The sequence below is a fragment of the Stenotrophomonas sp. S49 genome (genome assembly GCF_016624905.1).
Lineage (GTDB): Bacteria > Pseudomonadota > Gammaproteobacteria > Xanthomonadales > Xanthomonadaceae > Stenotrophomonas.
In genome coordinates, this window is record NZ_JACVUD010000026.1 from 1 (window position 1) to 48,236 (window position 48,236).

The 48,236-nt window shown below is 68.2% G+C and carries 37 protein-coding genes; 19 read left to right on the forward strand and 18 right to left on the reverse strand.

Annotated features, from left to right (window positions below; genetic code table 11):
• Positions 1-67: 67 nt before the first annotated feature.
• From IAE58_RS07880 to IAE58_RS07890, 3 genes are read right to left on the reverse strand one after another with little or no spacing between them, the layout of a single operon-like run.
• Positions 68-640: a YceI family protein gene (locus IAE58_RS07880; RefSeq protein WP_108750774.1), complete on the reverse strand. Its 573-nt coding sequence runs from the start codon at positions 638-640 to the stop codon at positions 68-70.
• Positions 641-643: 3 nt separating this feature from the next.
• Positions 644-1,216: a cytochrome b gene (locus tag IAE58_RS07885; RefSeq protein WP_108756915.1), complete on the reverse strand. Its 573-nt coding sequence runs from the start codon at positions 1,214-1,216 to the stop codon at positions 644-646.
• The gene (locus tag IAE58_RS07890; protein ID WP_199933257.1) at positions 1,213-1,857 is read right to left on the reverse strand and encodes a YceI family protein; all 645 of its coding nucleotides are present in this window, start codon (positions 1,855-1,857) and stop codon (positions 1,213-1,215) included. The genes IAE58_RS07885 and IAE58_RS07890 overlap by 4 nt, the downstream gene beginning before the upstream one ends.
• A gap of 165 nt (positions 1,858-2,022) precedes the next feature.
• Between IAE58_RS07890 and IAE58_RS07895 the strand changes: the two genes are divergently transcribed.
• Positions 2,023-5,571 carry an ATP-binding protein gene (locus tag IAE58_RS07895; protein WP_199933258.1) on the forward strand — a complete coding sequence of 1,183 codons (3,549 nt, stop codon included), beginning with the start codon at positions 2,023-2,025 and terminating at the stop codon, positions 5,569-5,571.
• A gap of 96 nt (positions 5,572-5,667) precedes the next feature.
• Positions 5,668-9,189 (forward strand): hybrid sensor histidine kinase/response regulator, encoded by a 3,522-nt coding sequence (locus IAE58_RS07900; protein WP_199933259.1) that lies wholly within the window; start codon positions 5,668-5,670, stop codon positions 9,187-9,189.
• A 36-nt stretch (positions 9,190-9,225) separates the two neighbouring features.
• On the opposite strand, the gene mdtD is transcribed toward IAE58_RS07900, so the two are convergent.
• The 6 genes from mdtD to IAE58_RS07930 form a co-directional block, all read right to left on the reverse strand.
• Positions 9,226-10,650: a multidrug transporter subunit MdtD gene (gene mdtD, locus IAE58_RS07905; protein WP_199933260.1), complete on the reverse strand. Its 1,425-nt coding sequence runs from the start codon at positions 10,648-10,650 to the stop codon at positions 9,226-9,228.
• A gap of 90 nt (positions 10,651-10,740) precedes the next feature.
• Positions 10,741-11,823: a uroporphyrinogen decarboxylase gene (hemE, locus tag IAE58_RS07910; RefSeq protein ID WP_108750768.1), complete on the reverse strand. Its 1,083-nt coding sequence runs from the start codon at positions 11,821-11,823 to the stop codon at positions 10,741-10,743.
• 25 nt (positions 11,824-11,848) lie between these two features.
• Positions 11,849-12,088: a WGR domain-containing protein gene (locus tag IAE58_RS07915; protein ID WP_108753853.1), complete on the reverse strand. Its 240-nt coding sequence runs from the start codon at positions 12,086-12,088 to the stop codon at positions 11,849-11,851.
• An 85-nt stretch (positions 12,089-12,173) separates the two neighbouring features.
• The gene (gene aroB / locus IAE58_RS07920) at positions 12,174-13,286 is read right to left on the reverse strand and encodes a 3-dehydroquinate synthase (RefSeq protein WP_199933261.1); all 1,113 of its coding nucleotides are present in this window, start codon (positions 13,284-13,286) and stop codon (positions 12,174-12,176) included.
• A complete protein-coding gene (locus IAE58_RS07925) occupies positions 13,283-13,825 on the reverse strand; it encodes a shikimate kinase (protein WP_108762653.1) in 543 nt (180 codons plus the stop codon). The genes aroB and IAE58_RS07925 overlap by 4 nt, the downstream gene beginning before the upstream one ends.
• A gap of 74 nt (positions 13,826-13,899) precedes the next feature.
• Positions 13,900-14,727, reverse strand: a complete 828-nt coding sequence (locus tag IAE58_RS07930; protein WP_199933262.1) for a kinase — start codon at positions 14,725-14,727, stop codon at positions 13,900-13,902.
• Positions 14,728-14,767: 40 nt separating this feature from the next.
• Between IAE58_RS07930 and pdxH the strand changes: the two genes are divergently transcribed.
• The gene (gene pdxH, locus IAE58_RS07935; protein WP_199933263.1) at positions 14,768-15,367 is read left to right on the forward strand and encodes a pyridoxamine 5'-phosphate oxidase; all 600 of its coding nucleotides are present in this window, start codon (positions 14,768-14,770) and stop codon (positions 15,365-15,367) included.
• Between the two features lie 75 nt (positions 15,368-15,442).
• On the opposite strand, the gene IAE58_RS07940 is transcribed toward pdxH, so the two are convergent.
• Positions 15,443-18,232, reverse strand: a complete 2,790-nt coding sequence (locus IAE58_RS07940; RefSeq protein ID WP_199933264.1) for an HD domain-containing phosphohydrolase — start codon at positions 18,230-18,232, stop codon at positions 15,443-15,445.
• Between the two features lie 150 nt (positions 18,233-18,382).
• Positions 18,383-19,960, reverse strand: coding sequence for a propionate catabolism operon regulatory protein PrpR (prpR, locus tag IAE58_RS07945; protein WP_199933265.1), 1,578 nt, complete (start codon positions 19,958-19,960; stop codon positions 18,383-18,385).
• 153 nt (positions 19,961-20,113) lie between these two features.
• Here prpR and prpB point away from each other — a divergent pair, with 153 nt between their 5' ends.
• From prpB to pbpC, 6 genes are all read left to right on the forward strand, one after another.
• The gene (gene prpB / locus IAE58_RS07950; RefSeq protein ID WP_199933266.1) at positions 20,114-21,007 is read left to right on the forward strand and encodes a methylisocitrate lyase; all 894 of its coding nucleotides are present in this window, start codon (positions 20,114-20,116) and stop codon (positions 21,005-21,007) included.
• Positions 21,008-21,043: 36 nt separating this feature from the next.
• Entirely contained in the window at positions 21,044-22,201 is a 1,158-nt protein-coding gene (gene prpC / locus IAE58_RS07955) for a 2-methylcitrate synthase (RefSeq protein WP_199933267.1), read from the forward strand.
• Between the two features lie 97 nt (positions 22,202-22,298).
• Positions 22,299-24,917 (forward strand): Fe/S-dependent 2-methylisocitrate dehydratase AcnD, encoded by a 2,619-nt coding sequence (gene acnD / locus IAE58_RS07960; protein WP_199933268.1) that lies wholly within the window; start codon positions 22,299-22,301, stop codon positions 24,915-24,917.
• Positions 24,918-24,967: 50 nt separating this feature from the next.
• The gene (gene prpF, locus IAE58_RS07965; RefSeq protein ID WP_199933269.1) at positions 24,968-26,146 is read left to right on the forward strand and encodes a 2-methylaconitate cis-trans isomerase PrpF; all 1,179 of its coding nucleotides are present in this window, start codon (positions 24,968-24,970) and stop codon (positions 26,144-26,146) included.
• 170 nt (positions 26,147-26,316) lie between these two features.
• Positions 26,317-31,224 (forward strand): alpha-2-macroglobulin, encoded by a 4,908-nt coding sequence (locus tag IAE58_RS07970; RefSeq protein ID WP_199933270.1) that lies wholly within the window; start codon positions 26,317-26,319, stop codon positions 31,222-31,224.
• A 49-nt stretch (positions 31,225-31,273) separates the two neighbouring features.
• The gene (gene pbpC / locus IAE58_RS07975) at positions 31,274-33,655 is read left to right on the forward strand and encodes a penicillin-binding protein 1C (RefSeq protein ID WP_199933271.1); all 2,382 of its coding nucleotides are present in this window, start codon (positions 31,274-31,276) and stop codon (positions 33,653-33,655) included.
• Between the two features lie 74 nt (positions 33,656-33,729).
• On the opposite strand, the gene IAE58_RS07980 is transcribed toward pbpC, so the two are convergent.
• Together IAE58_RS07980 and IAE58_RS07985 are read right to left on the reverse strand one after the other, a co-directional pair.
• Complete coding sequence (locus tag IAE58_RS07980; protein ID WP_108753837.1) at positions 33,730-34,305, reverse strand: ferritin-like domain-containing protein; 576 nt, start codon at positions 34,303-34,305, stop codon at positions 33,730-33,732.
• Between the two features lie 26 nt (positions 34,306-34,331).
• Entirely contained in the window at positions 34,332-34,814 is a 483-nt protein-coding gene (locus IAE58_RS07985; protein WP_199933272.1) for a peroxiredoxin, read from the reverse strand.
• A 260-nt stretch (positions 34,815-35,074) separates the two neighbouring features.
• Between IAE58_RS07985 and IAE58_RS07990 the strand changes: the two genes are divergently transcribed.
• Positions 35,075-35,968 (forward strand): DnaJ C-terminal domain-containing protein, encoded by an 894-nt coding sequence (locus IAE58_RS07990; protein ID WP_108756896.1) that lies wholly within the window; start codon positions 35,075-35,077, stop codon positions 35,966-35,968.
• 93 nt (positions 35,969-36,061) lie between these two features.
• On the opposite strand, the gene pilH is transcribed toward IAE58_RS07990, so the two are convergent.
• The gene (pilH, locus tag IAE58_RS07995) at positions 36,062-36,433 is read right to left on the reverse strand and encodes a twitching motility response regulator PilH (protein ID WP_005410644.1); all 372 of its coding nucleotides are present in this window, start codon (positions 36,431-36,433) and stop codon (positions 36,062-36,064) included.
• An 89-nt stretch (positions 36,434-36,522) separates the two neighbouring features.
• Positions 36,523-37,518, reverse strand: coding sequence for a YhdH/YhfP family quinone oxidoreductase (locus IAE58_RS08000; protein WP_199933273.1), 996 nt, complete (start codon positions 37,516-37,518; stop codon positions 36,523-36,525).
• A 152-nt stretch (positions 37,519-37,670) separates the two neighbouring features.
• On the opposite strand from IAE58_RS08000, the gene hflK reads away from it, so the two are divergent.
• From hflK to IAE58_RS08035, 7 genes are all read left to right on the forward strand, one after another.
• On the forward strand, positions 37,671-38,807 hold the full coding sequence (hflK, locus tag IAE58_RS08005; RefSeq protein WP_108753833.1) for an FtsH protease activity modulator HflK: 1,137 nt from the start codon (positions 37,671-37,673) through the stop codon (positions 38,805-38,807).
• Positions 38,804-39,667 (forward strand): protease modulator HflC, encoded by an 864-nt coding sequence (locus tag IAE58_RS08010; protein WP_108750747.1) that lies wholly within the window; start codon positions 38,804-38,806, stop codon positions 39,665-39,667. The genes hflK and IAE58_RS08010 overlap by 4 nt, the downstream gene beginning before the upstream one ends.
• A 65-nt stretch (positions 39,668-39,732) precedes the next feature.
• Positions 39,733-39,918, forward strand: a complete 186-nt coding sequence (locus IAE58_RS08015; protein ID WP_108750746.1) for a DUF2065 family protein — start codon at positions 39,733-39,735, stop codon at positions 39,916-39,918.
• Between the two features lie 298 nt (positions 39,919-40,216).
• Complete coding sequence (locus tag IAE58_RS08020; RefSeq protein WP_199933274.1) at positions 40,217-41,509, forward strand: adenylosuccinate synthase; 1,293 nt, start codon at positions 40,217-40,219, stop codon at positions 41,507-41,509.
• A gap of 125 nt (positions 41,510-41,634) precedes the next feature.
• On the forward strand, positions 41,635-42,279 hold the full coding sequence (locus tag IAE58_RS08025; protein WP_199933281.1) for a hypothetical protein: 645 nt from the start codon (positions 41,635-41,637) through the stop codon (positions 42,277-42,279).
• 63 nt (positions 42,280-42,342) lie between these two features.
• The gene (locus tag IAE58_RS08030; protein WP_233614834.1) at positions 42,343-42,987 is read left to right on the forward strand and encodes a transcriptional regulator; all 645 of its coding nucleotides are present in this window, start codon (positions 42,343-42,345) and stop codon (positions 42,985-42,987) included.
• Complete coding sequence (locus tag IAE58_RS08035; RefSeq protein ID WP_108753829.1) at positions 42,950-43,357, forward strand: hypothetical protein; 408 nt, start codon at positions 42,950-42,952, stop codon at positions 43,355-43,357. Before IAE58_RS08030 ends, IAE58_RS08035 begins: the two co-directional genes overlap by 38 nt.
• Positions 43,358-43,368: 11 nt before the next feature.
• Here IAE58_RS08035 and IAE58_RS08040 read toward each other — a convergent pair whose 3' ends face one another.
• The 3 genes from IAE58_RS08040 to IAE58_RS08050 all read right to left on the reverse strand — a co-directional run bounded on the left by IAE58_RS08040 (position 43,369) and on the right by IAE58_RS08050 (position 45,479).
• Positions 43,369-44,007 (reverse strand): M23 family metallopeptidase, encoded by a 639-nt coding sequence (locus IAE58_RS08040; RefSeq protein ID WP_199933276.1) that lies wholly within the window; start codon positions 44,005-44,007, stop codon positions 43,369-43,371.
• 4 nt (positions 44,008-44,011) lie between these two features.
• Positions 44,012-44,968 (reverse strand): L,D-transpeptidase, encoded by a 957-nt coding sequence (locus IAE58_RS08045; protein WP_199933277.1) that lies wholly within the window; start codon positions 44,966-44,968, stop codon positions 44,012-44,014.
• Positions 44,969-45,059: 91 nt separating this feature from the next.
• Complete coding sequence (locus tag IAE58_RS08050; RefSeq protein ID WP_199933278.1) at positions 45,060-45,479, reverse strand: hypothetical protein; 420 nt, start codon at positions 45,477-45,479, stop codon at positions 45,060-45,062.
• Between the two features lie 77 nt (positions 45,480-45,556).
• Between IAE58_RS08050 and IAE58_RS08055 the strand changes: the two genes are divergently transcribed.
• Together IAE58_RS08055 and IAE58_RS08060 are read left to right on the forward strand one after the other, a co-directional pair.
• Positions 45,557-45,916: a MerR family transcriptional regulator gene (locus tag IAE58_RS08055; protein WP_199933279.1), complete on the forward strand. Its 360-nt coding sequence runs from the start codon at positions 45,557-45,559 to the stop codon at positions 45,914-45,916.
• A 112-nt stretch (positions 45,917-46,028) separates the two neighbouring features.
• On the forward strand, positions 46,029-48,155 hold the full coding sequence (locus tag IAE58_RS08060; protein ID WP_199933280.1) for a methyl-accepting chemotaxis protein: 2,127 nt from the start codon (positions 46,029-46,031) through the stop codon (positions 48,153-48,155).
• Positions 48,156-48,236: the final 81 nt, after the last annotated feature.

Here is a 48,236-nt window from a genome sequence, read left to right on the forward strand (position 1 = left end):
CGCCCGGCCCCCCCACGTCGCCCCCCCCCCCCGCCCGGGGGGGCCCCCCCCCGGCGGCGGTCCCACATTATTTCGCGTCGAACTTGACGATGGTGCTGATCGCGGTTTCGTCCGGGATGGTCTTGGTATCGGCCCAGTCGCCGCCACCCACGCCGAAGTCCAGGCGCTTCACGGTGGCCTTGCCGGTCAGCACCGGTTGGGTGCCCGGCTTCCAGCTGAAAGTGAAGGTGACCGGCTTGCTCACCCCGCGCAGCTCCAGCGTGCCATCGGCGGCGAACTGGTCGTTGCCCACGGCACGGAAACCCTTGGCGGTGAAGTGGGCGGTGGCGAACTTGCCGACGTCGAAGAAGTCGGCGCCCTGCAGGGTGGAATCACGGTCGCTGTTGCCGCTCTTGGCGCCGGCCAGCGGAATGGTCACGTCCAGCGAACCTGCGGCCGGATTGGCCGGGTCGAAGCTGAGCTTGGTGCTGAACCCCGGGAAGGTGCCGGTGAACACTTCACCGTCGTACTTGCTGGCAAACACCAGGATGGAGCCGGCGCCGGCGGCCTGGGTGTAATCGGCGGCCAGTACCGGGGCAGTGGCCAGCAGGCCGGCCAGGGCAGCGGCCACGGCGGCCGGGGTGGTCAGTTTCAAGGTCATCGGTCAGTCCTTCTGTGGGGTGGCGAGCCAGCCACGTGGCAGCATCCGCGACAAGGTGGCATCACGCTGGAACAGGTGGTGGTAGAAGGCAGCGCCGGCGTGGGCCAGCACCACCGCGATCAACAGCCAGAAGCCATATTCGTGCAGGGCGTGGGAGACGGCCACCACCTGCGGATCGGGCCCGCTCAGCTTGGGCACATCCACCAGGCCGAACCAGCGGAACGGGCGCAGGCCGCTGGCCGAGTCGTACAGCCAGCCGGAAAGGGGAATGGCGAACATCAGCACATACAGCAGCACGTGGGTGGCGCTGGCGATGCGTTCCTGCCAGCTGGGCGTGCCCGGCACCGGCTTGGGCGCGCCGGCATACAGCCGCCAGACCAGGCGCAGCAGCACCAGGGCCAGCACGGTGATACCGATGGATTTGTGCGCGGTGTAGACCCAGAAATACTTCGGTGTCTTCGGCAGTTCGCCCATGGTCAGGCCGACGATGCCCAAGGCGAGGATCAGCAGGGCGATCAACCAGTGCAGGGTCTGGCTGACGCTGCCCCAGGCAGCGGGCGTGTTCTTGGCGGTCATGGCGTGTCCTTCGGGGCCGTCGGGCTGTCGGAGTGGCTGTCGGGGGCGGGAGTTCCCGGGCGCGCGCTGCGGTCCAGCGCCGCTTCGGCTTCGATTCTGATCTGTACGCTGTCGCCGATCACGCCCGGCCAGGCGGTGATGCCGAAGGCGCGGCGGCTGAGCGTTGTGGTGGCCGAGAAGCCGGCGGTGCGGCGGAACGGCGGCAGCGGGTAGCGCTTGACCGCGTTGAGGGTCACATCCAGCACCACTTCCTGGCTGACCCCGCGCAGGGTCAGGGTGCCGACCACGCGCGCATGGGTGGGATCGATCGGTTCCACCCGGGTCGATACGAAGCGCGCACTGGGGAAGCGTTCGCCATCCAGCAGGCTGCTGGCCAGGGTGGCCTGGTTCCACTTGGCATCACCCAGATCCAGCCGCGCCACCGGAATCTCGACCTCCAGCGCGGCATCGCGCCAGCTGTCGCCATCGAACTGCACGCTGCCCTGGCTGCCGGAGATGGTGCCCAATGCCTGCGAGTAGCCGGCGTGGTCGATGGCGAACAGCACGCGGGTGTGCACCGGGTCGATGCGCCAGACGTCGGGTGCGGCCCAGGCCGGTGCAACCGCAAGCAGCAGGGGCAGCAGGGCCAGGCGTAAACGCATCGGGCACGTACTCGGTTGGAGGAAGCCCCGATCATACGCACAGCACCGCGCTCTGGACGTGTGCACGGCTGCAACAGTTCGTGGTGGCAATGCGGCTGGAAACAGGCTGTTGCAGCAGTGCCGCCGGTGCTGTGTGACAATCGGGGCCAGGACAGGGGGTTCAGGATGAAGACCGGTTGGCACAGGTGGTGCCGTGGCTTGGCCGCACTGGCACTGGTGGTGTCGCTCGCGGCGGCGGCCACACCACAGGAGATGGCAGGGGAGACGCCGCGACTGCGCCGCTTCGGTGCGGCCGAAGGCTTGCCCTCGCGCATGGTGGTGGCACTGGCCGAAGACCGCCAGGGACACATCTGGGCGGCCACCGATGGCGGCCTGGCCCGTTACGACGGCAGCGCCCTGCGGGTCTGGCAGCATGACCCCGAACAGGCCGGGTCGTTGCCGGGCAACGAAATCGAAACCCTGCTGATCGATCCGCGCGACCGCGTCTGGCTTGGCATCAACGGCAAGGGCCTGGCCCGCCTGGATGCCGACCGTGATCGCTTCCGTACCTTCGATGGCATTGATGCGCAGTGCCAGGGGCAGTTCTGGACTCTGGCCTATGCCGGCGACGCATTGTGGATCGGCACCAGCACCCACGGTGTGTGCCGGCTGGCCGAAGATGGCCAGCTGCAGGTGTTCCGGCACGATGCGTCCGATCCTTCCGGCCTGCCCAGCGACACCATCTACAGCAGCCTGGTGGATGCGCAGGGGCGGCTGTGGATCGGCACCGAAGCGGGCGTGGCGCGCTGGGATGGCACCCGCTTCAAGGCCATCGCGGCGGGAGTGCTGGGCCACGTGAGCGTGCTGCGGCTCAGCCGCGACACCGATGGCGCGGTCTGGATCGGCACCCAGAACGATGGGCTCTACCGTGTGGACGCCCACGATGCGGTCAGCCGCCCGGCGTGGCCAGACAGCCCGGCCCTGCGCGCGGCCCTGGTCATCCCGGATCGCCAGGGCGGCTACTGGGCCGGTACCGCAGATGGTCTGCTGCGCGGCGATGCCGATGCGCTGTGGCGCCTGCAGGGTGATCGCGGCAGTGGTTTCCTGACCGGTCACAGCGGCGTGCTGGACATGCTGCAGGACCACGAAGGCGGGCTCTGGATGGGCCTGCTGACCCAGGGCCTGGCTTATCTGCCCCCCGACTGGCGGCGCTTTTCCACCTGGTACCAGCTGGACGGCAAGCCGTTGGACAGCCAGTACCTGCTGAGCGCGGCCAGTGACGGCCAGAACTACTACGTGGGTTCGGCGCATGGCGTCTATCGCATCGACGCGCAGGGCACCCTGAGCCTGCTGGCCAGCGACAAGGAGCTGGGCAGCGGCGCGGTCTGGTCGGTGCTGCCGCGTCCGCAGGGACGCCTGTGGTTGGGGCGCGCCGGGCGCCTGAGCGTGTACGACCCGGCCAGCGGCGCACTGCACAACCTGCCGATCGGCGGCGGCGCGGATCTGCGCCAGCGCATCGATCTGATGCGGCAGGCGCCGGACGGGTCGGTGTGGATTTCGGTGATGAATCTGGGGATGCAGCAGCGCGCTGCTGACGGCCGCCTGCTGCGCACCGTTCCGCTGTCGGCCCTGCACGGCGCCTCGGATGTGCCGATCGAACAGATCCGCTTCGATGCGCGCGGCCGGGTCTGGGCCATGGGCGAAATGGGGCTGTGGCGCGAGCAGGCCGACCGTTTCGAAGCCGTGCCGGGGGTATCCAGTGGCGCCATCTACGATCTGGTGTGGGTCGATCCGCAGCAGCTGTGGCTGGCCCGGCAGGGCGCGTTCGAGCGCTACCAGTGGGACGGGCTGACCCTGCGCCTGATCCAGCGCATCGACGCCAGCCACGGCATGCCGCCGGTCAGCATGGGCGGCCTGGCCCTGGCCGAGGATGGGCGTGTATGGGCGACCTCGCCACGCGGCCTGTTGCGCTGGGACCCCAAGCAGCGGCGCCTGCAGCAGATCAACGAACGCGACGGCCTGCCCGACGCCGAATTCACCGGGCGGCCGCCGGCGGTGGGGGCCGACGGTCGTGTGCTGGCCGTCACCCAGACCGGCATGGTGGGGTTCGACCCGAACGCAGCTGACGTAGCGCTGCCCGCATCGCAGTTGGTGATCGCGCAGGTGCGCGTGCGCCGCGACGACGCGCGCGGGTGGCAACCGCTGCCGACGGGCGGCGAGCTGCTGCTGGGCCCGGATGACCGTGACCTGCAGATCGATGCGCGGCTGTTGTCCTATGCAAACCCGCAGGGCAACCGCTACCGCTTCCGCGTGGGTGGTTACGACCAGAACTGGGTGGAGCAGGGCAGCGACGGCCAGCGCACGCTGTCGCGGCTGCCGCCCGGGCCGTACCTGATCGAAGTGCAGGCGGCCAGCAGCAGCGGCGCCTGGAGCCCCTCGCAACAGCTGCAGGTGAAGGTGCTGCCGCCGTGGTGGCGAAGCGGCATGGCCATCTTCGGCTACGTGATGTTGGGCTCGCTGTTGCTGTTGGCCCTGGTGTGGTCGATCCGGCGCCGGCTGCGGCGGCGGCAGCAATGGCAGTTGACCGTGCACAAGCAGCAACTGGCCGAGCAGGCGTCGCAGGCCAAGAGCCGCTTCCTGGCGACCCTGGGCCATGAAGTGCGCACGCCGATGACCGGTGTGCTGGGCATGAGCGAACTGCTGCTGGCCACCGAACTGGACCCGGTGCAGCGCAGTTATGCCGGGTCCATCCAGCAGGCCGGCAGCCATCTGCTGCGGCTGGTGAACGACGCGCTGGATCTGGCCCGCATCGAAGCCGGCCGCCTTGAGCTGGATATCCGCCCGTTCGATCTGACCGGGCTGCTGGACCAGGTGCAGGCCCTGATGCAGCCGATGGCCCACCAGCGCCAGCTCGGCTTCCTGCGCGAAGACCGCCTGCCTGGGCCGGTCAGCGTGAGTGGCGATGAAATGCGGGTGCGGCAGATCCTGCTGAACCTGCTGGGCAATGCGATCAAGTTCACCGAGCGTGGCCACGTCGCGCTCGGCGTGCAGCTGCAGCACGAGGGTGGCGTGCTGGTGTTCGAAGTGAGCGACACCGGGCCCGGCATCAGCACCGAGCAGCAGCAGCGTCTGTTCCACCGCTTCGAACAGGCCGATGGGCCGCGCACGGCGTCGCGCTATGGCGGCAGTGGGCTGGGCCTGGCCATCTGCCAGGAGCTGGCGGTGGCGATGGGCGGTCGTATCGACGTGGACAGCCAGTTGGGGCGCGGTGCGCGCTTCCGTGTCCGCCTGCCGTTGCCGTGGGCGCCGCAGGCGTCGCCACCGGCCGGCGAATCGGTTGCCGTCGTTCCGGTGCTGCCGGCGTTGCGCATCCTGCTTGTGGAAGACGACACCACCGTGGCCGAGGTAATTGCCGGCCTGCTGCGCGCACGTGGCCACCAGGTCGTGCATGTGCTGCATGGCCTGGGCGCGCTGGCCGAAATCGCCACCGGCGGCTTCGATGTGGGGCTGCTGGATCTGGACCTGCCGGCCCTGGATGGCACCGCCATTGCGCGCCAGCTGCGGGCGATGGGCTACGAGTTGCCGCTGGTGGCAGTCACCGCGCGGTCGGATGCCTACGCCGAAACACAGGTGCTGGCCGCCGGTTTCGATGGCTTCCTGCGCAAGCCGGTGACCGGCGATCTGCTGGTGTCGGCCATCGCCCATGCGCGCAACAAACGTCAGATCACGGCGTAGTTGCGCAGCTCAATGGCGTGAATTGCGCGCCTTTCGGTTTACCATGCCGACGCCCGCCCTGCGGGCACCATCCATGGACGCGTGAGGAGGCAATCGGTGGCGTATCTGCGGGCGGCGACGCTGCTGCTGATCCTGTTCGCCCTGGTGCCCGCGCTGGCCCAGCCGGTGGCGCCCACGCCCCGCCAGGTGACGGTGTTCGATGGCCTGCCATCGAACACGGTCAATCGCATGGCCGAAGATCGCTACGGTTATCTGTGGATCGCCACCAACGACGGGCTGGCACGCTACGACGGCCGCAACTACCGGATCTGGCGCTCCGAGGATGGCCTGCGCGACAACCGTATCTGGAGCGTGCTGGTCGACGCCCACAATGAACTGTGGATCGGTACCGAGAACGCGGGGCTGGTGCGCATGTCGGCCGATCGCCGGCAACTGCGCTTCTACGACCGCAGCAGCCAGCCGCTGATGGGCAGCAACACCGTGTGGAGCCTGGCGACCACGCCCGATGGCGCGATCTGGTTTGGCACCCATGAGGGCGGACTGTACCGGCTGGATCGCAATGAACGGCTGCAGCGCTTCCTGCCCGAAGCGAACAACCCGCGCAGCGTGCCGGCCGTGTCCGTGCCCTACCTGGCCACGCTGGCCGACGGCAGCCTGTGGGTGGGCACCAAGCACGGCGTGGCGCGCTGGACCGGCACCGATTTCGAGCGGATCAGCAGCGATGTGATTCCCAGCCCGATGATCAACGGGCTCAGTACCGAACCCGATGGCAGTCTGTGGATCAGTACGCTGGCCGGCGCCATCGTGCGGCGGCCCGACGGCCGCTTCGAGGCACCGCCGTGGGCGTTGCCGGCCGGCGACCAGGTATTGGGCATGATGCTGCGCGACGAACAGGGCGGGCACTGGCTGGACACCCGCAGTGGCCTGGGCCGGGGCGTGGATGGCAAGTTCCAGAACGTGCCGCTTTACAGCGCCATTGCCCGCGGCCGGGTACGGCCGAACTGGACCGGTGCCTATGAGGACCGCGAAGGCGGCATCTGGCTGGCCAGTACCAATGCCGGCCTGTGGCACCTGCTGCCGCGCTGGTGGCAGTTCTCGGTGTTTTCGCGGCTGGAAGACGAGCCCGCGTCGCTGCGCAATGCCTTCGTGCTGGGCACCAGCCCGTCCAGCAGCGGCGGGGTGTGGACGGTAGGCAGCCATGGCGCGCTGGACCGTTTCGACCCGTTGACCGGGCAGATCGAGCAGCACCGCACCTTCGTCAACGGCATGCACTGGCTGACCTCGGTACGCGAGGATCGACGCGGCCAGGTCTGGATCGGGTCCAGCGATGCGGTGATGCGTTATGACCCGCGCACCCGCGAACTGCGCCGCTGGGGACGTGAGGCGGCCACCGACGCGCCCATGGAGGGCACGGTCGAGGCGATGATGACCTGCGATGGCGACAGCCTGTGGCTGATGCTGCCGTCGGGATTGCAGCAGCGCGATCTGGATGGCCATGTGCGGCGCGAACTGGAAAGTGGCCGCGATGGCCTGCAGCTGGGGCAATTGAACCTGGACGTGGAATGCGGCCCGCAGGACCACATCTGGCTGGCCAGCAGCCGCGGTCTGCTGCAATGGCTGCCCGAGACCGGCCGGTTCCAGCCGGTACCCGGCGCGCCCGCGTCGGCGGTCTACGCGATGCATGTGGGCCACGATGGCCAGGTCTGGCTGTCCGAAGATGGTCGACTGGCCCGCTACCAATGGCGCCAGGGGCGGCTGGAGCGGCAGGCGGTGATCGGCGCCGAGCAGGGCTACCCGGCCATTTCCGCCACCGGTGTGGTGGTCGACGCGCAGGGCGTGGTCTGGGCCAGCAGCGCCCGCGGTCTGGTGCGCGTGGGCGCCGACGGACAGAGCGTGCGCCTGTATGGCGTGCATGACGGCCTGCCCAGCCAGGAGTTCCGCGAACACACGCTGATCAGCACCGCGTCCGGGCGCATGGTGGCCGGTACGCCTGCAGGCGTGGTGGTGTTCGACCCCGAGCAGGTACGACCCTCCACCCGGCGCGCGCCGCTGGTGATCGAGCGGGTGGAAGTGCGCCGCAACGAACAGGTGCTGGACCTGACCCACGACACGCCACTGCAGATTGCCGACGGTGACCGCGACCTGCGCATCGTCGCGCGCCTGCTGTCCTTTGCCGATTCGGCTTCCAATACCTACCGCTATCGCCTGGCTGGCTACGATCCGGACTGGGTGGAAGTGGGCCCGGCCGGCGAGCGTCTGTTCTCGCGCCTGCCGCCGGGCAGCTATCGCCTGGAAGTGCAGGCCCGCTCGGCCGACCATGTGTGGTCGCGGGTGCAGAGCCTGGAATTCCATGTGCAGCCGCCGTGGTGGCGCAGCCTGTCCGGGCTGCTGGTGCTGGCCTCGATCGCGCTGCTGCTGACCAGCTGGTTCGCCTGGCTGTACCGGCGCCGCCTGCAGCGCCGCCACGCCTACCAGCTGGCGCTGCACAAGCAGGAGCTGGCCGAGCAGGCATCGGCGGCCAAGACCCGCTTCCTGGCCAACCTGGGCCATGAGATCCGCACGCCGATGACCGGTGTGCTGGGCATGAGCGAGCTGCTGCTGTCATCGCCGCTGGACCCGCAGCAGCGCGGCTATACCCAGTCCATCCGGCACGCTGGCGAGCACCTTCTGCACCTGGTGAACGACGCGCTGGACCTGGCGCGGATCGAATCGGGGCGATTGGAACTGCAGTCGCGTCCGTTCGCATTGAACGCCCTGTTGCAGGACCTGGCGGCGCTGATGGGGCCGCTGGCCGCACAGAAGGGCCTGCGCTTCAGCCTGGACAACGCCCTGCCGCCAGGGCTGCAGGCCACCGGCGATGCCATGCGCGTGCGTCAGATTCTGTTGAACCTGTTGTCCAACGCGGTGAAGTTCACCTCGCGCGGCGGCATTACCCTGCACGCGCGCTGCGACGATGATGGCCTGTACTTCGACGTGCGCGATACCGGTCCGGGCATCAGCCAGGAGCAGCAGCAGCGTCTGTTCCGCCGTTTCGAACAGGCCGATGGCGCGCGCACCGCCGCCCAGTACGGCGGCAGCGGGCTGGGCCTGGCGATCTGCCGCGAACTGGCGCTGGCCATGCAGGGGCGCATCCGGGTGGAGAGCCAGCTGGGCACGGGCACCGCGTTCGCGGTCTGGCTGCCGTTGCCGCTGGCCCTGGAAGACGGCAGTGACCCCGCTGCCGCGGTGCAGGGTGATGGCACGGCCAGCCCCCTGCCGGCGCTGCGCGTGCTGCTGGTGGAAGACGATGGCACCGTGGCCGATGTGGTGACGGGCCTGCTGACCGCGCGCGGGCACGAGGTGGTGCATGCCGAGCATGCGCTGGCGGCATTGCGCGAGATCAGCGCGGGCGAATTCGATGTGGGCCTGCTGGACCTGGACCTGCCCGGCCTGAGTGGTTTCGAACTGGCCCAGCACCTGCGCAACCAAGGCTACACCCTGCCGCTGCTGGCGGTGACCGCGCGCACCGATCCGGATCTGCAGCAGCAGGTGGAAGCGGCCGGCATTGAAGGCTTCCTGCGCAAACCCGTGACCGGTGAGCTGCTGGTCGAAGCCATCGCCCGCGTGCTGGGGCGGTAGGGCGTGCTGGCAGGGCTTGCAGCCCTGCCGAAAACACTACTCCGCGACCGATTCGACCTGGCGCGGTTCGGGCTTGGTGTCGGGCAGCTGCCAGAAGATCATCGTCGAGGTCAGGGTGATCGCACCCACGCAGATGAAGGTGGCATGCAGCGCCGCAGTGGCGCCATGGCCTTCCAGGTGCGTGCCGAACGCTGCCAGCAGGCTGCCTGCGGCCGCCGCACCGAAACCGGCCGCCAGCATCATCACCATCGACAACAGGCTGTTGCCGGAACTGGCGAACTCGCGATCCAGATCGCGCAGGGTCACGGTGTTCATCACGGTGAACTGCAGCGAATTGACCGCGCCGAAGAACGCCAGCTGCAACAGGCGCCAGCCCAGGTGCTGGCCCGGCGTCATCAGGATGAAGCTGGCCATCGCCAAGCCCACTAGCACGGTGTTCACCATCAGCACGCGACGGTAGCCGTACTGCTCCACCAGCTTCACCGCCAGCTTCTTCGACACCATGCCAGCGGCGGCCACCGGCACCATCATCAGGCCGGCGTGCATCGGACCCAGGCCCAGGCCCACCTGCAGCAGCAGCGGAATCAGCATCGGCATGGCGCTGCTGCCGATGCGCGAAAACAGATTGCCCAGGATGCCGATGCGGTAGCTGGGTACGCGGAACAGCGCCAGTGAGAACAGCGGCGCAGTGGAATTGGCCGCGTGCAGCCAGTAGCCCACCAGCGCCGCCAGGCCAGCCACGGTCATCAGCATCACCAGTGCGTGCGGCGTGCCCAGTCCGGAAATGCCATCCAGTGCCAGCGACAGCACCACCATGGCGAAGGCCAGCATGACGTAGCCGCGCAGGTCGAAGCGCACGCGGTGGCTGGCGTAGTGGTCGGGCATGATCTTCATGGCGGCGATGAAACCGATCACGCCGATGGGAAGATTGATCAGGAACACCCAGTGCCACGAGGCGATCTCCACCAGCCAACCGCCCAGGGTGGGGCCGATCAGCGGGCCGATCAGCGCGGGAATGGCGATGAAACTCATCGCGCGCAGGAAATCCTCGCGCGGCACCGAGCGCATCACCGCCAGGCGACCGACCGGCAGCAGCATGGCGCCGCCGATGCCCTGCAGTACGCGGGCACCGACCAGTTGATGCAGGTGCTGGGCCAGCGCACAGGCCAGCGAGCCCAGGGTGAACAGGATGATCGCCACCAGGAAGGTGCGGCGCGTGCCGTAACGGTCGGCGATCCAGCCGGAGGCCGGAATGAACGTGGCCACCGCCAGCGCGTAGCTGAACACCACCGACTGCATCTGCAGCGGGCTTTCGCCCAGGCTGGCGGCCATGGCCGGCAACGCGGTGTTGACGATGGTCGAGTCCAGCATCTGCATGAAGATGGCCAGTGAAACCAGCCACAGCAGGGGACGGAAACGGGCGTAGTCGGACGGCGAAGCCGGCACGGACGGATCGGACATGGCGTGGGGAGCCGGTGGAGCGGGGCGGCCATGATCGCCCATGTGAAGTCACGGCGCGATAAACGTCGCGCCGTGACGTATTTGATTCGATCAGCGACGGCTGTGGCTGTGCACCGCGTCCACCAGCACCTGCACGTGCGCCGGATCCATGTCCGGCGACATGCCATGGCCCAGATTGAACACGTGGCCCTCGCGCGAACCGCCGTTGCCGGCGGCGTAGGTGTCCAGCACGCGCGCGGCCGCAGCGGCGATCGCATCGGGCGAGGCATACAGCGTGGTCGGGTCCAGGTTGCCCTGCAGGGCAACCCGGCCACCGGTGCGGCGCAGGGCTTCGTCCAGGTCCAGCGTCCAGTCCAGGCCCAGTGCATCGGCACCGGTCTGCGACAGTGCCTCCAGATGCAGGCCGGTGCCCTTGCCGAACAGGATCAGCGGCGTGCGCTCACTGCCTTCGCCGCGCTCCAGGCCTTCGGCAATGCGCTGCAGATAGCGCAGCGAGAACTCGCGGTACATGGCCGGCGACAGCACGCCGCCCCAGGTGTCGAACACCTGCAGGGCCTGCGCACCGGCGGCACGCTGCGCGCCCAGGTAGGCGATCACCGCCTCGGTGGTCACCTCCAGCAGGCGGTGCAGGGCCTGCGGATGGTTCAGCGCCATCGCCTTGATGCGCGCGAAATCCTTGCTGCCGCCGCCTTCCACCATGTAGCAGGCCAGCGTCCACGGGCTGCCGGAGAAGCCGATCAGCGGCACCTGGCCGTCCAGTTCGCGGCGGATCAGGCGCACCGCGTCCATCACATAGCCCAGGTCCTGTTCCATGTCCGGTACGGCCAGCTTGGCAATGGCCGCCTCGTCACGCACCGGATGGCGGAACTTCGGGCCTTCGCCTTCGACGAAGTACAGCTCCAGGCCCATCGCATCGGGAATGGTCAGGATGTCCGAGAACAGGATGGCGGCGTCCAACGGGAAGCGGCGCAGCGGCTGCAGGGTCACTTCGCAGGCGATTTCCGGGTTCTTGGCCATGCCCAGGAAGCTGCCGGCCTTGGCCCGGGTCGCGCGGTATTCCGGCAGGTAGCGGCCGGCCTGGCGCATCAGCCAGACGGGGGTGCAGTCCACCGGTTCACGGCGCAGGGCGCGCAGCAGGCGATCGTTGCGGAGGGGGCTGGTCACGATGGGCATTCCTTGGGCGAAGAGGGGCAGCGGCTCAATCGCCGTGCGAAAGAATCTGGAAGCCGCGATGCAGTTCGGCATCGCGGGCCTTGTCGAAGGCATGGCGGGCTTCATCGGCCTGCAGGAACAACTCGCGCCGCAGCTGCGAGCGCGCACCGACGCGGCCGCTCTCGCGCAGCAGTTCCCAGCCGCCGAACAGGTCCGGCAGCAGGGTCAGGCGCAGGAAGCGCGGCGCCTGCGCACCGGCATCGGGATGTTGCAGGTAGACATGCATGGGCCGATTGTAGCGGGGCAGGGGTGAGCCCTGCCGCAACGCGCCGTCGGCAGCGCCGGGCCATGCCCGGCGACGCCGGAAACGGTCAGCCCGCGCCCAGGACCTTCAGCACCGCCGCTTCATCCACGTCCGGCACCACTTCGGCGCGGCCCATGCCCCGCCACAGCACCAGGCGCAGGCGGCCGGCCACGTTTTTCTTGTCCAGCCGCATGCGGCCCAGCAGGGCCTGCGGGTCCAGCCCGGCGGGAATGGCCACCGGCAGCCCCAGTCGTTCCAGCAGCGCCTGCAGGCGCAGGCGGTCGGCGTCGTCGGCCAGGCCCAGGTCGGTGGAAAGCCGTGCGGCCAGCACCATGCCCACCGCCACCGCCTCACCGTGGTTCAGGGCATCGCGGCCGGGCGCCGAGTAGCCCTGTTCGGTCTCGATGGCGTGGCCGAAGGTGTGGCCCAGGTTCAACAGCGCACGCTCGCCCTTCTCGAAGGGGTCGCGTTCGACGATGGCGGCCTTGTGCCGGCAGCTGCGTGCGATGGCCTCGGCCAGCACGCCCTGCTCACCGGCCACCAGCGCCTCGGCGTGCTGCTGCAGCCATTCAAAGAACACCGCATCGCCCAGCGCACCGTACTTCACCACTTCGGCCAGGCCCGCGCGCAGTTCGCGCGGCGGCAGCGTGGCCAGCACGCGGGTATCGGCAATCACCGCGCGCGGCGGGTGGAAGGCGCCGACCAGGTTCTTGCCGGCCGGAATATCCACCGCGGTCTTGCCGCCCACCGACGAATCGACCATGGCCAGCAAGGTGGTGGGCAGCTGCACGCAGTCCACGCCCCGCATCCAGCAGGCCGCGGCGAAGCCGGCCAGGTCGCCGACCACGCCGCCGCCCAGAGCGAACACGCAGGCATCGCGGGTGGCGCCCAGCGCGGCCAGTGCTTCGATGGCGCGGCCGAATTCGGACAGGGTCTTGGATGCTTCGCCGGCGGCCAGCACGTGTTCGCCCACGATCAGGTCCGGGCGCGCGGCCAGCAGGGCCTCGCGCAGGGCGGCCAGGTACAGCGGGGCCACCTCGCTGTCGCTGAGCAGCAGCGCGTGGCGGCCGCGCACATGCGAGGCCAGTGCAGCGCCGTCGGCCTGGGCGCCGGCGCCGATGGTGATGGTGTAGGGACGGTCGCCGGCAACGGCGACCTGCAGCAGGGAAGGGGTGGTCATGCGTTCAGGTCCTGGCGCTGCCATTGCGCGGCCAGCTTGACGACAAGCTGGGCTGTCGCATCGGCGGCGGTGTACGGGTCGGTGTCAAGCGTGATGTCGGCCAGCGCGTGGTACAGCGGGTCGCGCACGGCGGCCAGGTCGTGCAGTACCTGCTCACGGTCCGGGCGCTGCAGCAGCGGGCGCCCCTTGTCGCGGGCCAGCCGTTCCAGCTGTGCCGCCACGCTCACATGCAGGTGCACCACGAAGCCGCGCTGTGCGATCAGGGCGCGGTTGTCCGGGTCCAGCACGGCGCCGCCGCCGGTGGAGACCAGCTGGCCCTGGCCAGCCAGCACCTGGGCCAGGGCCTGGCGTTCATGGGCGCGGAAGCCGGCTTCGCCGGAGTGCTCGAAGATGGTCGGAATGCTGGCGCCGGCGGTATCGACGATGGCCTGGTCCACGTCCACGAAGTCCAGCGTGAAGCGTTCGGCCAGGCGGCGGCCGATGCAGGTTTTGCCGGCGCCCATCGGGCCGATCAGGATCAGGTTCGGAGCAGGATTCATGCCCTGTGATGCTAACACCTTCACGCCCGGGGCCCGGCACGATGGTTGCGTTTGGAAGCATCCGCGCGGCGTTGTCAGCGCACTGCCTGCACCTGCCGTTGCCCGTCCAGCTGCACCACGTGGTCGGCCAGCGCGGGCAGGGCGCGCAGCGCCTGGCGGCTGACCCGCTCGTAGTACTGCACGAAGCGCTCCAGCTGCGGGCGGGTCATGCCGTGGCGACCGGGCTGCGCCGCCTGCAGGTTCTGCTCCTGCTGCCAGCGCCAGCGCGGAACCACCGCGAAATCCGGCGGCTGCAGGAACCACAGGCGGTCACAGCGCTGCCACAGCGCGGGGTAGTGGTCGGCCAGGGCCTGGTTGCACCAGCGCCGCCAGCGCCCGTCCGGGTCGGCCTCCTGCTCCAGCGCGTTCAAGGGGCGGTCCAGCTCGGCTTCGGTCTGCGCGGGCGTGCCCAGGAACCAGCCTTCAAACACCAGCAGGTCCAGCGGTGCGTCCAGTGCCGACCACTGCGCTTCGGGCAGGCGCTCATCGGCCAGCTTGTCGAAGCGCGGCAGCGCCAGCGGCTGGCGCGCGGCCACCGCGTCGAGCACGGCGTGGGCCAGCGGCAGGTCGTGGGTGCCGGGCGGGCCGCGGGTGATCAGCAGCGGATGCACCTGGCGGGCCAGACGTTGCCGCTGCGCGCGGGTCAGGTAGACATCGTCGATGGACAGGGCCGCCGCGTTCAGGCCGCGTGACCGGGCACGCGCCACTACCTGCGCGGCCAGCGTCGATTTGCCGCTCCCCTGCACGCCGCTGATGGCCAATACTGGCACCGTGGCAGTACTGGCCAGCGCGTCATCCAGCGCCTGCTCGGCAAGCGTTTCGGGGAATCCTTTCACCACGGGCATGTACGCAGCAGCAACCATGCGGCCACAATAGCCCAATCCGAGTGAGAAGAAGCGAACCATGAGCGACCTTTACGCCGAAGCCCTGTCCACCTTTGCCGCTCTGTTCGAGGAGGCCAAGCAGAGCCGCGAGGTCGAGCCCAATGCGATGACCGTGGCCACCGCCGATGCGCAGGGCCGCCCGTCGGCGCGCACCGTGCTGCTGAAGGCCTTCGATGAGCGCGGCTTCGTGTTCTATACGCATCTGGACAGCCACAAGGGCCGCGAGCTGCAGGCCAACCCGCAGGCGGCCCTGCTGTTCCTGTGGCGCAGCCTGCGCGAGGCCGGCATCCAGGTGCGCATTGAAGGGCGGGTCGAGCAGGTGGCCGATGCTGAGGCCGATGCTTATTTCGCCAGTCGCCCACGTATGAGCCAGATCGGCGCATGGGCGTCATTGCAGTCGAAGACGCTGGCCAGCCGCGAAGAATTCGATGCGCGCGTGGCCGAGGTGGAAGCACGCTTCGAAGGCCAGGACGTGCCGCGCCCGGATGGCTGGAGCGGCCTGCGCGTGGTGCCCGACCGCATCGAGTTCTGGTACGGCGCGCAGTTCCGCCTGCACGAGCGTTGGTGCTACGAAGTGGGTGCCGAAGGGCGCTGGAGCAAGCGGCTGCTGTACCCGTGATCGACGCCGGGGCCACGCTGTTCTGGTAGTGGCCAACCTTGGTTGGCCTTTCGCCGTGTCGACCAAGGTCGACACCTACCGCGGGGCTGTCAGCAGTCCTTCCAGCGCCTCCACGTCCACAGGATCGCGCTGTGCTGCCGTCATGAATCGCTCGGCAAATGCATTCCACAACCGGCTGCGCAGGAAGTAGCGGAACAGATCGGCATCCAGATGCTGCTCGTTGCACATCAGGGCCATGATGCGCAGCGTTTCGCTGAGCGGCTTGGCCGGCTTGTAAGGGCGGTCGGCGGCCGTGAGTGCTTCGAACACGTCGCACAGTGCCATCACCCGGTCCAGCAACCCCAGCTGGTCGCCGGGCAGGCGCCGCGGATAACCCTTGCCGTCCAGCCGCTCATGATGGGTGGCGGCCAGTTCCGGCACCTTTTCCAGGCCCGGCGGCCAGGGCAGGGCCTTCAGCATCACGTAGGTCTGCACGATGTGGTTGTTGATGCGGAAGCGGTCTTCGTCGGTGAGCGTGCCGCGGCGGATGCCCAGGTTGTACAGCTCGCCGATGTTCTGCTGGCACGGGGGCAGTTCCATGTTGAAACCCAGCGTGTTGCGCGGGTCGCCTGCTTCCACGGCCGGGCGCTCACTGCCCCACGGCACGCGGTGCTCGGGCAGGTCCTGCAGCAGGGTGGCTGCAGCCGGCAGGGGCGGAGCCTGCGGGCGCTGTGCTTCCAGATGGCGAAGCTCGGCGGCCGACAGGCCCAGGCGGTCGTCGAAGTGGCGCTGCCAGGGTTGCTGGCCGATGGCCTGCAGCCGCGCGATGGCTTCATTGGCCATGAACTCGCCGCCCAGGTTGCAGCCGGCCACGAACGCGAAATCATCCTGCAGCTGCTGCTTTCGGCTGGCGAGTTGGGCTGCAGTGGTTTCGCCACGTGCGGCGGAAAGTTCCGCATCGCGCCACAGGATCTCGAAGCGCAGGCGCACCTCGTGGATGCGGTTGCGGATGACCTCCAGCTTGGTCGCCTTGTCCACGATGTGCTCGGGGCTGATGACCTTGCCGCAGTCATGCAGCCAGGCGCCAAGTCGGAACGCTTCACGCTCGCCCTCGCTCATGCGGAACGCGGCGTAGCGCCCGTCATCGGCCTGGTGCAGGTGCTCGGCCAGCTCGATGGCCATCTGTGGCACGCGCTCGCAGTGGGCGCCGGTGTAGGGGCTCTTGGCATCGATCGCATCGGCCAGCAGGCGGATGAGTGCCTCGAACAACAGCCGTTGCGCCTCAGACAACTGGCGGGTCTCGATGGCCACCGCCAGCATGCCCGACAGGCGCTGGGTGAACTGCAGGAAAGCGGTATCGTCGTGGGCGGCATCGGTGGGGTGTTCCAGGACCAGCAGTCCCTGCAGGTTGCCCTGCCGGCCGCGCAGGGGCAGCCGCAGTTGTCCGGCCGGCGGCTGGTCGTGCACGTCGTCGGTCGACCACGCGATGTTCGCAGGCAAGGGCGTGTGCAGCGTTCCCACCTGGGCCGCGCGGTGCAGGGCGCCGGTGGGTGCGTCTGGAAGATAGACCGCAGCCGCGCGCGATTGGGTGGCCTTGACCATCTGCTCCAGCACCCGCTGCAGCATGCGCTCCATCTGCGGCTCGGTAGCCAGGCATTCGGTCAGGTCAAGGAAGGCGGCAATCGTGCCGCCCATATGCTGGATGGCCTGCGACAGCTCGCTCACCTCGCGCACGCGGCTGGCAGGCAGGGGCGCGCCGGTGAAATCGAAGCGGGCAATACGCAGGCTGCGTTCGCGCAGGCCGACCAGGCTGCGGCCCAGGGCACGCCCGGCCAGCCAGCCCAGCGGCAACAGCAGCAGGGTCAGCAACAGTGCCAGGCCCAGCGTCTGCGCGGCGCGCCGGCGCGCGTCGGCGGCCAGCTCGTCCATGGGCAGCGCTTCCAGCAGATCGAACGTCTGGCCCGGCCCGGTCTGCAGTCGCGAGCGCAACCCGATCCACGTGCGACCTGCGGTATTGAACTGCACGGGCAGGCCGCTGTGCGTGGCGCGTGCCCGGGCCTGGGCCAGCGGGGTGTGGCCTACTGGCGCGGCCAGCGTGCTGGCAACGATCTCGCCGTTGCCATGCAGCAGGGCCAGCTCGGTACCGGGCGTGGCCCTCAGCGTGGCCAGCACCTGGGCCAGATCGTCCAGCGCCACATCAACACCGACCACGGCATCGGCGGTGGTGGCACGTTCACTGAGCGTGACGCCCATGCGGCCGGTGGTGACAAAGCGATACGGCGCCGAGACATGCACGCTGCCCGGGCGCTGCCAGGCCTGCTGGTACCAGCTGCGCTGGCGCGGATCGAAGTCATGGCTGGGCCATGGGCGTGTCGGCAGTGGCCGGCCTTGCGCATCCAGGAAGTGGAAGCGTGCCACGCGCGTGCCGTCGGCCTGTTGGCTGAGCGTCTGCAGCAGCATGTCGGCGGTGCTGGGCGCCGCCACGCTTTCGCGCACGGCCGGCACCGCCAGTGATCGGGCCAGCAGCAGATCGCCATTGGGGTAGGCCACGTACACCGAAGCCGCCACCGGTGCCGCGCGCAGTGCGGCCAGCAGCGGCGCGGCGTGTTCCAGGCGGCCGCGTTCGTCGGCCAGGGCGGGCAGCTGGCCGGCGCCGATCTGGCCCAGCGCCACCTGTGCCGGGGCAAACTGCAGGCGCAGTTGTTCGGCCAGCAGGGTGGTATCGCGCAGGGCGCGCTGCCGGGCATCCGCGCCGAGGCGCTGGTAGGTGGCGATCACCCCCCAGCCGATCAGCAGTGCGGCGACCAGGGCCATGCAGGTCATGGTCAGCGCGGTGATATGGACGCGGATGCGGAACTGGCGCGGACCCGGTACGGCGTGGCTCATCAGGCTTCCCCCCCTATGCCGATAGCCCTACGCAGGTTGCGTGCGCAACCGGACAGGGGGTGGGGCCCCCTTTGTAGAGTCGAGCTTGCTCGACTGCTTGGGCCAGTCGAGCAAGCTCGACTCTACAGAAGCAGTCGAGCAAGCTCGACTCTACAACCCCTCTGCGCGCAGCCAGCGCCACAGCGTGGTGCGCGATACACCCAGTGCCTGGGCCATGCCTTCGCGGTCGTTGCGGTGTTCCTGCAGCAGGGTTTCCAGCTGGGCGCGGGGCGGGCGCTTGCCGTTGCTTGCCAGTGGCAAGGCCGGTATGCCTTCGCGCAGCAGTTCAGGTGCGAGTTGCAGCAGGCGCGCGGCGTCGATCAGTCCTTCGCCCGGCTGCCAGTGGATGCGCAGGCGATCAACCAGGTTGCGAAGCTCGCGCACGTTGCCCGGCCAGCCGGCGGTGGTCAGCACGGTCATGGCGTCCTCGGCCAACGGCGCATCGATGCCGCGCAGCTGGCGGAAGAAGTGCTGGACCAGCAGCGGCACATCGCTGCGGCGCGCGCGCAGGGGGGGCAGGGCAATGCGCAGTGCAGCCAGTCGGTAGTAAAGATCGCGGCGGAAGCTGCCTGCGGCCGCGCGCTGTTCCAGCGACTGCAGCGTGGCCGCCACCACGCGCAGGTCAACCGAGGTGGGCTCGGTGGCGCCCACCCGCAGCACTTCGCGTTCTTCCAGTACCCGCAGCAGCCGCGTCTGCAGGGGCAGCGGCAGTTCCCCGATTTCATCCAGGAACAAGGTGCCCCCATCGGCCGCTTCCATCAGGCCCACGCGGCCGCCACGGCGCGCGCCGGTGAACGCACCATCGCTGTAACCGAACAGTTCCGACTCCAGCAGTGATTCGCTGATCGCTCCGCAGTTCAGTGCCACGAAACGGCCGCGGCGGCCGCTGGCGGCGTGCAGCTGGCGTGCCACCAGTTCCTTGCCAGTGCCGGTCTCGCCGGCCACCAGTACGGTGCTGTCGTGGGGCGCATACAGCGCTATCTGTGCGCGCACCTGTGCCATTGCATCGCTGTCACCCAGCAGCTCGTGCGCCTCGCTGCGCGCTGCTGCACGCCTGCGCGGCGCGGGGCGGGCGCCACCGGAACGGGCCAGTGCCTGGGTCAGTTCCAGCGCATGTTCGAACGCCTGCCGCACCGAATCGGCCGAGTACAGCAGCACACCTGGCAGTCCCATCTGTTCGGCGTGGTCGATGGCCATGCCGGTGCCAACGATCACCTCGATGCCGTTGGCGCGCAGATCGGCGATGCAGTCGCGCGCGTCCTCCCGGGTGACGAAGCGGCGGTGCTCGATGTCCAGCCCGAAGCTGTGCTGGAAGTTGCTGAACACCGGCACGTCGCTGGCGTGGGTGACCAGCCCGATGCGGCTGGCGATGCGCCGCGCCCGCGCCAGCGCTTCCATCAGGTCGAAGCCGTTGGCCTGGATCGGCACCAGCGGCAGATCCAGGCGGCCGCGCAGCCAGGCCGCGTTCGAGCCACCGGCAATGACCACGTCGCAATGCTCGCGGCGCAGGCGCTGGCCGATCACCTCCACCGCCTCCTCGAAGCCGAGGTTGATCTGTTCGATGCGCGCGCGGCGGTCGAACTCGGGAATGACATCGCCGAGCAGGCCGGTCAGGCGCGAAACGCTGACGGTCCAGATCACCGGGCGGTCGGTATCGACAGGGGGCAGGGGCGAGCGGGGCAGGTACATGGAGCGGCGGTTACTAAGGATGTTTCATGATACGCCTGTTTCAATGTTTCATATGTTTCAGGTTGCGGGCACGGTCACCCGTTTGAAATCAATGGCTTGCACCTTGGCACGGTGTTTGCGCCTGTACCCATGACTTATCTACTGGACTGCCGCATGACTGCTTCCACCCCTGCTTCCGCCGGTGCCCGCTTCCGCCATTCCCTGGCTGCCGAATCGCCGCTGCAGGTGATCGGCGCGATCAACGCCAACCATGCGCTGCTGGCCAAGCGCGCCGGCTTCCGCGCCATCTACCTGTCCGGCGGCGGCGTGGCCGCAGGCTCGCTGGGCCTGCCGGACCTGGGCATCAACACCCTGGAAGACGTGCTGATCGACGTGCGCCGCATCACCGATGTCTGCGACCTGCCGCTGATGGTGGATATCGATACCGGCTTCGGCCCGAGCGCCTTCAACATCGCGCGCACGGTGAAGTCGTTGATCAAGGCCGGCGCGGCGGCCTGCCATATCGAAGACCAGGTCGGCGCCAAGCGCTGCGGCCATCGCCCGGGCAAGGAAATCGTCTCGCAGGGTGAAATGGTCGACCGCGTGAAGGCCGCCGCCGATGCCAAGACCGACCCGGACTTCTTCCTGATCGCGCGTACCGACGCCATCCAGGTGGACGGCGTGGACAAGGCCATCGAACGCGCCATCGCCTGCGTCGAGGCCGGCGCCGACGGCATCTTTGCCGAGGCCGCCTATGACCTGGACACCTACCGCCGCTTCGTCGATGCGGTGAAGGTGCCGGTGCTGGCCAACATCACTGAATTCGGTGCCACCCCGCTGTTCAGCCGCGACGAACTGGCCTCGGCCGGCGTGGCCATCCAGTTGTTCCCGCTGTCGGCCTTCCGTGCCGCCAACAAGGCTGCCGAGAACGTCTACCAGTCGGTGCGCCGCGATGGCCACCAGCGCAACGTGGTCGACGCCATGCAGACCCGTGAAGAGCTGTATGACCGCATCGGTTACCACGCCTTCGAGCAGCAGCTCGACGCCCTGTTCGCCGCCAAGAAATAAGCAGTACCCTGCACCATCAGTTTTCGGAGGGAAAACATGAACGATACGACCGCAAACCCGACCTTCAAGCCGAAGAAGTCCGTCGCCCTGTCCGGCACCGCCGCCGGCAACACCGCGCTGTGCAGCGTGGGCCGCAGCGGCAACGACCTGCACTACCGCGGCTACGACATCCTGGACCTGGCCAACACCAGCGAGTTCGAGGAAATCGCCTACCTGCTGGTGCACGGCAAGCTGCCGACCCGCGCCGAACTGGTTTCGTACAAGGCCAAGCTGAAGTCGCTGCGCGGCATTCCGGCCGCGGTGAAGGCCGCGCTGGAAGAACTGCCGCCGTCGGCACACCCGATGGACGTGATGCGCACCGGCGTGTCCGTGCTCGGCTGCGTGGCCCCGGAAAAGGATGACCACAACCATCCGGGCGCGCGTGACATCGCCGACAAGCTGATGGCCTGCCTCGGTTCGATGCTGCTGTACTGGTACCACTGGAGCCACAACGGCCGCGCCATCGACGTGGAAACCGACGACGACTCCATCGGTGGCCACTTCCTGCACCTGCTGCACGGCGACAAGCCGCAGGATTCGTGGGTAAAGGCGATGCACACCTCGCTGATCCTGTACGCCGAGCACGAGTTCAACGCTTCCACCTTCACCTGCCGTGTCATCGCCGGTACCGGCAGCGACATGTACAGCGCGATCTGCGGTGGCATCGGCGCGCTGCGCGGCCCCAAGCACGGCGGCGCCAACGAAGTCGCGTTCGAAGTGCAGAAGCGCTACGACAACCCCGATGAAGCCGAGGAAGACATCAAGGCCCGCGTCGAGCGCAAGGAAGTGGTGATCGGTTTCGGCCACCCGGTCTACACCGTGTCCGACCCGCGCAACAAGGTCATCAAGGACGTGGCCCGCGAGCTGTCCGAAGAGCAGTCCAGCATGAAGATGTACGACATCGCCGAGCGCCTGGAATCGGTGATGTGGGACATCAAGAAGATGTTCCCGAACCTGGACTGGTTCAGCGCCGTCAGCTACCACATGATGGGCGTGCCGACGGCCATGTTCACCCCCCTGTTCGTGATCGCCCGCACCGCCGGCTGGAGCGCGCACATCGTCGAACAGCGCATCGACGGCAAGATCATCCGCCCGAGCGCCAACTACATCGGCCCGGAAGACCGCGAGTTCGTCGCCATCGACAAGCGCGCCTGATCCACCTGCTGTCTGCACCCGGCCGGCCCGTTGCCGGCCGGGTGATTTCGCCGCCGCATCGCCGGCACCCGGCCCGCCCCAAGCATTCCGCCAGCCCATGAATACCGACTACCGCAAGAACCTTCCCGGCAGCACGCTGGACTATTTCGACGCGCGCGCCGCCGTCGATGCCATCCAGCCCGGCGCCTACGCCACGCTGCCGTACACCTCGCGTGTGCTGGCTGAAAACCTGGTGCGCCGCTGCGAGCCGGCCACCCTGGTCGATTCGCTGAAGCAGCTGATCGAACGCCGCCGCGATCTGGATTTCCCGTGGTTCCCGGCGCGCGTGGTCTGCCATGACATCCTGGGGCAGACCGCCCTGGTCGATCTGGCCGGCCTGCGCGATGCGATCGCCGACAAGGGTGGCGACCCGGCCAAGGTGAACCCGGTGGTGCCGGTGCAGCTGATCGTCGACCACTCGCTGGCGGTGGAGTGCGGTGGGTTCGATCCGCAGGCGTTCGAGAAGAACCGCGCCATTGAAGATCGCCGCAACGAAGACCGTTTCCACTTCATCGACTGGACCAAGCTGGCGTTCCAGAACGTGGACGTGATTCCGCCGGGCAACGGCATCATGCACCAGATCAATCTGGAGAAGATGTCGCCGGTGGTCTACGTGCAGGACGGCGTGGCCTTCCCCGATACCTGCGTGGGCACCGACAGCCACACCCCGCACGTGGACGCGCTGGGCGTGATCGCCATTGGCGTGGGCGGCCTGGAAGCGGAGAACGTGATGCTGGGCCGCGCCTCGTGGATGCGCCTGCCGGACATCATCGGCGTGGAACTGACCGGCAAGCCGCAGCCGGGCATCACCGCCACCGACGTGGTGCTGGCACTGACCGAGTTCCTGCGCAAGGAACGCGTGGTCGGCGCTTGGCTTGAGTTCTATGGCGAAGGCGCTGCGGCACTGACCATCGGTGACCGCGCCACCATTTCCAACATGTGCCCCGAGTACGGTGCCACCGCCGCGATGTTCTACATCGATGCGCAGACCACCGACTACCTGCGCCTGACCGGTCGCGAGGAGTCGCAGGTGGCGCTGGTAGAGAATTACGCGCGTACCACCGGCCTGTGGGCCGACGACCTGGTCACTGCACAGTACGAGCGCGTGCTGTGTTTCGACCTGTCCAGCGTGGTGCGCAACATGGCCGGGCCGAGCAACCCGCACAAGCGAGTGGCCACCGCCGAGCTGGCCGAGCGCGGCATTGCCGATGAAGCCAAGCTGGCGGCCGGGCGTGGCGAACAGGCGCAGGGCCTGATGCCCGATGGCGCGGTGATCATCGCGGCCATCACCAGCTGCACCAATACCTCCAACCCGCGCAACGTGATCGCCGCGGCGCTGCTGGCGCGCAACGCCAACGCGCGCGGCCTGCAGCGCAAGCCGTGGGTGAAGTCGTCGCTGGCACCGGGCTCGAAGGCCGTGCAGCTGTACCTGGAAGAATCCGGCCTGCTGCCCGATCTGGAACAGCTGGGCTTCGGCATCGTGGCCTTCGCCTGCACCACCTGCAACGGCATGAGTGGCGCGCTGGACCCGAAGATCCAGCAGGAAATCATCGATCGCGACCTGTACGCGACCGCCGTGCTGTCGGGCAACCGCAACTTCGACGGCCGCATCCACCCGTATGCCAAGCAGGCCTTCCTGGCCTCGCCGCCGCTGGTGATCGCCTACGCCATCGCCGGCACCGTGCGCTTCGATATCGAAAAGGATGTGCTGGGTGTGGATGCCGAAGGCAACGAAGTCCGCCTGAAGGACATCTGGCCGAGCGATGCCGAGATCGATGCCGTGGTGAAGGCCTCGGTGAAGCCCGAGCAGTTCCGCAAGGTCTACAACCCGATGTTCAACGTGCGCGTGGAGCATGGCGCGGCGGTCAGCCCGCTGTACGACTGGCGCCCGCAGAGCACCTACATCCGCCGCCCGCCGTACTGGGAGGGCGCGCTGGCCGGTGAGCGCACGCTGGCGGGCATGCGCGCGCTGGCTGTGCTGCCGGACAACATCACCACCGACCACCTGTCGCCGTCCAATGCGATCCTGGCCTCCAGCGCCGCCGGCGAATATCTGGCGAAGATGGGCCTGCCGGAAGAAGACTTCAATTCCTACGCCACCCACCGTGGTGACCATCTGACCGCACAGCGCGCCACCTTCGCCAACCCGAAGCTGTTCAACGAAATGGTGCGCAACGAGGACGGCAGCGTGAAGCAGGGTTCGCTGGCGCGGGTGGAGCCGGAAGGCAAGGTGATGCGCATGTGGGAGGCCATTGAAACCTACATGGACCGCAAGCAGCCGCTGATCATCATCGCCGGTGCCGACTACGGCCAGGGCAGCTCGCGTGACTGGGCCGCCAAGGGCGTGCGCCTGGCCGGCGTGGAAGCGATCGTGGCCGAGGGTTTCGAGCGGATTCACCGTACCAACCTGATCGGCATGGGCGTGCTGCCGCTGGAGTTCAAGCCGGGCACCACCCGCCTGACCCTGGGTATCGACGGCACCGAGACCTTCGACGTGGTGGGCGAGCGCACCCCGCGCGCCGACCTGACCCTGGTCATCCACCGCCGCGACGGCCAGGACGTGGTGGTGCCGGTTACCTGCCGCCTGGACAGCGACGAGGAAGTGGCGATCTACGAGGCCGGTGGCGTGCTGCAGCGCTTCGCACAGGACTTCCTGGAAGGCGCCAAGGTGGCGTGAGGCAACCGACGGCCCGGCAACAGGCCGTCTTTCATTGCAAGGAATCTTTCATGGCATTTCTCCCGCAACTCCGTATTCCCGCCACCTACATGCGCGGTGGCACCAGCAAGGGCGTGTTCTTCCGCCTGCAGGACCTGCCCGAAGCGGCGCAGGTGCCGGGCCCCGCCCGTGATGCGCTGCTGATGCGGGTGATCGGTTCGCCCGATCCCTATGGCAAGCACACCGATGGCATGGGCGGGGCAACGTCGAGCACCAGCAAGTGCGTGATCATTTCCGCCGCCTCGGTGCCGGATCACGACGTGGATTACCTGTATGGCCAGGTCTCCATCGATACCGCCTTCGTCGACTGGAGCGGCAACTGCGGCAACCTGAGCACGGCGGTGGGGCCGTTCGCCATTGCCAATGGCCTGGTCGACCCGGCCCGTGTGCCGCGCGACGGCCTGTGCACGGTGCGCATCTGGCAGGCCAACATCGGCAAGACCATCATCGCCCACGTGCCGATGTGCAACGGCGAAGTACAGGAAACCGGTGACTTCGAGCTGGACGCCGTGACCTTCCCGGCCGCCGAGATCCAGCTGGAGTTCATCGACCCGTCCGATGACGGCGATGCCGGCGCGATGTTCCCCACCGGCAACCTGGTGGACACCCTGGACGTGCCGGGCGTGGGCAGCTTCGAGGTGACGATGATCACCGCTGGCATCCCGACCATCTTCCTCAACGCCGCCGACCTGGGCTATACCGGCACCGAACTGCAGCCGGCCATCAACGAAGACAAGGCGGCCCTGCAGAAGTTCGAGACCATTCGTGCCCACGGTGCAGTGCGCATGGGCCTGATCGCGAAGCTGGAAGACGCGGCGACCCGCCAGCACACGCCGAAGGTGGCCTTCGTGGCACCGGCACAGGACTACGTGTCGTCCAGCGGCAAAGCCATCCCGGCCTCGGCCATCGATCTGCATGCGCGCGCGCTGTCGATGGGCAAGCTGCACCACGCGATGATGGGTACGGCGGCAGTGGCCATCGGTACGGCCGCGGCGATTCCGGGCACCCTGGTCAACCGCGCGGCCGGTGGCGGCCAGCGTGAGGCGGTCACCTTCGGCCACCCCTCCGGCACGCTGCGGGTCGGCGCCCGGGCCGGGCAGGCGGGCGGCCAGTGGACGGTGACCAAGGCGATCATGAGCCGCAGCGCCCGGGTGCTGATGGAAGGCAAGGTACGGGTGCCGGCCGAATAAGGCCCCGGTAGCTGCATGAAGCCCCGGTAGCTGCCCACCTTGGTGGGCAGGCGCGCGCCAGCGCGTGCGTGAGGCCCAGCGCCAACCAAGGAGGGCGACTACCGGCCACCCGCCGTCAACACCTTGACGCGGCGGCCCTATAATGGCCGCCTCGATCAAGGAGTGACGACATGAGCGGTCCGGCACGGCGGAAGCGGTGGGGTTGGGCGGCGGCTGTTCTGGCAGGAGGCTTGTTGCTGGGCCTGGCCGGTTGCCGCAACGACAGTGGACAGATGCCCAAGGCCAGTGGTGAAGCGATCACCACCCAGGCCGAGCAGGTAAAGGACTTCACCCTGCTGCGCGCCTATCCGGACCAGAAGAATGACGGCCTGTCGCTGGCGCTGGAGTTCTCGCGCCCGCTGGTCGGCACCCAGGATTTCGACAAGCTGGTGCGCTTCGAAGAGAAGGTCGGCACCGAAGACAGCAGCTGGACCCTGTCCGATGACGGCCTGACCCTGCGCTACCCGTTCGTGGAGGCCGGCAAGGAATACAGCCTGGTCGTGTCCCCGGACCTGCTGGCCGCCGACGGCAATCGCCTGGGCAAGGAGCTGAAGCAGAAGGTGTTCAGTGGTGAACTGAAGCCGGTGGCCGGGTTTGCCTCGCAGGGCAGTGTGCTGCCGGCCAAGGAAAGCCGCGGCCTGCCGGTGGTGTCGGTGAACGTACCGGAAGTGGACGTCGAGTTCCTGCGCGTGCGCGAGAAGGACCTGCCGACCTTCTTCAGCCAGTACCAGCGCGGCGGCCGTCGCGGCAGCTGGGAACTGAGCAGCGATTACGAGCGCAGCCCGATCAACAAGCTGGCCGAACCGGTCTACGTGAACCGCTTCATCCTGGGCGGCAAGCAGAACGAGCGCGTTCTGACGTATCTGCCAACCCAGGACATCAAGGAACTGCAGGAACCGGGCCTGTACTTCGCCCTGCTCAAGCGCACCGGTGATTACGAAGGCGAATTCGACACCGCGTTCTTCTCGGTGAGCGATATCGGCCTGCATACCCGCGCGTACAAGGACAAGCTGTTCGTCCACACCGCCTCGTTGAAGGATGGCGCCGCGCTGAAGAGCGTGGACCTGCGCGTGCTGGACGCCAAGGGCGAGGTGGTGCTGAAGGGCAGCACCGACGGCAACGGCAACGCCCTGCTGAACTACACCCTGGATGCGGCCCATGTGCTGGTGGCCAGCAGTGGCAAGGACACCAGCTTCCTGCCGTTCAACCAGCCCGCGCTGGACCTGAGCGAGTTCGCCGTGGCCGGCCGTGACAACGCCTGGTTCGATGTTTACGCCTGGTCCGGGCGCGATCTGTACCGCCCGGGCGAAACCGTGCGCCTGTCGGCGCTGCTGCGCGACAACGACGGCAAGCCGGTGAAGCCGCAGCCGGTGTTCCTGCGCCTGAAGCAGCCCGACGGCAAGACCTTCCGCGAAACCCGCCTGCAGCCGGGCGAGCAGGGCTACATCAACTTCGAGCAGGTCATTCCCGCCGAGGCGCCGACTGGACGCTGGCAGGTCGAGTTCCGTACCGACCCGGCCAGCAAGGAAGCGATCCAGGGCATGACCCTGCGCATCGAGGAATTCCTGCCCGAGCGCATGAAGCTGGACCTGGACAGCGCGCAGAAGACGCTGAAGCCGGGCGAGGAACTGCGCCTGCAGGCCAACGGCGCCTATCTGTATGGTGCGCCGGCCGATGGCAACCGCTTCACCGCGCGCATGGCCGTAGCGGCTGAGCAGAAGCCGGTGGAGGGCCTGCCGGGTTACTTCTTCGGCGACCCGACCCTGCAGCTGCCGCGTGATGCCAAGGACGTGATCGATACCACGCTGCCGGCCAACGGCCAGCTGCGCCAGGACGTTGCACTGCCCGAAGAGGCGGCCAAGGCCAAGGCGCCGATTGCCGTGGTGCTGTCGGGCAGCCTGTACGAGACCGGTGGCCGCACGGTCACCCGCACCCTGAAGCGGGTGATGTGGCCGGCCGACGCGCTGGTCGGCGTGCGCCCGCTGTTCAACCCCGATGATGGCGCCGATTCCAATGGCAATGCGCGCTTCGAGCTGCTGCGCGTGGATGCGGCGGGCACGCCGAAGCCGGCCAAGGGCCTGAAGGTGACCCTGGTGCGCGAGTTGCGCGACTACCACTGGACCTTCAACGACAACCGTTGGGACTACGATTTCACCCGCCGCTTCGAGAACAAGGAAACACGCACGGTCGATGCCGGCGGCAGCGCGGTGGCCTTCGATTTCCCGGTGGAATGGGGCGAGTACCGGGTGGACGTGTTCGATCCGTCCACCGGCCTGACCAGTCGCTATCCGTTCCGTGCCGGCTGGAGCTGGGGCGATGACAACCGCGGCCTGGACGCCCGCCCGGACAAGGTCAAGCTGGGCCTGGACAAGACCGGCTACAAGGCCGGCGATACCCTGCAGGTGACGGTCACCCCGCCGCACGCCGGCAAGGGCCTGCTGATGGTCGAATCCGATCGCATGCTGTACGTGCAGGAGATCGACGCCAAGCCGGGCGCCACCTTCAAGATTCCGGTCACGGCCGACTGGGAGCGCCACGACGTCTACATCACCGCGCTGGTGTTCCGTGGCGGTACCGCGCCCAGCAAGATCACCCCGGCGCGTGCGGTGGGCGTGGTACACGTGCCGATGGACCGCAAGGGTCGCACCGTGGCCGTGGGTCTGGTCGCGCCCAAGCAGATGCGCCCGGAACAGGACCTGCCGGTGACGGTCAGCGCACCGCAGCTGGCCGGCAAGACCGCGCATGTCACGGTCTCGGCCGTCGATGTGGGCATCCTCAACATCACCCGCTTCCCGGTGCCCGATGCCGGCGCGCATTTCTTCGCCCAACGCCGCCTGGGCATCGATGCCTACGACATCTACAGCCGGGTGATCGAAAGCTTCGATGGCGGCAGTGGCAAGCTGAAGTTCGGCGGCGACATGGGGCTGCAGGCGCTGCCGCAGGCCAAGCGGCCGACCGCGCGCGTGCAGACCGTGGACCTGTTCTCCGGCCCGGTGCAGCTGGATGCCAAGGGCATCGCCCGCATCCGCCTGAAGGTGCCCGACTTCAACGGCACCCTGCGCGTGTCGGCGGTGGTCTACAGCGACGACCAGTACGGCAAGCGCGACGTGGAAACCGTGGTGCGCGCACCGATCCTGGCCGAAGCCAGCATGCCGCGCGTGCTCGCCCCGGGCGACCGCAGTACGGTCACCCTGGATGTGCAGAACTTCACCGGCAAGCCGGGTGCGTTCAACGTGCGGGTGGAAACCGAAGGTCCGCTGTCGCTGGCCGAAGGCACGCGCAACGTGCAGTTGAATGCCGATGCCAAGAGCACGCTCAGCTTCCCGCTGTCGGCGCGCGAAGGGCACAGCGTGGCCAAGGTGCGGGTGCGGGTGGACGGCAACGGCTTCAAGGCCGACCGCCGCTACGAACTGCCGGTGCGTGCGGCGTGGCCGCAGGTAGTGCGTTCGCAGGTGCGCACGCTCGATCCGCTGGCCGCGGTCAGCCTGGATGGCAGCCTGACCGAGGGCCTGATGGCCGAATCGGTGAACGCGCGCCTGCTGGTCAGCCCGCTGCCGCCCATTCCGTTCGCCAGTGCGCTGCAGGGCGCATTGAACTACCCGTATGGCTGTGCCGAGCAGACCACCAGCAAGGGCTACGCGGCGTTGATCCTGGACCAGGCCACCTCGTCGATGCTGGGTGCCGATGGCCTGGATGCCAAGACCCGTCGCGAGCGCATGGAAGGCGCGTTCGGCCGACTGGCATCGATGCAGGTGGCCAACGGCAACTTCTCCATGTGGGGTGACGATGGCTACGTGAACCCGTGGCTGACCCCGTACGTCACCGAGTTCCTGCTCGATGCCAAGGACGCCGGCTTTGCCGTGCCGGACAACGTGCTGCAGAAGGCGCTGAACCGGCTGAGCGAGGACCTGCTGTCCGGCGGCAACCAGTTCTATGGGCAGGACGAACGCGAAAAGCTGAAGTTCGCCAACCAGGCCTATTCGGGCTACGTGCTGGCGCGGGTCAACCGTGCCCCGCTGGGCACCCTGCGCACGCTGTACGACAACGAGCGCAGCAAGGCGGTCGGTGGCCTGTCGCTGGTCCACCTGGGCGTGGCGCTGTCGCTGCAGGGCGATGCCAAGCGTGGCCAGGCTGCACTGGCGGCGGCGTTCGCCAAGTCCAGCAGCGAACGGCCGTCGTACTTCGGCGACTACGGCAGTGCCATCCGTGACGACGCGCTGATGATCGCGCTGACCCATGAAAACAAGCTGGCCAAGCCGGCCTGGGATGCCCGCGCCGTCGATCTGGGCCGTGGCCTGGACGCACGCCGCAATGCCGGCTGGATGTGGCTGAGCACCCAGGAACAGGTCGCCATCGCGCGCCTGGGCAAGGCGTTGTCGGCCAACCAGAAGGCGCTGGTCGCCGGTGAGCTGGTGATCGGTGGCAACACCGAAGCGATCGGCGAGCGCAAGCTGTTCGGCCGCAACTTCAGCGCTGGCGAACTGGCCAGCGGCGTGCGCTTCAGCCCGCAGGGGCAGCCGCCGATGTTCGCCAGCATCGACGTGGCCGGCATTCCGCGCACGGCACCGGCACCGGACAACAGCGTGCTGGGCGTGGAGCGCAGCTACTACGGCACCGATGGCAAGCCGTGGACGCCGCGCCCGCTGAAGGAAGGCGAGGCACTGATCGTGCGCGTCACCGTCACCGCCGATACCACCATGCCCGATGCACTGCTGACCGACCTGTTGCCGGCCGGCCTGGAGATCGAGAACTTCAACCTGGGCGATGCCAAGCAGTGGGCCGACGTGGTGGTCGATGGCATCACCATCAGCGACCGTGGCGAGGCAGCCGACACCAAGCACGAAGAGTTCCGCGACGACCGCTACGTGGCGGCGCTGAAGCTGTCCCGCGGCAGCAAAGCGAACGTCTTCTATCTGGTGCGCGCGGTCACCCCGGGCACCTACACGGTGCCGCCGCCGCTGGTGGAAGACATGTACCGCCCGCAGCTGCGTGGCGTTGGTCGCAGCAACCCGACCACGATCACGGTGGTGCAGCCGTGATTGCGCGGACGGGCCGCGATGGCGCGGCCCGTCCTGCTGACCGCAGACCATGAAGCGATCGATCAGAACGCGGCTGGCGGCCCTGCGCCCCCAGCTGCAACCGCTATGGCCCTGGCTGCGCTGGGGTACCGCTGCCGCACTGGCGTTGCTGCTGGTGCTGGATTGGGCATTCCCACCGCCGCTGCCGAAACAGCGCGACACCAGCACGCTGGTGGTGGCCGCCGATGGCAGTCCGCTGCGGGCCTTCGCCGATGCCGAAGGCGTGTGGCGCTACCCGGCCACGGTGGACAGCGTGTCGCCGCTGTACCTGCAGGCCCTGTTGACCTACGAGGACCGCTGGTTCTGGAAGCACCCTGGCATCAATCCGCTGGCGATCCTGCGTGCCGGAGGCCAGCTGCTGCGCGGCGGCCACATCGTGTCCGGTGGCTCCACCCTGACCATGCAGGTGGCGCGCATCCTCGACCCGCACTCGCGTACGCCGTGGGGCAAGCTGAAACAGATGCTGCGCGCGGTGCAGCTGGAAGTGCACCTGTCCAAGGCGCAGATCCTGGCCTTGTACCTGGAACGGGCGCCCTACGGCGGCACCATCGAAGGGGTGGAGGCGGCCAGCTGGGCGTACCTGGGCAAGTCGGCGGCGCAGCTTTCGCATGCCGAGGCGGCCCTGTTGGCGGTGCTGCCGCAGGCACCGAGCCGGCTGCGCCCGGACCGGCACCCGGAAGCGGCGCAGAAAGCACGTGACAAGGTGCTGGCACGCATGGCCCAGCAGCGCGTGTGGTCGGCCGACGAGGTGTCTGATGCACGCATCGAAAACGTGGTGGCGCGCTCGCTGCGGCCGCCGATGCATGCGGCCCTGCTGGCGCAGCGGCTGCACGCCACCTATCCCGGCCAGGCGCGCATTGAAAGTGGCATCGACATCGGCCTGCAGCGCACCCTGGAAGAACGCGTGGCCAGCTACTTTTCCGGCCTGCCAGAGCGCACCTCGGCCGCGCTGCTGGTGGTGGACAACCAGACCCTGCAGGCACGCGCGTACGTGGGCACGCTGTCCTTCGGTGATCGGCAGCGGCTGGGCCACGTGGACATGGTGCAGGCCTGGCGCTCACCCGGTTCCACCCTCAAGCCCTTCCTGTACGGCATGGCGCTGGACGACGGGCTGATCCATTCGGAAAGCCTGCTGGTGGATGCGCCGCAGAGCTTCGGCAGTTACCGTCCCGGAAATTTCGACATGGCCTTCAATGGCCCGGTAGGTGCGGCCACCGCGCTGCGCCTGTCGTTGAACGTGCCTTCGGTGGACCTGCTGCAGCGGGTGGGGGCCGCGCGCTTCGCCGCCCGCCTGTCCCACGCTGGTATCCAGTTGCGCTTCCCGCCGGGCGCGCAACCCAATCTGTCGTTGATTCTCGGCGGCACCGGCGCGCGCCTGGAAGACCTGGTGGGCGCGTTCGCTGCATTGAATCGCAATGGCATTGCCGGTCGCGTGCGCTATACCGCCGACGAGCCGATGGTGGAGCGCCGACTGGTCTCGCCGGGCGCGGCGTGGATCGTGCGCGAGATGCTCGAATCCAATCCACGGCCAGGCTATGGCGTGGGCACCTTCGATGTCGGCGGGCGCCCACGCGTGGCGTGGAAGACCGGCACCAGCTACGGCTTCCGCGATGCGTGGGCGATCAGCAGCACCCGCCACTACACCGTGGGCGTGTGGGTGGGGCGGCCCGACGGCACGCCGCTGCCCGGCCAGTACGGTGCGGTGACCGCCTTGCCGCTGATGTTCGAAGTGGTGGACAGCCTGCCGCGCCAGCGCGGTGATTCGGCGGCTGCGCCGATGCCGGCCAGTGTCAGCGAAGCGGACGTGTGCTGGCCCACCGGTGAGCGCGCCGAGGGGCTGCCGGCGGCGCTGTGCCAGCGGCGCATGCCGGCCTTCCTGCTGGACGGTGCGGCGCCGCTGACCTTCCCCGAACGCGACGCGCGGCGCTGGCAACCGGGGCGGCAGCGCTACGTGGCCGACGCGCGCAGCGGGTTGCGCCTGTCCGCCGATTGCAGCGCGCCGCATGTGGAAGTGCCGGGCGAGATTGCGCGCTGGCCGGCGTTGCTGTCACCGTGGCTGGCCAAGGCCACGCGCGAGGCCTCGCAGTTGCCCGCGCTCTCTCCGGATTGTCGCGACGATGGCCGCGAGGCCAGCGTGGCGCTGCACATCGATGGGTTGAACGACGGCGCCGCACTGGCGCGTGCGCCCAATGCCGAACATGGCGTGCGCCTGCAGCTGCGTGCACTGGGCAGCGAACAGCGCGTGGACTGGCTGCTGGATGGCCGCTGGATCGCGCAGACGCAGGGCGCACAGCTGATGCAGCGCGAATTTGCCGAGCCCGGCGCGCATACCTTGACCGCGCTGGCGTCCGACGGCGCCTGGACCCAGGTGCGGTTCCACGTGCTGCGGTAGCGCCGGGCCATGCCCGGCGGCACCGTCCTGATCACATCGCATACGCCGGGCATGGCCCGGCGCTACCGGTGGGGCTATTTCCCGATCCAGCCATCCAGCAGATCGGCGAACTCATCGGCGTGTTCTTCTTCCTGCGCCAGGATCTCTTCCAGGATGCGCTTGGTGGTGGTGTCGCGATCGCCGACGAAATTGATCATCTCGCGGTAACTGTCGATCGCAATGCGCTCGGCCACCAGGTTTTCCCGCACCATGTCGCGCAGGTCGCTGCCTTCCTTGTATTCGGCATGCGAGCGCGCCGAGAACGTGTCCGGGTTGAGGTCGGGTTCACCGCCCAGCTGCACGATGCGCTCGGCCAGCTTGCCGGCATGGGCCTGTTCCTGCTGGGCGTGCTCCAGGAATTCGGCCTTCACCGCATCGGCCAGCATGCCCTTGGCCATGAAGTAGTGGCGGTAGTAGCGCAGCACGCACACATATTCGGTGGCCAGCGCATCGTTGAGCAGCTTGATGACCGCCTTGCGGTCGGCGCTGTAGCTGTCGGTGATGGCACCGTCTTCGATGTTGCGGCGGGCCCGCTCGCGCAGCGCCTTGCGGTCGCTGATGGCGGTGACGGTGGCACTGGGCTTGCTGGTCTTGGCTGGCTTGGTGGACATGGCTGGCCGTTTCCTCTGGTTTGGGGCTAGGTGGGCAGGTGCTCCAGCACGTACTGCGCCGAAGACACTTCAAATTGACCGGGTTCCTCGATCCACAGCGCCTGCACCACGCCGTCGTCGGCGTACAGGGCGAAGCGGCGCGCACGGATGCCCATGCCCGAGGCACTGGCATCCAGCTCCAGGCCCAGGGCGCGGGTCAGTCCGGCATTGCCGTCGGACAGCATCAGCAGGCCGTCGGGCACACGCTGGTCGGCCGCCCAGGCCTTCATCACGAACGGATCGTTGACCGCCATGCAGTAGACCTCGATGCCGCGCTGGCGGAACGCATCGAACGCCTCCACGTAGCCGGGCAGGTGGCGCGCCGAACAGGTGGGGGTGAAGGCACCCGGCACGGCGAACATCACGACCTTGCGGCCGTCGAACAGGGCGTGGGTATCGAGGGTCTCGACGCCTTCGCGGATGCGCTTGAGGGTGACTTCCGGAATGCGGTCGCCGACGTGGATGGTCATGGGAACTCCTTGCGGGGGCAGGCTAGAAGGGTGGGTGGGATGAACGCGTCAAGACATTGGAAACCCGGCGTGCACGCCCCATCTTGGAACGTTGCGGCGGGGGCCGCCAGCCTCAGCCTGCCGCACCGGCAGGGCGGCTGCATTGCGCAGGATCAGTCGGCCTCACCAGGGCCGCACGGTGCGCGGCGTAGCATCGCCGGCGCGTAGAATGAACCCGGGGCGGCGCCACCGGCGCGGCCGAAGCAGATCGAGGTAGCTGGATGGAATTCAAGGATTACTACGCCACCCTGGGGGTGGAGCCGAGCGCGGGCGATGCGGAAATCAAGACCGCCTATCGCCGCCTGGCACGCAAGTACCACCCGGACGTCAGCAAGGAGGCCGGGGCGGAAGACAAGTTCAAGGCGGTGAACGAGGCCTACGAGGCGCTGCGCGACCCCGAGAAGCGCGCGGCCTATGACCAGCTGCGCGCGCAGGGCTACCGGCCCGGCGAGGAATTCAACGTGCCGCCCAACTACGGCGGCGGCGGTTTCAACTTCGAGGAAGTGTTCGGCGGCGGCGGTGGTGCCGGCGGTGGCTTCAGCGATTTCTTCGAAAGCCTGTTCGCGCGCCAGCGCGGCGGCCAGGGGCCGGGGGCCGGCCCGGGCTTCAGCAGCCAGGGCCACGCGCCCAACCGCGATACCCGGGCCAAGCTGTCGGTACCGCTGGAAGCGGCCTACAAGGGCGACAGCCTGCGCATCACGGTCAATGGCCGGCAACTGGATGTGCGCGTGCCCAAGGGTATCCGGCCGGGGCAGGTGATCCGCCTGGCCGGGCAGGGCAACCACGGCGGCAACCTGTTGCTGGAAGTGGAATATGCCGCGCACCCGCAGTTCGAGGTGGACGGGCGCAACATCCTCTACACCCTGCAGGTGACGCCCTGGCAGGCGGCGCTGGGGACCAGCATCAGCGTGCCGACCCTGGGCGGTAGCGTGGAGCTGAAGATCCCGGCCGATTCCGATGCCGGCCGCAAGCTGCGCCTGCGCGGTCGCGGGTTGCCGGGCAACCCCGACGGCGACCAGATCGTGGAGCTGGAGATCGTGGCCCCGGCCGCGACCGACGATGCGCAGAAGAAGGCGTACCGCAACCTGGCCAAGGCCTTCGGCGAAACGATCTGAGATCGCCCTGGCGCCATGAAATGTAGAGTCGAGCCATGCTCGACTGCTGCAACCAAGAGCAGTCGAGCATGGCTCGACTCTACAGAAACGGGTTCAGCCCTGGCCGGCGAAAACGCGCTCCAGCACTTCGGACAGTTCGTCTTCCGAGAACGGCTTGGTGATGTAGGCCTTGGCGCCCTGGCGCATGCCCCACATGCGGTCGGTGTCCTGGTCCTTGGTGGTGACCAGGATCACCGGAATATGCCGGGTGGCCTCGTCGCGGGCCAGCGTGCGGGTGGCCTGGAAGCCATTGAGGTTGGGCATCACCACGTCCATCAGCACCAGGTCAGGCAGCTCGGCCTTGGCGGTTTCCACGCCGGCCGCGCCATCGGTGGCGGTCAGGATCTGGTGCCCGAGCTTTTCGACGATGCGCTGTATCCCCAACAGCTGCGACGGTGAATCGTCGACGATCAGAATGCGTGCCATGTTGTTCCCCATGTGTTGCCCGCAGTGTAGTGCGGGCAACGTGATGGCGGGAGGGCCGCGCCCTGCCGTCCGTCGCCTGCCTGCAACGCTCAGTCGATCCGCACCACCGTGCGCCCCAGCGAGCCGCCGGCCAGCATGCGTTCGAACACGCCGGGCAGTTCGTCCAGGCCCACTTCAGCGGTGCAGATGCGGTCCAGGTGCTGCGGCTTCCACGCGCCGCCCAGCTTGGCCCATACCGCTTCGCGCAGATCGCGCGGGGCGCTGGCCGAGGACACCCCCAGCAGCGACACGCCGCGCAGGATGTACGGCATGACCGTCATCTCCAACGCCGGGCTGGCGGCCAGGCCGGCGCTGACCACGCTGCCGTAGGGCACAGTCTGCGCCAGCAGGCTGGCCAGCATCGGGCCGCCGGCATTGTCCAGGCCGCCGCCGAAGCGGGCCGACTGCAGCGGGGCCGTATCAGCCAATGCGTCACGCGGCAGCACCTCGGCCGCACCAATGTCGCGCAGGAACCCCGCCTGTTCGGGCTTGCCGCTGATGGCATGCACGCTGTACCCGGCACGGCTGAAGATATCCACGGCCAGCGCGCCCACACCGCCACTGGCGCCGGTGACTGCCAGCGGACCGTGCCCGGGGGTCTGCCGGTTGTCCTGCAGGCGCAGCAGCGCCAGCGCGGCGGTGAAGCCGGCGGTGCCCAGCACCATGGCCTCGCGCGGGGTCAGGCCGCTGGGCTGGGCGATCACCGCGCTCGATTCCAGGCGCACGTACTGGCTGTAGCCGCCGTCGCGGGTCTCGCTCAGGCCGCAGCCGGTGGCCAGCACCGCATCGCCCTCGCGCCAGGCCGCGTCGCTGGAAGCCACCACGGTGCCGGCCACGTCGATGCCCCCCACCAGCGGGAAGCGCCGCAGGATCCGGCCCTTGCCGGTACCGGCAAGGGCGTCCTTGTAGTTCACCGAGGACCAGTGGGCGCGGATCAGCACCTGGCCGGGGTTGAGGTCGTCCACGCCCAGCCGGGTCAGGCCGCTGCGGTAGCCGGCGCTGTCGTTTTCGATGCGGAAGGCGGTGAACGGGGTGGTGGGGGCCATCGGCGCTGCCTGACTTCGAGGAAAACACAACCTTACCGCGTCACCACCCTTTCAATCCTGCCGGTCCGCCCCATCTTGTATGATCGGAGATGGTTCACGGCTGGCGTTGCGGGAAGGGCCCGCGTCGCAGCCCATATCTTGATGGAGCGTGCATGGCCTGGAATACACCCGGCGGCAACAAGGGCGGACAAGGCCCCGAGGACAATCGACGTGGGCCGTTCCGGTCGCGCGGCGGTGGCAATGGCGGTGGCTGGGGCGGTCTGCCCGGGCCGCTGAAGGATCTGTTCGACGGGGGCATCCTGCGTTGGGTGGCGGCGGCGGTGGTGCTGCTGGTGCTGTTCTCCAGCTTCCAGCTGATCGGCGAACAGCAGCGCGGCGTGGTGCTGCGCTTCGGCCAGTTCTCGCGCATCCTGACCCCTGGCCCGAACTTCAAGCTGCCGTGGCCGATCGAGTCGGTCACCAAGGTCAACGCCACCGAGATCAAGACCTTCTCGATCCAGGTACCGGTACTGACCCGCGACGAGAACATCGTCAATGTCTCGTTGAACGTGCAGTACCGCATCGACGACCCGCAGCAGTACCTGTTCGGCACGGTCGATGCCAACCAGGTGCTGGAGCAGTCGGCGCAGAGCGCGGTGCGTGAGGAAGTCGGCCGTGCTGACCTCAATGCCGTGCTGAACAACCGTGGTCCGCTGGCCGTGGCCGCCGAAGAACGCCTGCAGGCGCTGCTGAAGGCGTTCAAGACCGGCCTGACCGTGACCGGCCTGACCCTGCAGGACGCCCGTCCGCCGGAAGAGGTCAAGCCGGCCTTCGACGAGGTCAACGGCGCCCAGCAGGTCAAGGAACGCCTGATCAACGAAGCGCAGGCCTACGCCGCCAAGGTGGTGCCCGAAGCGCGTGGCCAGGCCTCGCGTGCCCGTACCACCGCCGAAGGCTACAAGCAGGCCGTGGTGTCCAAGGCCGAGGGTGACGCCCAGCGCTTCAGCCTGCTGCAGGCCCAGTACAAGAACGCCCCGGAAGTCACCCGCAAGCGTCTGTGGCTGGAGACCGTGCAGCAGGTGCTGAGCGAGAACCGCAAGGTGATCGGTGGCGATGGCCGCCAGCTGATCTACGTGCCGATGACCGGCGATACCCGCCCCAGCGCCTCGGCGCCGGCCCCGGTGGTGAACCCGGAGGTGGTGATGCCGTCGCTGCCGGGCGCCACGGCGGTGGAAGCTTCCCGTGACCCGGGCCGGCCGGTCGGCCGCCCGACCGGGCGACCCAGTGGCCGTGAGGAGGGCAGCCGATGAGAAGTTCGATGTGGATTGCGGTCGCCGTAGCGGCCCTGCTGGGCCTGCTGGGCTCGGTCTATGTGGTGCGTGAAGACCAGACGGCGATGGTGCTGAACCTGGGCAAGGTGGTCCGTTCGGACATCAAGCCGGGCCTGCACTTCAAGCTGCCGGTGGTGGAAACGGTGCGCGTGTTCGATCGCCGCTTCCAGGTGCTGGACACCGCGCCGGCACGTTACTTCACCGCCGAACAGAAGGATGTCAGCGTCGACTTCTTCGCCATCGGCTACATCTCCAACGTGGGCGACTACTTCCGTGCCACCGGTGGCGACCCGCGCGTGGCCAATGCCCGCCTGGCGCCGATCATCACCGATTCGCTGCGCAACCAGATCAACTCGCGCACCCTGCAGCAGCTGGTCTCCGGCGACCGCAGCGAACTGATCGCCGAACAGCTCAAGGGCATCAACGAAGCGGTGGCCGGGCTGGGCATGCAGATGATCGACCTGCGCATCAAGCAGGTGGACCTGCCGACCGACAGCCAGGTGATCAATGACGTGTACGAGCGCATGCGCGCACAGCGCAAGCAGGAAGCGGCCAAGCTGCGCGCCGAGGGCGAAGAGCAGTCGCTGACCATCCGCGCCCAGGCTGACCGCGACAGCACCGTGCTGATCGCCGAGGCCGAGCGTGATGCCCAGCGCCTGCGCGGTGAAGGCGATGCCGATGCCGCACGCATCTACGGCCAGGCCGGCGCTGCCGACCCGTCGTTCTATGCGTTCTACCGCAGCCTGGAGGCCTACCGTGGCTCCATGACCGACGGTAACGGCGTGATCGTGCTGGACAAGAACGACCCGTTCCTGCAGTACCTGAAGAACGACCGCTGAGTTTCACGCATCACCCACGGGGCCCGGCCAACTGCCGGGCCCCGCGCTTTTTCCGGAGTACCCCCATGAAAGACCTGTTCGCCGCCCTCTGCCTGGTGGCCGTGCTGGAAGGGCTGCTGCTGTTCGCCGCGCCGCTGGCCTGGAAGCGCATGGCCGAGCGCCTGCTGGACCTACCCAGCCCGGCCCTGCGCAGCTTCGGCGGGCTGGTGCTGCTGGCCGGCCTGAGCCTGCTGTGGTGGGCCCGGCACTAGTGGCGGCGGGCCGGGGTCAGAGCCCTTTCCTGCGGAAAGGGATCCGACCCCTTCCGGGCGACCCTACCCAGGCGCCTGACCGGCCGGTGAAGCCGTCCGTCGGAAGGGTGGCAGCGGACCCCGGAAACCCGGATAATGCACAAAAGCCGGACGGGCCTCCCCGTTCGGCTTTTTCCGTGTCTGGGCCATCCATCGCCGGCCGCTCCCCGTTTGGAGCCGCCACCCACGCGCTGGCCAGCCTCGCCACGGGTCAACCGTCCGCGGCCCCGATGGCCGCAACAAAATCGAGGAGCCCGTCATGGGTCAGTCTGTCGTAGTGTTGGGGGCCCAGTGGGGCGATGAAGGCAAGGGCAAGATCGTCGATCTGCTCACTGAGGAAATCGGCGCCGTCGTGCGCTTCCAGGGCGGCCACAATGCCGGCCACACGCTGGTCATCAACGGCAAGAAGACCGTCCTGCACCTGATCCCGTCGGGCATCCTGCGTGACGATGCGCTGTGCCTGATCGGCAACGGCGTGGTGATCTCGCCGGCCGCACTGCAGAAGGAAATTGCCGAGCTGGAAACCTCCGGCGTGGAAGTGCGTTCGCGCCTGAAGATCTCCCCGGCCGCGCCGCTGATCATGCCGTACCACATCGCCCTGGACCAGGCGCGCGAGCGCGCTGCCGGTGGCAAGGCGATCGGCACCACCGGTCGCGGCATCGGCCCGGCCTACGAAGACAAGGTGGCGCGTCGCGGCATCCGCATCGCCGACCTGCACTACCCCAAGCAGCTGGAAGAACTGCTGCGCACCGCGCTCGATTACCACAACTTCGTGCTGACCAAGTATCTGAACACCGATGCGGTCGACTTCCAGAAGACCTACGACGAAGCGCTGGCCTTCGGCGAATACGTGCAGCCGATGAAGTCCGACGTGGCTGGCATCCTGCACGACCTGCGCAAGCAGGGTAAGCGCGTGCTGTTCGAAGGCGCGCAGGGCGCCCTGCTGGACATCGACCACGGCACCTACCCGTACGTCACCAGCTCCAACACCACCGTCGGTGGCGCGCTGGCCGGTACCGGCGTGGGCGCCGATTCGATCGACTACGTGCTGGGCATCGCCAAGGCCTACGCCACCCGCGTCGGCGGCGGCCCGTTCCCGACCGAGCTGGACGATGAAATCGGCCAGGGCATCCGTGACCGCGGCGCCGAATACGGTGCCTCCACCGGTCGCCCGCGTCGCTGCGGCTGGATGGACATCGTCGCGCTGAAGCGCGCCGTGGCCATCAACGGCATCAGCGGCCTGTGCATCACCAAGCTGGACGTGCTGGACGGCATGGAAAAGCTGAAGGTCTGCATTGCCTACGAATACAACGGCAAGCGTACCGAGTACGCGCCGCTGGACGCGCAGGGCTGGGAAGACTGCACCCCGGTGTACCTGGAGTTCCCGGGCTGGAGCGAGAACACCCACGGCATCACCAACTGGGATGACCTGCCGCCGGCCGCACGCGCCTACCTGCGCTCGCTGGAAGAGCTGGCCGGTTGCCCGATCAGCATTGTCTCCACCGGCCCGGACCGCGACCACACCATGGTCCTGCAGGATCCGTTCGCCTGAGCGATTGACCGGTAGCGCCGGGCCAGGCCCGGCGTCGCTGCAAGGAGAAGCCCCGCGCAAGCGGGGCTTTTTCGTTACTGTGTGGGCCATGCCTGCAGGGACGTAGCGCAATGACGAGGACAACGGTGAAGGGCGAAACGGTCGCGCGGGTCACCCTGTGGGTGTTGTGGAGCCTGTGGGGGCTGGCCTGCGTTGTGCTGCTGCTGGGCGCGGTTGCCAACCACCTGGCGTCGCGCACGCAGCCGCTGCCGCTGCGCTTGCAGCCGGGCGCGTCCGCACAGGTGACGGTCTACCGCTTCATTGATGATCGCCTGCGGCTGCGCCTGCGCTATCTGCCCGAGGCAGCGGATCCGGCGCTGGACCCCACGGTGCGGTTCAGCGTGGAAACCCCCACACAGCAGGCGCAGTTCCGCACCAGCGTACGTGCCGGCCCTCCGACCACGGACGTCGTGCGTCGGCTGGAAACCATCGCGGGCGGGGGACTGTTTGACGCGTACTTCGGTTACGGCCGCGGCGATGCGCTGCCGCGCGGCCGTTCCTGGTTGCGGGTGACCGTGCTGGATGTCGAGCCGGCGCTGGCTGGACGTGCGGCTTCGGTGGAGTTGTTGCCGCCAATGGACGTGCTGAAGCTGACCGATCTGGATTACGTCTGGTTGTGGCCATTCTTCTTCTGGCAGCCGCTGGCCTTGGGCCTGCTGATCGTCGGCGCCGGGCTGGCGATCGCCAGCATCGTCCTGCGCCGCTGGCGCCGCCGCATTCCCACCCGGTAGCGCCAGGCCATGCCTGGCGAGGGCACTTGCCAAATACCCAATATGGGCACAATAATGCCCAATATGGGTACATCTGCCGCCACTGCCTCTTCATCCGGCCCCATTGGGTTGGCCGACGCGCTGTTCACCCAGACCCAGCAGCGGGTGCTGGCCTTGCTGTTTGGGCAGGACCGCAGCGATTTCAGCATCTCCGAACTGATCAGCGGCAGCGGCGCCGGCTCGGGCGCCGTGCAGCGCGAAGTGGCCAAGCTGGTCGCCAGCGGCCTGGTGAACCAGCGCAAGGTCGGCAACCAGAAGCGCTACCGGGCCAACGCGCAGTCGCCCATCCACGCCGAACTGGTGTCACTGGTGCACAAGACCGTGGGCCTGGCCGGTCCGCTGCGCGACGCATTGCAGCCGCTGCAGAGCCAGATCACCTGCGCATTCGTGTACGGATCAGTGGCCAAGCGCAGCGACACCGCGCACAGCGACATCGATCTGCTGCTGGTGTCCAACACCTTGGGCTATGCTGACCTGATGGCCGCGCTGGACCCGCTGGAGGAACGCCTGGGGCGGCCGGTGAACCCGACGCTGTACACGCACGAAGAACTGAGCGAGCGCCTGCGCAAAGGCAATGCCTTCCTGCAGCGGGTGCTGGAACAACCCAAGCTGTGGGTGATTGGAGGAAAGGATGACCTCGCCTTTGCAGAACCTGGTCGGGCCGGGTAAGCCGCTTTCGCTGGAACCGCCGGATGCGCGCGAGATCGAGGGACTGCAGCGTTCCGGCCTGGCGCGCCTGCGCGATGCACGCAATGGCACGCTTTCGCTGGAAAGCCGCTTCGACCTGGCCTACAACGCGGCCCACGCGCTGAGCCTGGCGGCACTGCGCGGGCAGGGCTACCGGCCCAGCAACCGCTACATCGTGTTCCAGTCACTGAAGCACACCTTGGGCGTGGGCCCGGAGGTCTGGCGCGTGCTGGACAAGTGCCACCAGCAGCGCAACCTGGCCGAGTACGAGGGCGAGCTGGATGTCAGCGGTCGCCTGGTCGAAGACCTGATTGCCGCGTGCGAGGCGGTGCGGGTTGCTTCTGGGCTCTAGAACAGCGGCCTTTAGAACAATGGGTACGGGTTGATCGATTCACCCTTCCACCACTGCTTCTCCGGCCCCAGCACATGCACCTCGAAATGCAGGTGCGGGGCATCGGCGCTGGCATTGCCGGTACTGCCCACATAACCGATCACATCGCCGCGCTTGATCGCCTGCTTTTCCGCCAGGCCGTCGGCGTAGCGCTGCAGGTGCGCGTAGTAGTAGCACCATTGCCCGCTGGGTTCGAACTGGTAGACGGTCAGGCCACCGCGCTCGCTGTCGAACAGCTTCTCCACCGTACCGTCGGCCACCGCCAGAATCGGCGTGCCGGCCGGCGCCATGATGTCGATGGCATCGTGCACGCGGCCTTCGCTGCGCGCATCGGTGAAGGTGTCGCGTAACTGCGCGCGCTGTACGCCCTGCACCGGTAGCAGCAGGCCGATCGGTTGCGCAGCGGCGGCGGCAGCGGTTGGCGCCACGGTGGGCGCGGGCGTCGGCGCAGTGGCCGGCACAGGCGCAGCCAACGCCGCTGGCGCGGTCTGCGCCGTGGCCTGCGTTGGCGCTGGTACGAAAGCACGCGCAGGCTCGGCCTCACGCCGCAGCCACCAGCCCAGCCCCAGGCCGAACACCACCCCCAGCACGATCAGCTGCGACAGCCGCATGGCATCACTCCTGCATCACCACGGGCACCGATTCGTCCACCGCATCGGCCACGCGCAGCGCATCCCAGTTGGTCATGCGCACGCAGCCATGCGATTCGGTCTTGCCCACGTGTCCGGGTTCGGGGGTACCGTGCAGGCCGTAGTGCGGCTTGGACAGATCGATCCAGACCCGGCCAACCGGGTTGTTCGGCCCCGGCGGCAGCGTCGCCTTCTTGTCGCCCTTGCGCGCATCCCAGAACAGCTTCGGGTTGTAGTGGAACGGCGGGTCGCGGAACACGCCGAGGATCTTCCATTCGCCGATCGGCAGCGGATCGTGCTCGCTGCCGGAGGACACCGGCACCTGCGCGATCACCTTGCCCTGCGCATCCAGCAGCTGCAGGGTGGAATCGGATTTGTCGATCAGCACCTTGGCCGCCTTCGCCAGCGGCGCCGGGGCGATGTTGGGTACCTGGATGCGACTGCCGGCCTTGCCCAGATCCACGCCAGGGTTCAGCGCTTTCAGCAGCTCGGGCGAGGCGTGGAAGCGCTCGCCCAGCGCTTCTTCCACGCTGGCATAGCCCAGGGCCTTCAGCTTGGCCTGCGCAGCAGGTGTCTTCGGTACCGGCTGGAACGGACCGGCCACGTCCTCGGCGGTCAGCGTGTAGCTGGCCAGGGGCGCGGTGGCATCGGCCTGCAGCGCCTTCCAGGTGGCATCGTCCAGTTCACCGGTCACCGTCAGCCCCTGTGCGGCCTGGAAGCCCGACACCGCGCGGCGCTGGTTGCTGCCCACTTCGCCATCGATCTGGCCGGGCGAAAAATTGGCGCGGTCCAGCAGTACCTGCGCGTGCAGCGGCGATCGCAGTGCGGTGTCCGGGCCGGCCTGCTCGGCAATGGGGGCGGGCAGGCCTGCGGGCGGCGCCTGCGCGAACACCGGGCTGGCCAACAGCGAAAGCGCAAGGACGGCTACGCGGGGTGAAAGCATGGAAAACTCCTGCGGGGTACGCATCCACCATGCCTGTGCCCCGCGGCCAGCCTGCGTGAACGCGCCGCCTTGGGTCTGTGAAGCGGGACGGTCAGGGCGTGTCTGCCTTCTCGACCGCAGGCCGCGCAATGCGTTGCAGCTGCAGTACGCCGAACACCACTTCGGCCGCGGTGAACAGCAGCACGATGCTGCTGGCCCCGTGTACCACGGCGTACACCTGCCAGACAGCAAACAAGCCGCGGGCCACGGCATCCAGGCGCCCCATCAGCACGCTGGGCGCCCACCAGCGCGCCAGTGACCACACCACCACGACCGATCCCAGCAGGTTGGCCAGCAGCATGTGCAGCGGGTCCAGCGCCGGCACCGTACCGGGCAGCGACCACGCGGCGGCCAGCGCGGCCATGGCGGCGTGCACGGCGGTGAAGCCCCAGGGCAGGGCGAAGGGCAGGGTGACCAGCAGGTCGTAGGCGGCGCTGGCACGGACGATACGCAGATAGGAGGGGAGCTGCATGGAGCACTCGTTCGCTGAAAGAGCGCCCACTGTCAGGCCTGAAGTAAACTTCAAGGTCAAGCTTTGTTGGAGCATCCATGCGCATCGGCGAACTGGCCCAGGCCTGCGGGCTGTCCCGCGAAGCACTGCGCTTCTACGAGAAGCAGGGCCTGATCGGCGCCCGCCGGCTGGGCAACGGCTACCGCGACTACCCGCCGGAAACGGCGATGCTGGTGCACTACATCCGCACCGCACAGCAACTGGGCTTCACCCTGGCAGAGATCGGCGAGCGCCTGCCCGCCCTGTGGCAGCAGGAGGACGCCGGCGCACTGCTGGCCATCGCCCTGCAGCAGAAGCTGGCCGACATCGATGCGCGCATCCACGCCCTGAGCGCGCTGCGCGATGACCTGGCCGGCCGGCTGGCCAGTGCCTGCCCGCTGCAGCCCAGCGCCGGCTGAGGTGAACGGCCGCACAACGTGAACAGCACCGGAAGCGTTCACACTGCGTGCGTCAAGGCGGCGTGAGGGCAGGCCGATAAGGTCGGACCCCTCCACCTCTTTGGATGCATCGATGAACTACTTGAGGAACGTCAGGGTTGCCTGGCGTCTTGGCCTTGGTTTTGGCCTGCTGTTGTTGCTGGTCGCGGCCGTGGTCGCCACCGGTGCCACCGCCACTGCCGTGCAGAAGCACGCCATGCAGCAGGTGGTGGACGTGAGCGTGGCCAAGGTGCGGCTGCTGTCGGAAATGCTGGATGCCAACAACCAGATGATGGTCGTGCGCCGCGAGATGCTGATCCGCCAGGGCGATGCCCGCGAGGCCGACGAGCAGCGCATTGCCGACCTGGTCAAGCGCTACGAAACCAGCTGGACCCGCTACCAGGCGCTGCCCGGTGATGCCGACGGCAAGGCGATTGGCGAGGCCATCGCGGCCAAGCGCGCCATCGCACGGCCCCTCAACAAGCAGACCAGCGAGCTGATGTCGCAGGGCGATTTCCCCGGCGCGGTGGCCCTGACCCTGGGCCCGGTGCAGGAAGCAGCCAATGGCTGGAACCAGGCCCTGGCCGATGGCGTGGCCTACGAGGAAAAGGAGAGCCGCGAAGCGGCCGCCGAAGCCATCCGCCTGGGCGAGCGCAGCCTGCTGCAGCTGCTGGTGCTGGGCGGCGTTGCGCTGCTGGTCGGCATTGCGGCCTCGGTGATGATCGGTCGCAGCATGACCGCGCCGCTGGCGCGTGCCGTGCAGTTGGCCCAGCGCCTGTCCAAGGGCGAACTGGACCAGGAATTCCGCCTGGGCGGCCGCGACGAACTGACCCAGCTGGGCGAGGCCATGGCCAGCGTGCGGCAGAGCGTGCAGGCCGCCATCGGCGCGCAGCTGCAGATGGCCGAGCAGCATGAGGCTGGCGCGATCCGTTACCGCATGGATGCCAGCGCCTTCCCCGGCGACTTCGGCCGCATGGTGCAGGCCACCAACACGCTGGTGGAATCGCACGTGCAGGTGGAACTGCTGATGGCCGAGGTCATGCAGCGCTACGCGATTGGCGATCTCAGCCGCGATCTGCCGCAGTACCCGGGCGAGAAGGGCGAATTCACCCGCACCCTGGCGGCGGTGAAGCAGAGCCTGATGGCCATCAGTGCGCAGATCGACGGCCTGGCCCGTGCAGCGGGCGCCGGCGATTTCAGCGTGCGTGGTGATGCCGCTGCGTTCCAGTTCCAGTACCAGGCCATGGTCGAGCATCTGAACGCGATGATGGCCAGCTCGCAGTCCAGCATTTCCGATGTCTCCGAGATGCTGCAGGCCATTGCCCAGGGCGACCTGACCGCGCGCATGGAGGGCCAGTACCAGGGCGTGTTCGCGCGCATGCGCGACGATGCCAACACCACCACCGCGCAGCTGACCGGCATCGTGCGCGGCATCCAGGATGCGGCCGGCAGCATCAACAACGCGGCGCAGGAACTGGCCGCCGGCAACAGTGACCTGTCGCGCCGTACCGAACAACAGGCGGCCAATCTGGAAGAAGCCGCGGCTTCGATGGAAGAGCTGACCTCGACCGTGCGCCAGAACGCCGAGCTGGCCCGCCAGGCCGACAGCGAAGCCCATGCGGCCGGTGCTGCGGTGCGTGCCACCGAACAGGCCATGGCGCAGATGGCGACGGTGATGGGTGAGATCGACCAGTCCTCGGCACGCATCTCGGAAATCTCCGCCACCATCGACGGCATCGCGTTCCAGACCAACATCCTGGCGTTGAATGCCGCCGTGGAAGCGGCGCGTGCCGGCGAGCAGGGGCGTGGCTTTGCCGTGGTGGCCAGTGAAGTGCGCACCCTGGCCCAGCGCGCCGGCGTGGCCGCCAAGGAGATCAAGGAACTGATCGACGATTCGGCGGCCAAGGTGCGCAGCGGCCTGGACGTGACGGTGGAATCGCAGGCCGCCATCGCGCGCCTGGCCCAGGCCAGCGCACGCACCAACCAGCTGATGAGCGATATTGCCGCGGCCAGCAAGGAACAGGCCGCCGGCATCGAGCAGGTCAACCAGGTGGTGGTGCAGATGGACCAGGTGACCCAGCAGAACGCCGCGCTGGTGGAAGAAGCCACCGCGGCCAGCCGCGCGCTGGAAGAACAGGCCGAAGCGCTGGCCACGTCGGTCGCGGTGTTCCAGCTGGAGCAGGGCACCGCTGCCCGCGCTGCGATGGCGCGCGCGGCCTGACCGGCCGCCCCCCGGGGGGGGGGGGGGGGGGGGGGGGGGCGGGGCGGGGGGGGGGGGGGGGGGGGGGGGGGGGGGGGGGGG

Coding starts and splice junctions, on each gene's coding strand:
- IAE58_RS07880 (WP_108750774.1), bottom strand. CDS start 640: ATGACCTTGAAACTGACCACCCCGGCCGCCGTGGCCGCTGCCCTGGCC.
- IAE58_RS07885 (WP_108756915.1), bottom strand. CDS start 1,216: ATGACCGCCAAGAACACGCCCGCTGCCTGGGGCAGCGTCAGCCAGACC.
- IAE58_RS07890 (WP_199933257.1), bottom strand. CDS start 1,857: ATGCGTTTACGCCTGGCCCTGCTGCCCCTGCTGCTTGCGGTTGCACCG.
- IAE58_RS07895 (WP_199933258.1), top strand. CDS start 2,023: ATGAAGACCGGTTGGCACAGGTGGTGCCGTGGCTTGGCCGCACTGGCA.
- mdtD (WP_199933260.1), bottom strand. CDS start 10,650: ATGTCCGATCCGTCCGTGCCGGCTTCGCCGTCCGACTACGCCCGTTTC.
- hemE (WP_108750768.1), bottom strand. CDS start 11,823: ATGCCCATCGTGACCAGCCCCCTCCGCAACGATCGCCTGCTGCGCGCC.
- IAE58_RS07915 (WP_108753853.1), bottom strand. CDS start 12,088: ATGCATGTCTACCTGCAACATCCCGATGCCGGTGCGCAGGCGCCGCGC.
- aroB (WP_199933261.1), bottom strand. CDS start 13,286: ATGACCACCCCTTCCCTGCTGCAGGTCGCCGTTGCCGGCGACCGTCCC.
- IAE58_RS07925 (WP_108762653.1), bottom strand. CDS start 13,825: ATGAATCCTGCTCCGAACCTGATCCTGATCGGCCCGATGGGCGCCGGC.
- IAE58_RS07930 (WP_199933262.1), bottom strand. CDS start 14,727: ATGGTTGCTGCTGCGTACATGCCCGTGGTGAAAGGATTCCCCGAAACG.
- pdxH (WP_199933263.1), top strand. CDS start 14,768: ATGAGCGACCTTTACGCCGAAGCCCTGTCCACCTTTGCCGCTCTGTTC.
- IAE58_RS07940 (WP_199933264.1), bottom strand. CDS start 18,232: ATGAGCCACGCCGTACCGGGTCCGCGCCAGTTCCGCATCCGCGTCCAT.
- prpR (WP_199933265.1), bottom strand. CDS start 19,960: ATGTACCTGCCCCGCTCGCCCCTGCCCCCTGTCGATACCGACCGCCCG.
- prpB (WP_199933266.1), top strand. CDS start 20,114: ATGACTGCTTCCACCCCTGCTTCCGCCGGTGCCCGCTTCCGCCATTCC.
- prpC (WP_199933267.1), top strand. CDS start 21,044: ATGAACGATACGACCGCAAACCCGACCTTCAAGCCGAAGAAGTCCGTC.
- acnD (WP_199933268.1), top strand. CDS start 22,299: ATGAATACCGACTACCGCAAGAACCTTCCCGGCAGCACGCTGGACTAT.
- prpF (WP_199933269.1), top strand. CDS start 24,968: ATGGCATTTCTCCCGCAACTCCGTATTCCCGCCACCTACATGCGCGGT.
- IAE58_RS07970 (WP_199933270.1), top strand. CDS start 26,317: ATGAGCGGTCCGGCACGGCGGAAGCGGTGGGGTTGGGCGGCGGCTGTT.
- pbpC (WP_199933271.1), top strand. CDS start 31,274: ATGAAGCGATCGATCAGAACGCGGCTGGCGGCCCTGCGCCCCCAGCTG.
- IAE58_RS07980 (WP_108753837.1), bottom strand. CDS start 34,305: ATGTCCACCAAGCCAGCCAAGACCAGCAAGCCCAGTGCCACCGTCACC.
- IAE58_RS07985 (WP_199933272.1), bottom strand. CDS start 34,814: ATGACCATCCACGTCGGCGACCGCATTCCGGAAGTCACCCTCAAGCGC.
- IAE58_RS07990 (WP_108756896.1), top strand. CDS start 35,075: ATGGAATTCAAGGATTACTACGCCACCCTGGGGGTGGAGCCGAGCGCG.
- pilH (WP_005410644.1), bottom strand. CDS start 36,433: ATGGCACGCATTCTGATCGTCGACGATTCACCGTCGCAGCTGTTGGGG.
- IAE58_RS08000 (WP_199933273.1), bottom strand. CDS start 37,518: ATGGCCCCCACCACCCCGTTCACCGCCTTCCGCATCGAAAACGACAGC.
- hflK (WP_108753833.1), top strand. CDS start 37,671: ATGGCCTGGAATACACCCGGCGGCAACAAGGGCGGACAAGGCCCCGAG.
- IAE58_RS08010 (WP_108750747.1), top strand. CDS start 38,804: ATGAGAAGTTCGATGTGGATTGCGGTCGCCGTAGCGGCCCTGCTGGGC.
- IAE58_RS08015 (WP_108750746.1), top strand. CDS start 39,733: ATGAAAGACCTGTTCGCCGCCCTCTGCCTGGTGGCCGTGCTGGAAGGG.
- IAE58_RS08020 (WP_199933274.1), top strand. CDS start 40,217: ATGGGTCAGTCTGTCGTAGTGTTGGGGGCCCAGTGGGGCGATGAAGGC.
- IAE58_RS08030 (WP_233614834.1), top strand. CDS start 42,343: ATGGGTACATCTGCCGCCACTGCCTCTTCATCCGGCCCCATTGGGTTG.
- IAE58_RS08035 (WP_108753829.1), top strand. CDS start 42,950: ATGACCTCGCCTTTGCAGAACCTGGTCGGGCCGGGTAAGCCGCTTTCG.
- IAE58_RS08040 (WP_199933276.1), bottom strand. CDS start 44,007: ATGCGGCTGTCGCAGCTGATCGTGCTGGGGGTGGTGTTCGGCCTGGGG.
- IAE58_RS08045 (WP_199933277.1), bottom strand. CDS start 44,968: ATGCTTTCACCCCGCGTAGCCGTCCTTGCGCTTTCGCTGTTGGCCAGC.
- IAE58_RS08050 (WP_199933278.1), bottom strand. CDS start 45,479: ATGCAGCTCCCCTCCTATCTGCGTATCGTCCGTGCCAGCGCCGCCTAC.
- IAE58_RS08055 (WP_199933279.1), top strand. CDS start 45,557: ATGCGCATCGGCGAACTGGCCCAGGCCTGCGGGCTGTCCCGCGAAGCA.
- IAE58_RS08060 (WP_199933280.1), top strand. CDS start 46,029: ATGAACTACTTGAGGAACGTCAGGGTTGCCTGGCGTCTTGGCCTTGGT.